Origin of the sequence: Paenibacillus sp. SC116 (genome assembly GCF_024733555.1) — a bacterium.
Taxonomy (GTDB): Bacteria; Bacillota; Bacilli; order Paenibacillales; family Paenibacillaceae; genus Paenibacillus_B.
Genome location: NZ_JANIOF010000001.1, coordinates 1918777 through 1976447 on the forward strand (window position 1 = coordinate 1918777; position 57671 = coordinate 1976447).

Annotated in this window: 43 protein-coding genes (1 of these 43 running past the window's edge); 3 read left to right on the forward strand and 40 right to left on the reverse strand. The window is 40.3% G+C overall.

Annotation, left to right across the window (positions count from 1 at the left end; genetic code table 11):
• Both NQ117_RS08435 and NQ117_RS08440 read right to left on the reverse strand, forming a co-directional pair.
• The coding region (locus NQ117_RS08435; RefSeq protein WP_258277521.1) for a hypothetical protein at nucleotides 1–552 on the reverse strand (552 nt) is incomplete at its 3' end.
• Between the two features lie 222 nt (nucleotides 553–774).
• On the reverse strand, nucleotides 775–2670 hold the full coding sequence (locus tag NQ117_RS08440; RefSeq protein ID WP_258277522.1) for a PrkA family serine protein kinase: 1896 nt from the start codon (nucleotides 2668–2670) through the stop codon (nucleotides 775–777).
• Between the two features lie 334 nt (nucleotides 2671–3004).
• On the opposite strand from NQ117_RS08440, the gene NQ117_RS08445 reads away from it, so the two are divergent.
• Complete coding sequence (locus NQ117_RS08445) at nucleotides 3005–3793, forward strand: DUF2161 family putative PD-(D/E)XK-type phosphodiesterase (RefSeq protein WP_258277523.1); 789 nt, start codon at nucleotides 3005–3007, stop codon at nucleotides 3791–3793.
• 15 nt (nucleotides 3794–3808) lie between these two features.
• Here NQ117_RS08445 and NQ117_RS08450 read toward each other — a convergent pair whose 3' ends face one another.
• Together NQ117_RS08450 and NQ117_RS08455 are read right to left on the reverse strand one after the other, a co-directional pair.
• Nucleotides 3809–5023 (reverse strand): aminotransferase-like domain-containing protein, encoded by a 1215-nt coding sequence (locus NQ117_RS08450; protein WP_258277524.1) that lies wholly within the window; start codon nucleotides 5021–5023, stop codon nucleotides 3809–3811.
• 144 nt (nucleotides 5024–5167) lie between these two features.
• Nucleotides 5168–7522, reverse strand: a complete 2355-nt coding sequence (locus tag NQ117_RS08455; RefSeq protein WP_258277525.1) for a sensor histidine kinase — start codon at nucleotides 7520–7522, stop codon at nucleotides 5168–5170.
• Nucleotides 7523–7802: 280 nt separating this feature from the next.
• On the opposite strand from NQ117_RS08455, the gene NQ117_RS08460 reads away from it, so the two are divergent.
• Together NQ117_RS08460 and NQ117_RS08465 are read left to right on the forward strand one after the other, a co-directional pair.
• Nucleotides 7803–8213: a hypothetical protein gene (locus NQ117_RS08460; protein ID WP_258277526.1), complete on the forward strand. Its 411-nt coding sequence runs from the start codon at nucleotides 7803–7805 to the stop codon at nucleotides 8211–8213.
• A gap of 13 nt (nucleotides 8214–8226) precedes the next feature.
• Nucleotides 8227–9288, forward strand: a complete 1062-nt coding sequence (locus tag NQ117_RS08465) for a phosphodiester glycosidase family protein (RefSeq protein ID WP_258277527.1) — start codon at nucleotides 8227–8229, stop codon at nucleotides 9286–9288.
• A 358-nt stretch (nucleotides 9289–9646) separates the two neighbouring features.
• On the opposite strand, the gene NQ117_RS08470 is transcribed toward NQ117_RS08465, so the two are convergent.
• The 36 genes from NQ117_RS08470 to NQ117_RS08645 form a co-directional block, all read right to left on the reverse strand.
• Nucleotides 9647–9895, reverse strand: a complete 249-nt coding sequence (locus NQ117_RS08470) for an AbrB/MazE/SpoVT family DNA-binding domain-containing protein (protein ID WP_028594356.1) — start codon at nucleotides 9893–9895, stop codon at nucleotides 9647–9649.
• 260 nt (nucleotides 9896–10155) lie between these two features.
• Nucleotides 10156–10620 (reverse strand): tRNA (uridine(34)/cytosine(34)/5-carboxymethylaminomethyluridine(34)-2'-O)-methyltransferase TrmL, encoded by a 465-nt coding sequence (gene trmL, locus NQ117_RS08475; protein WP_258277528.1) that lies wholly within the window; start codon nucleotides 10618–10620, stop codon nucleotides 10156–10158.
• A gap of 346 nt (nucleotides 10621–10966) precedes the next feature.
• Nucleotides 10967–11170: a hypothetical protein gene (locus NQ117_RS08480; protein WP_258277529.1), complete on the reverse strand. Its 204-nt coding sequence runs from the start codon at nucleotides 11168–11170 to the stop codon at nucleotides 10967–10969.
• Nucleotides 11171–11550: 380 nt separating this feature from the next.
• The gene (locus tag NQ117_RS08485; RefSeq protein WP_258277530.1) at nucleotides 11551–12021 is read right to left on the reverse strand and encodes an RHS repeat domain-containing protein; all 471 of its coding nucleotides are present in this window, start codon (nucleotides 12019–12021) and stop codon (nucleotides 11551–11553) included.
• A 69-nt stretch (nucleotides 12022–12090) separates the two neighbouring features.
• A complete protein-coding gene (locus NQ117_RS08490; protein ID WP_258277531.1) occupies nucleotides 12091–12270 on the reverse strand; it encodes a hypothetical protein in 180 nt (59 codons plus the stop codon).
• A gap of 503 nt (nucleotides 12271–12773) precedes the next feature.
• Complete coding sequence (locus NQ117_RS08495; protein ID WP_258277532.1) at nucleotides 12774–13031, reverse strand: Imm32 family immunity protein; 258 nt, start codon at nucleotides 13029–13031, stop codon at nucleotides 12774–12776.
• Between the two features lie 391 nt (nucleotides 13032–13422).
• Nucleotides 13423–13644: a hypothetical protein gene (locus NQ117_RS08500; protein ID WP_258277533.1), complete on the reverse strand. Its 222-nt coding sequence runs from the start codon at nucleotides 13642–13644 to the stop codon at nucleotides 13423–13425.
• A 14-nt stretch (nucleotides 13645–13658) separates the two neighbouring features.
• A complete protein-coding gene (locus NQ117_RS08505) occupies nucleotides 13659–14342 on the reverse strand; it encodes an RHS repeat-associated core domain-containing protein (protein ID WP_258277534.1) in 684 nt (227 codons plus the stop codon).
• 55 nt (nucleotides 14343–14397) lie between these two features.
• The gene (locus NQ117_RS08510) at nucleotides 14398–15105 is read right to left on the reverse strand and encodes a hypothetical protein (RefSeq protein ID WP_258277535.1); all 708 of its coding nucleotides are present in this window, start codon (nucleotides 15103–15105) and stop codon (nucleotides 14398–14400) included.
• 43 nt (nucleotides 15106–15148) lie between these two features.
• The gene (locus NQ117_RS08515) at nucleotides 15149–16381 is read right to left on the reverse strand and encodes an IS110 family RNA-guided transposase (protein ID WP_258277536.1); all 1233 of its coding nucleotides are present in this window, start codon (nucleotides 16379–16381) and stop codon (nucleotides 15149–15151) included.
• A 225-nt stretch (nucleotides 16382–16606) separates the two neighbouring features.
• A complete protein-coding gene (locus tag NQ117_RS08520; protein ID WP_258277537.1) occupies nucleotides 16607–17383 on the reverse strand; it encodes a recombinase family protein in 777 nt (258 codons plus the stop codon).
• A gap of 229 nt (nucleotides 17384–17612) precedes the next feature.
• On the reverse strand, nucleotides 17613–18443 hold the full coding sequence (locus tag NQ117_RS08525) for a rolling circle replication-associated protein (RefSeq protein WP_258277538.1): 831 nt from the start codon (nucleotides 18441–18443) through the stop codon (nucleotides 17613–17615).
• 1712 nt (nucleotides 18444–20155) lie between these two features.
• Nucleotides 20156–20452: a hypothetical protein gene (locus NQ117_RS08530; RefSeq protein WP_258277539.1), complete on the reverse strand. Its 297-nt coding sequence runs from the start codon at nucleotides 20450–20452 to the stop codon at nucleotides 20156–20158.
• A gap of 23 nt (nucleotides 20453–20475) precedes the next feature.
• Complete coding sequence (locus NQ117_RS08535; RefSeq protein ID WP_258277540.1) at nucleotides 20476–25644, reverse strand: RHS repeat-associated core domain-containing protein; 5169 nt, start codon at nucleotides 25642–25644, stop codon at nucleotides 20476–20478.
• Nucleotides 25645–25831: 187 nt separating this feature from the next.
• On the reverse strand, nucleotides 25832–27493 hold the full coding sequence (locus NQ117_RS08540) for a carbohydrate binding domain-containing protein (protein ID WP_258277541.1): 1662 nt from the start codon (nucleotides 27491–27493) through the stop codon (nucleotides 25832–25834).
• Nucleotides 27494–27758: 265 nt separating this feature from the next.
• Nucleotides 27759–28835 carry a hypothetical protein gene (locus NQ117_RS08545; protein WP_258277542.1) on the reverse strand — a complete coding sequence of 359 codons (1077 nt, stop codon included), beginning with the start codon at nucleotides 28833–28835 and terminating at the stop codon, nucleotides 27759–27761.
• Between the two features lie 545 nt (nucleotides 28836–29380).
• Entirely contained in the window at nucleotides 29381–30133 is a 753-nt protein-coding gene (locus NQ117_RS08550; RefSeq protein WP_258277543.1) for a hypothetical protein, read from the reverse strand.
• A 36-nt stretch (nucleotides 30134–30169) separates the two neighbouring features.
• Nucleotides 30170–30523, reverse strand: a complete 354-nt coding sequence (locus tag NQ117_RS08555; protein WP_258277544.1) for a hypothetical protein — start codon at nucleotides 30521–30523, stop codon at nucleotides 30170–30172.
• Nucleotides 30524–30592: 69 nt separating this feature from the next.
• On the reverse strand, nucleotides 30593–31303 hold the full coding sequence (locus NQ117_RS08560; RefSeq protein WP_258277545.1) for a hypothetical protein: 711 nt from the start codon (nucleotides 31301–31303) through the stop codon (nucleotides 30593–30595).
• Nucleotides 31293–31802 carry a hypothetical protein gene (locus NQ117_RS08565; protein WP_258277546.1) on the reverse strand — a complete coding sequence of 170 codons (510 nt, stop codon included), beginning with the start codon at nucleotides 31800–31802 and terminating at the stop codon, nucleotides 31293–31295. The genes NQ117_RS08560 and NQ117_RS08565 overlap by 11 nt, the downstream gene beginning before the upstream one ends.
• Before the next feature lie 326 nt (nucleotides 31803–32128).
• On the reverse strand, nucleotides 32129–34228 hold the full coding sequence (locus NQ117_RS08570) for a hypothetical protein (protein WP_258277547.1): 2100 nt from the start codon (nucleotides 34226–34228) through the stop codon (nucleotides 32129–32131).
• Nucleotides 34229–34489: 261 nt separating this feature from the next.
• Nucleotides 34490–36592 (reverse strand): RHS repeat domain-containing protein, encoded by a 2103-nt coding sequence (locus NQ117_RS08575; protein ID WP_258277548.1) that lies wholly within the window; start codon nucleotides 36590–36592, stop codon nucleotides 34490–34492.
• A 103-nt stretch (nucleotides 36593–36695) separates the two neighbouring features.
• On the reverse strand, nucleotides 36696–36977 hold the full coding sequence (locus NQ117_RS08580; RefSeq protein ID WP_258277549.1) for a hypothetical protein: 282 nt from the start codon (nucleotides 36975–36977) through the stop codon (nucleotides 36696–36698).
• A gap of 191 nt (nucleotides 36978–37168) precedes the next feature.
• Nucleotides 37169–37780 carry a hypothetical protein gene (locus NQ117_RS08585; protein ID WP_258277550.1) on the reverse strand — a complete coding sequence of 204 codons (612 nt, stop codon included), beginning with the start codon at nucleotides 37778–37780 and terminating at the stop codon, nucleotides 37169–37171.
• Complete coding sequence (locus tag NQ117_RS08590) at nucleotides 37759–41835, reverse strand: RHS repeat-associated core domain-containing protein (RefSeq protein ID WP_258277551.1); 4077 nt, start codon at nucleotides 41833–41835, stop codon at nucleotides 37759–37761. The genes NQ117_RS08585 and NQ117_RS08590 overlap by 22 nt, the downstream gene beginning before the upstream one ends.
• Before the next feature lie 211 nt (nucleotides 41836–42046).
• Nucleotides 42047–42952 carry a hypothetical protein gene (locus tag NQ117_RS08595; protein WP_258277552.1) on the reverse strand — a complete coding sequence of 302 codons (906 nt, stop codon included), beginning with the start codon at nucleotides 42950–42952 and terminating at the stop codon, nucleotides 42047–42049.
• 51 nt (nucleotides 42953–43003) lie between these two features.
• Nucleotides 43004–44668: a carbohydrate binding domain-containing protein gene (locus NQ117_RS08600; RefSeq protein ID WP_258277553.1), complete on the reverse strand. Its 1665-nt coding sequence runs from the start codon at nucleotides 44666–44668 to the stop codon at nucleotides 43004–43006.
• A 344-nt stretch (nucleotides 44669–45012) separates the two neighbouring features.
• Nucleotides 45013–45993: a GBS Bsp-like repeat-containing protein gene (locus NQ117_RS08605; RefSeq protein ID WP_258277554.1), complete on the reverse strand. Its 981-nt coding sequence runs from the start codon at nucleotides 45991–45993 to the stop codon at nucleotides 45013–45015.
• 219 nt (nucleotides 45994–46212) lie between these two features.
• Nucleotides 46213–47928 carry a GBS Bsp-like repeat-containing protein gene (locus NQ117_RS08610; RefSeq protein WP_258277555.1) on the reverse strand — a complete coding sequence of 572 codons (1716 nt, stop codon included), beginning with the start codon at nucleotides 47926–47928 and terminating at the stop codon, nucleotides 46213–46215.
• Nucleotides 47900–49096 (reverse strand): hypothetical protein, encoded by a 1197-nt coding sequence (locus NQ117_RS08615; protein ID WP_258277556.1) that lies wholly within the window; start codon nucleotides 49094–49096, stop codon nucleotides 47900–47902. Before NQ117_RS08615 ends, NQ117_RS08610 begins: the two co-directional genes overlap by 29 nt.
• Before the next feature lie 186 nt (nucleotides 49097–49282).
• Complete coding sequence (locus NQ117_RS08620) at nucleotides 49283–49681, reverse strand: phosphoribosylaminoimidazole synthetase (protein ID WP_258277557.1); 399 nt, start codon at nucleotides 49679–49681, stop codon at nucleotides 49283–49285.
• A gap of 12 nt (nucleotides 49682–49693) precedes the next feature.
• A complete protein-coding gene (locus NQ117_RS08625) occupies nucleotides 49694–54853 on the reverse strand; it encodes an RHS repeat-associated core domain-containing protein (RefSeq protein ID WP_258277558.1) in 5160 nt (1719 codons plus the stop codon).
• Nucleotides 54854–55061: 208 nt separating this feature from the next.
• Entirely contained in the window at nucleotides 55062–55589 is a 528-nt protein-coding gene (locus NQ117_RS08630; protein WP_258277559.1) for a PA14 domain-containing protein, read from the reverse strand.
• Nucleotides 55590–55952: 363 nt separating this feature from the next.
• A complete protein-coding gene (locus tag NQ117_RS08635) occupies nucleotides 55953–56492 on the reverse strand; it encodes an FG-GAP repeat domain-containing protein (RefSeq protein WP_258277560.1) in 540 nt (179 codons plus the stop codon).
• A gap of 42 nt (nucleotides 56493–56534) precedes the next feature.
• Nucleotides 56535–56921: a hypothetical protein gene (locus tag NQ117_RS08640; RefSeq protein WP_258277561.1), complete on the reverse strand. Its 387-nt coding sequence runs from the start codon at nucleotides 56919–56921 to the stop codon at nucleotides 56535–56537.
• A gap of 500 nt (nucleotides 56922–57421) precedes the next feature.
• On the reverse strand, nucleotides 57422–57671 hold the end of the coding sequence (locus tag NQ117_RS08645; protein ID WP_258277562.1) for a hypothetical protein. The gene runs 263 nt beyond the window's last position; only the last 250 of its 513 coding nucleotides appear in the window; its start codon lies off the right edge, out of view; the stop codon is at nucleotides 57422–57424.

The window sequence follows — 57671 nt, forward strand, 5'->3', positions numbered from 1 at the left end:
GTACGATTGCGGCACTACATCTTGATGTGCCCCATGAGTTTGTGCTGTAATGCTTTGCACTTGGCCTGTCGGTTGGTACGATTGCGGCACTACATTTTGATGCGCTCCATGTGTTTGCGCTGTAATGCTTTGTACCTGGCCTGTCGGTTGGTACGATTGCGGCACTACATTTTGATGCACTCCATGTGTTTGCGCTGTAATGCTTTGTACCTGGCCTGTCGGTTGGTACGATTGTGGCACTACATCTTGTTGTGCTCCATGTGTATATGCCGTAACGCTTTGCACTTGGCCTGTTGGCTGATAGTGTTGAGCTGCGCCATAATTGTTGTAGCTTCCTGCTGAATAACCAGTTTGGTTATGTAAGGAACTACCTTGCGGATAGCTTCCGCCATAGGAACCAGCAAAGCCGCTATAGCCTGTGTAAGCAGGATACGTATTTTGAGAAAAAGATTGGCCGTATCCACTATAAGAAGGATTAGATACGTGTTGCTCTATTTCACGAGCATGCTGCAATAAGTGATGAACATGTTGGCGCAAATAGTTGTTAGGCATGAAATGGCCTCCTTTAGAAATATGTTCTTATGACGCTGATACACTGAACGTTCCGAATCAGCACATGTGGTTATTATGCATCTAAAGATGGAAACCTTATTCATCCATTTCCTAAATGAACCCATATACATGTTCTTAGCCTCGGTATGTGCCCAAAATTTACTCGTCAACCCAACACAAACAGCCTGCATGCAATTGCATACAGACTGTTTTCACTCACCATTATCGGTTCAACAAACTGCCTACATAACGAAGAAGCTCATTCGCGCATACAGAGCAATAGCCATGCTCATCAATAAGTCGAGCGGTTACTTCATTAATCCGCTTCAACTGGTTCTCATCTGGTGTCTTGGTCGAAGTCGTAATCTTGACGATATCCTTCAGGTCCGAGAACAACTTCTTTTCAATCGCCTCACGCAATCGATCATGGCTGTTGTAATCGAACTTCTTGCTTTTGCGTGAATAGGAGGATAGACGAATAAGTATTTCTTCACGGAATGCTTTTTTTGCATTTTCCGATACCCCTATTTGCTCTTCGATCGAACGCATCAGCCTTTCATCCGGATCCATTTCCTCATCTGTAAGTGGATCGCGAATTTTTTTCCAATTGCAAAATGCTTCAATATTATCGAGATAGTTCTCGAATAACGTCTTCGCTGACTCTTCAAAAGAATATACGAATGCCTTCTGCACTTCTTTCTTCGCTAATGCATCATACTCTTTGCGGGCAACGGAAATAAAGTTTAAATTCCGCTCCCGTTCTTCCTTAGTAATGGATGCATGCTGATCCAAGCCATCCTTCAACGCACGAAGTACATCCAACGCGTTAATGCACGAAAGATTTTGCTTAATCAAAGCACTGGAAATCCGATTGATGACATAGCGAGGATCTACCCCTGACATTCCCTCTTCAATATACTCGCTCTGCATTTCCTTTAAATCATTTTCCTTGTATCCTTCTACTTCCTCGCCATCGTACATTCTCATCTTCTTCAGCAAATCCATACCTTGCTTCTTCGTTTCTTTCAATCGTGTCAAAATGGAAAATATCGCGGCTGCACGTAGCGCATGCGGGGCAATATGGATATGGTGCATATCACTTTGACCGACCAGTTTCTCATATATTTTCTCTTCTTCAGATACCTTCAAATTATAAGGAATCGGCATTACGATCATGCGTGATTGAAGAGCTTCATTTTTCTTATTCGAAATAAAGGCTCGGTATTCCGATTCATTCGTATGCGCGATAATTAACTCATCCGCAGAGATCAGAGCGAATCTTCCTGCCTTAAAATTGCCCTCTTGCGTTAAGGAAAGCAAGTTCCAAAGAAATTTTTCATCACACTTCAACATCTCCTGGAACTCCATGACACCCCGGTTCGCTTTATTCAGTTCACCGTCGAACCGATAGGCACGCGGATCAGACTCAGAACCGTATTCCGTAATCGTCGAGAAGTCAATACTTCCCGTTAAATCAGCAATATCCTGCGACTTCGGATCAGACGGACTAAATGTCCCGATACCAATACGATTTTCTTCCGAGATCAGGACCCGCTCAACTAATACATTTTCAATCTCTCCATTATATTCCGTACGGAGGCGCATTTGGCATGAAGGACATAAATTGCCCTCGATCCGAACACCAAGAGCTTTCTCGACTTCCGGCCGCAGCTCATTCGGTACAAGATGCAAGGCTTCTTCGTGCATAGGGCAGCCTTTGATCGCGTATACAGCCCCTCGCTCTTGCCGTGAATATTGCTCCAAGCCGCGTTTTAACATCGTGACAAGTGTCGATTTCCCTCCACTTACTGGCCCCATGAGCAATAGAATCCGTTTACGCACATCCAGCCGCTTCGCTGCCGAGTGAAAGTATTCTTCCACCAGCTTCTCAATCGCTCGATCCAGCCCAAAAATTTCTTGCTCAAAAAACTTGTAACGCTTAAGCCCATTCACTTCTTCCACACCATGTGAAGAAATCATTTCATACACCCTTGCATGGGCGGTCATCGCCGGAGCGGGGTCGCGTCGCAACAGTTCTACGTATTCTTTGAACGTACCGGTCCAGCCAAGCTGTTCACTCTCGGTACGGTGTTCAGCTATTCGCTTGAAAATGTCCATCCCTCTTACCTCCATTGCTCCCGATTCACAACACTGCCCTCCATCGCCATCTTTCGTCTGTCGTTGTTATTAATAGGCGCATGCCATCTTGAGGATTGACTCGCGCTTATGAACCAGCAACCTAAAATGAAAAGTGTATTACATACCTATGCGCATAGGTGGGATTAGTTTCTAACAATTTTGCCTGTGACAACATTGTTGGATTCTCTTCTGCAATGCAGAACGAGACGGTTTAAACGCTAGCTAACACGAATCATGATATAATGGAGTTTGTAGCTATTACGAGCGTGTCGCGCAAGACATGGAGGCTGCGCATGAAGTGGAGGGATGAAGGATGACGAAAAGACAAGAAACAGAATTGTATGCACCTTTAAAACAATACTGGGAGCAGTTGGGGTATGAGGTCCGGGCTGAAGTACGCCATTGCGATATCGTTGCCATTCATCCACATTTCCCAGAGCAGCCAGTCATTGTCGAGATGAAAGCAAGCGCGAATCTTACCTTGCTGCTGCAAGCGCTGGACCGGCAAAAATCTGCTGCCCATGTTTTCATTGCAATAGAAGCCAAACGCGGCAAACAAGCCAGCCAGAAGCGACTTCGCGCCGTAGCTGAACTATGTCGCCGCATCGGGATTGGCTTCTTAACCGTAACGCTATATGCTCGCAAGCCAGCATTTGTAGAACTGCTTACTGCACCCTATGGATGGGAGCAACGAAGCTCGCATCTTTTGTACACAGGCGCTAGTGTTGTTGTTTATGAACAGAGCGAGGACAATGGTGATCAGAACGTTCCTGTTATTCCTCCAAAAAAGCCAATAGCGGCCCGTCAAGCCAAGCTAATACGGGAATTCAGCGGACGCAGCGGTGATTATAATGTTGGGGGATCGACGAAACGCCCGCTCGTCACCGCATACCGTGAGAAAGCGCTTCGTGTTGCCCTAGCCTTGCAGCAAGGGCAAAGCAAGCCTGTTCGGGTCAAGGAAGCAAGCGGCATTGGAGATGCCGCTGCTATTTTGCGCCATAACTATTACGGTTGGTACTCCCGTATCGAGCGTGGCCAATACGCCCTGACCAAGGCCGGAGAGGCAGCATTGTTGCAATATGCTGAAATTGTCGATTTATAAATAGATTGTTATCTGTTACACGTCTGCATAACGGCCCGTAAATTCACCAATTGCTTCCCCAAGCCGCTCCATGCCTGTACGGATGACTTCAGGGGAAGCAAAGGAGAAGTTGAGCCTCATCGTATTGCGCTTACAGTCTTCAACATAGAATGGGTAGCCTGGCACAAAAGCAACGCCTTTCTGTACAGCTACGCGGAGCAAATGTTCAGCATCCAAGCCTTCGGGCAGTTCCAGCCATAAAAACATCCCGCCTTGCGGCCTGTTCCATTGCGAACCTTTCCACGCAGCGTTCTGCTGCAAGCTTGTTATCATCGTCTCCATTCGTTCCTTATAAATGAGAGACACTTTATGAACATGATCATCTAATGAAAAAGAATCTGAACGAAGTAATTCGCTTAATATGAGCTGATCCAATACACTAGAATGCAAATCTACTGATTGCTTGCCCCGTGCAAGCATTTGAATAATGCGTCGATCCGCAGCAACCCAGCCTGTACGCAAACCAGGGGCAACGAGCTTGCTAAACGTGCTCGTATATACAACGAGTCGATCTGGCACATCACCTTCCAAGGCAGCGATCGTTGGCAGCTGTTGAGTGGTAAAGCCTAACTCCCCATAAGGGTCATCCTCGAAAATAACGGTGCCTGTTCGTTGGCATTGCTCCAACAAAGCTTGACGGCGAGCCAAACTCCATACGCGTCCCGTTGGATTGCTAAACGTCGGAACTACATACACCATCTTCGGACGATATTTGTCCAACTTGTAAGCAAGATCTTCTGGAATCATGCCCTCTGCATCGCTTTGCACCCCAACTACTTGAGCACCGTACAGCTTCATCACTTGCAAGCATGCCAAGTATGTCGGGTTCTCTACTAACACGACATCACCTGGATCAATGAACGCTTTGGCCATTAAATCAATCGCTTGCTGCGAGCCGGACGTTAGCATCACCATAGCAGGTTCCACAGTGATCTTTTTGTGAAGCTCCATGCGCTTCGCCAACTGCTCACGAAGTTCCATAATGCCTTCGGTTACCCCATACTGTAATGCTTTAGGACTTTGCTTAAGTACGATATTGCTGACTTTTCGTATCGCTTCCATGGGGAACCACTCCTCCGAAGGGAGTCCCCCTGCAAAGGAGATGATGGATTTACCTTGAGTAAGCTGTAAAATGTCACGAACAACCGAACTTTGTACGGATTGAATACGATTTGAAAACGTATATTCCATCTGCCAACTCTCCTTTCATCTTTCTAAAAAGAATACACTTCACCTTCTTAGTTGGCAATTGTTTCATGTTTATTACCTAAAAAAACAGAACGAGGAATGTCTTCCCTTCGTTCTGTCTTCTAAAACTTACTTATAAAGGCGGGTCTATTTCGCTGACGCGTTCCCACTCATTGCATATTCAGCTTGCTTTTCTGAGCTTAGCGGCACATTTACTTGAATATAGGAGCCGATCTGGTCAGGATATTGCGTGGAAACGAATTTTCCATCTAGCATGGATACTCGGTTGCGCAATTGCTTGAACGTGTATTCCTCAACTACTACCTCATTCATATCGTAATGGAACCCTATCCCATTGTCCCGATAAACAATATGAGCATAACCATCATGGACGTTAATCTGAAGCTGAAGCTCTGTTGCATATCCGTTTACCTTACCATTGTATAGCAGCAGCTGAGAGATGCGGAACACACCAGTGACCCAGTCTTCCGTCTGTATGTCCAATACTAGCGAAGGTTCATCTACGTGAAGAATCACTTTCGTTCGATCGGTGAACTCCCTTGCTATCCATTGACGAAGGGCGTTAGCGAAACCAGCTGTCTTCAACAAGGTAGGCTTTAGCGTTTGACATAAATGCTGCAATTGACTGTTTACTTCGAAAATGCTTTCCTTCACTTCAACTAAGACGATTTTGTGCATTTCTTTGTTCAATTCCGTATCTGCACTATGGAGACTTTCTTCCAATGCTACCGTAACATCATGAAGTAAACGCATAACACGCTTCTGAATTTCCGCAGAGAATCTGCTCCGTTCCTGCTCATCCATATCGAAAAGATCGCCCATCACATTGCGCTCTATCGATTGTCTTAACTCGGAGTTCCTGTCCGTATAGCCCGACAATTGCGTACGAAGCGTTTGAACATGATAAATATGATTCAAACTAAGTGATAAATAAGTAATCACTTGCTGCATCCACTTATCTTCTTCATGGTTAAGCTTCGCCTTTGTAGATTTGCGGACAATGACAACGTAATAAATCGAGTCAGCCCTCAAATTGATATCGTACCAAAAGTAATGATGATGACGGAAATGAGAAGCTTTCAACTGACGCTCTACTTTTTCCTGATCGACATCGCCTTCAATAGACATTTCAATAGTACCCAAATGGTCTTTACGTACAAGCGCAACTCCATCTGCATCAAGTGCATTCATAATGAGAGGAAGGATTCTCGTATACCACTCGTCATGATGCTGGTGCTGACCAAGCCGCTCCGCAATAACGATTAATGCGTGATGCAGCTTGTGCTTACGCGGGATTAGAACCGATTCTAGTTTGTTTACATGATAGTCGAGCGTATGCGTGATCGCAGTAATAACAAATACCATAAACAAATAAGTGAAGAACTGATAACTAAAAGGGCCCTCCTGGGTAAATACGACACCATACCATCCTAGAATAAGTGCACTCGGCACCATTGCGATTAACACATGGACAAACAATCGTCTAAGAATGACGCCAATATCATTTAATTGGTAGCGCATCGTCAACAATGCAAATACGAGCAGCATCATGATAGCAATCCAGCCAGCAACGAGAGGGGGTACTAATGGCGGCAGTCCCATCAAATGCGGAATGAAAGACAGACCTATGACTGGTATCGCCGCGATGCTCACAATCACAAAGACGATGAATACTACCGAACTGAAATACGAGCGCTCATGCCTGAATCTTAAATATAATCTCGTTATGTATATTAAGGTGACCCCTATTACAAAGGCAAAAAATAAATAAGTAATCATATCATCGAACTGGGTAGAAGCATATGACCATTGCGTCAATAAATACATCCATTTGACAACGAGGCAAATGATAAGTAAACCGTACAGCCATTTAATATGTTTCATTGGCAGCTTAATGCTAGACTTCTCTTGGATAAAAGAACAGATAAATTGCAAGAATAGAATCGGCAAAATCATAATGCCGCTATACATTAGCCATCTACCCACGATATCTCCACGTATCGATGCTCCATAAGCGATATACACCAAGCTAATCGATAAAAAAAGCAAACTTAGCTGAACAATCGCCGTCGATGCACCCCGCCTCCGATAAAGGAACTGCGCGATAAAGAGTAAAAACATCATAGATACAACAGGCAATACATCATATAGCTGATGAGGTTCCCCATGAGTAAGAGATACAAAATGATAATGTCCATCTCTTTCTAGTAGAACATTGTCCGCCTGTTCAAGCTTCCCCCACTTCTGCAAATAAAAATGGGTTTCCGCAGGTTGTCCATTTACCTCGATTAGCCGGTCGCCTTTCTGTATATGAAAGTCTGCACCGACTCCTCCATTAAGCGCGTACGATACACGCCAATAATTATCGTCAAATTTGGCATACACACCAATAAAGGGGTGTGAAAATGTGACAATTATGAGCCAAATATATACGATACCGAGAGCAATCAGCCCACACTTGCGTATAAAAGTAAGATTCATCTTTTCCCTCAATCCTATAACAAATACTAATTACGATAAGCGCACAATTCGACGCCATTCTCTAAAAACTAACATACTTTGATTGTATAGAAGCATGCACATATGCGCAATGAAAAAAAGTCCTTTCTGGTCTTCGTAAGATGAGCAACTTCTTGCGTGTAAAAGTTGGAGAGAAGAAAGTTGTCCTTTTTGCTTGCGCTTGACGATCGTGATAGAATAATAGGATGTATTGAAAGATTTGGGTCAACTTGGATAAAAGTAGCTTTAGAGGTGATTGGATATGCAACCTTCTTTCGAGAATGAACGGGAAGCTTCCCGCAGATCCCGAACGAAGGCGAACAGCGTAAGCCCCGCATGGTTCTTATTGTTCTGGTTCGTCATGATTGCGGTCGGGATAACCGCAACTTATTATTACAGTCAGCACATGAAGCAATCCATGATTGAACAGGTGCAGGCACAAACAAATGCGCAGATTAGCAGCATGCAGCGCAATTACGAGCAGCAATTGAAACAAATGAATGACAAGCTTGACCAGCTGCAGAGCAAAGTGCAGTCATTTAATGAATTGCTAGAGTTTACGAAGGACAATGCGTCTAACAAAACAGATAACAGCAATAAGCTTTACTCTCAGTTGAATGAAGTGAAAAAACAGTTGGCAGCACTCCAAAAGAAAATGGATCTTTTAAAATGATTGAGGACAGCCCATGACACAAGTTAAACGTATAAACCGCATGTTTATGATGGTTGTCGCTCCGTTCATCGGGATGATGATATTTATCCTCATCTCTTCCTTACAAGTATCCATTCAACTGACAATGCCAGACAATGCTTCATTCACACAAGATTGGAATGAGAGTCAGAAACAAATCACGCAAGGGTTAACGAAAGCACAGCACACCGCAGCGTATACGATGGAAACGGTAGGTCGTGTGTCCAAGCTGTATCAGAAGACAACGAACGCAATGAATTCGATAGTTAACACAGCCTCTACACAATCTAAACGTCCTGAACAAATTTACAATCGTCGCATTACAGCCAAGCTTGGCACGCCTATGGATCAAGTCAACAGCGATAAACTGACAGCAGAATTATATCGCATAGGCTCGACATCCTACAATGGCTACGCGATGAAAGTAAAGCTGAAATCATCAGATGCAATGAAAATGACGCTTGGCAATGACAAGTACGGCGGCACCGAAACGACAATGCAAGCTGCACAGCGTTATGGCGCTGTTGCAGGTGTCAATGCAGGCGGGTACGCAGATGGCGGAGGTGGACGATATCCACTAGGCACTACCGTTATGAACGGCAAGTATATAGGTGGATTCCATCCCAGCTTTAAGGACCTTACCTTTGTCGGATTTGATAAAGATGCTAAGCTAATTGGCGGCAAATTCTACAGCCAATATCAATTGGACAAGATGAACCCGCATTTCGGTGCCAGCTTCGTTCCTCAGCTTCTGCATAATGGTGTCTCATTAAAGATTCCTGAGAAGTGGGCAAGCTCCCGCGCTCCACGAACCGTTATCGGAAACTATAAAGATGATCAACTTCTCATTATGGTTGTAGATGGCTATGATGAGAATGGAAATTCTGGTGCGTTGCTATCGGAGATGCAGAAGAAGATGCAGAATCTCGGTGTGCAAGATGCCTATACGCTCGATGGCGGCGGTTCATCTTCATTAATTTTCAAAGGACGAGTTGTCAACAGTCCATCGGATGGACACCTGCGCCAATTACCGACACATTTCTTGTTTTTTAAATAATCTCTAGCATAAGGAAACTTGAGGATACAATCCATTTTGGCAAAAGAGATTTCCTGACTGCATTCATGTTTTCATTTTCTTTTTGGTATACATTGGGTATAATAATGGTAGTTTGTAGGAGGTGCTTCATATGACATTCTGGATTATTATGCTCGTATTCGTTTTGTTCTTGTTGGCTATGTTCACCTCTGGATACAACGAAGACAAGACCGCTGGTCTGTAACATCATTGACCAATAAGAGCAGTGCGAGACGCCGGCCTAGTGCCGGCGTCTTTGCGTATTACCGCCAATCTCATGTAGTTTTTCGATAACAAAAAAGAGACATTGATCTCTCAATGCCTCTTCCTTGTCCCCTATTTACCTTACCAAATGCGTCATTTCGGTCATACATGTTGAACAGATATAACGCTCTTTAAATTCTGCTACGCCATCCATATTACCGCAGAATACACATTTTGGACGGTAACGCTCCAAAATGATGTGATCCCCTTGAACTAATATTTCGACAGGATCTCCTTCATTCATTTGATAACGTTTACGTAGTGACTTCGGAAGTACAATGCGCCCCAATTGATCGACTTTTCGGACTACACCGGCAGGTTTCATCAGATCCACCTCTCTTTACTATCTCTCATGACTTACCCTTTTTGAACTCTGCCCCTACTTATTCGATGCCTGATCTGAAAATCCTGCTGAAATTTGTCAATTTTTTTAGGTTTGCTTTATTTTTTGTAACAAAGTGACTATTTGTCACATAAAATCACGTTTTTAGGTCTCAATACTCATAATTATAGGCGTTATTTCTCAAGCATTTTCCTGACCGTTGGATAGATTCCAACCTGCCAAACATTCAGACATTACATCCGTTAATCCAACCCTGGATAACCTAGCTGTCTTAATGCTTCATATACCACGATTGCTGCCGTATTGGATAAATTCAAAGAACGAACTTTGTCTGTCATCGGCATTCTCATACAAGTTTCCGCATTTGCAGCAATTAAAGATTCAGGCAACCCCTTCGTTTCCTTACCAAATACGAAGAAATCCCCATCTTGAAATTGAAAATCACTGAAATTGTTGTTCGTTTTTGTTGTGGCATAAAAAAAACGCGCTCCCGCGTGTTTGTCCTGCAATTCCGCAAACGAATCATAATAATGGACTTGTACGGCACTCCAGTAATCCAAGCCAGCACGTTTCAACGTGCGATCATCCGTATTAAACCCTAGCGGTCTAACCAAATGCAGATGGGTCCCTGTCGCTGCGCATGTACGAGCAATATTGCCTGTATTTGCAGGAATTTCAGGTTCGACGAGTACGATATTCAGAGCCATCTGTTAATTCACCTCACATTCATTCATGCCCTTATTATACACCAATGCATAGAATGAATCGATAAATGTCTGCAGTGGCTCATAAACATCGTTATATGATTGATACCATACATAGCGGTTTATTGTTATATATGCGCTGAACTGTCCATGAAGACTATAGATTCATTACTTCACATCAGTTATTGGATAGAATTGATTCGCTTAGATGACTATTAACAGACTTTTGTAAAAAATGGAACTCTGTCCCGACGAGTACTCCAGAGGAACGCAAAAAGGCCTTAAAGGGTTAGTCCTTTAAGGTCCTCTTTCATTGCGACTTTAACTAAGGATCTAGTTAATCCAATAGCTAGGATGATTTTTTGCGTTCAAACAGCTTATATTGCTCATTATCCCAGTTCGCCAACAGCGTATATTCATCCACCTGATATATTTTCGTACCTTTAGAAAGTTCATTTGACGAGAACTCTCCTCTTGGTAGCTGATTGCTTCTTACCATCTTCGATACCGATCCTACCTGGTCCACATTAGGATATAGCGCTTTAGCTACCAAGTTGTCTCCTATGTATTCCTGATTGTTGTAGATCAGAATGGAAGCATGAGTTTGAGATTTTCCACTGCAACCGATGAATAAAGTAGTTATTATGAAAAAAAGAGCTATGCCTACGATACCCTTGCTCACTTTTCCACCCCGCTTATGAATCGTTACTCTTTAACATACAAGGAATAACATATAGTGAAATGATGCTCCTTTAAAGAGACGATCCAAAAGCCCATTTTGTTTCAGTAAAATGAAAATTTTCTCAGGAAAAGTTGGTACATGGATAAATGAGTTATTCAAACATGCTGTACACTAAGCCATTGTTATGGTTTGTGACGGCTTTGTGCATTTCGCTTTTAGCCTCTTCTATTCAGCCATTAGCAGGGTAAAATTTACTCTTTCCCAATTAGATTGCCATTCGCATCGTATTTGAATGTCACAACTTTTCCATTTGGATAAGTAATAGTCATCAATTGACCGTTTGCATGATACGTATATTTGTTAACCTTTATATTACCCGTTGAGTTGAAAAACGAGAGATTTATATTATCCGCATCCAAATAAGCACGGTCTTGACCACCAACTCCAAATCGTATATCGACAGTAACAGCTCTAGGATGTACAACGAAATATTCTGTTTTCTCTCTCCATCGCCATTGCTCACTTTGATAGACATAGTGTACTTCGTCTACGATTTCTCTTTTTCCATTACGTTGTATGACACTCATCTGTACTTTTCCATTCGTTGCTGCATAGCGTAAATGCGCGTTCAGCTTATAGGCTGCTCCACTAATGACAGCTATAGCTTCTGACACCGTATACTGATAAGAAGCAGCATCTTTTTCACCACTATATAGTCGCAAATGGTATTTTCCCGCTACAAGTTTATAAGGGGCTATTGTAGCAAAAGATTTAGTACTATTACCATTCCTTCAGTTCATCTCCCAAAAATCCGCAAGGTTATTCCCGTTTACGTCTTTTTCAAATCCTCCATTAATTTCTTCCAGTTGGGGAGATGGATTGGCACTCCCTACTGCATGAACTTGTAACGTTGGACTTACAACTAAAATAAATGTACTCAATAAGAGCAAGACAGCCATCGACTTACACATTTCATCATTCTTCCTTTCTGCTTTATTTAATCTCATAATCTTGAGAACAATAGACTATCTATCAATCACAGAGCATTTTCTATCCCAGAAGATTTGTGTAAGCGTCGTAATTATAGCAAATCAATTAATATTCAGAAATATTTTTACTTTGCAAATATCTAAAGAATATAAGATATGCAGAGGGAATAAGCATTACTCTTAAACAGAAAACATGGAGTTGCTACACTCGCATGTGGTAATAATTATTTAATCAGGCAAATTTTCGATTAATAGTTTGACTTCTTTGAGTTCAGCTAACAGCCCAAACTCTTTGTTTTTGGGGTTATTCATATTTTTGAAATTTGTTTTCCCCATGTAGGCCATGATATTTTTTTACGTGATTATTCATTGTTTACCCCCTTGTTGAGGTTTTGTGAGTTCTGTTAGTTAGTATAAATAAAAACAGAGAAAAAACTGCTCTCTTCTGTTTTTATAAGTTCTAATTCTCTTAAAATGATTAAATTTTATATCTTCTGAATTATTATTTCGCACGAACCATCTTCTAAAGAATTAAAATCATCATAATGCAAATGAGTATCTACAGGCACTTCATTTTGTGCTAGAGTTAAAAGTTGTGTTGCCAATGATAGAAGCCCTTCTTTATTGGCTTTAATTACAATTGAATCCTCATTTTTTTCAGCTAGGATGGTGAAGTTATTCTCCCAAACAAATTCGAACCCATTATCTTTTGAATACTTTGGAATTTGTATATTCATTTCCATATCAATCCTCCAAATAAATATGCAGATTTTTATCCACCTTCATCTTACCCGGTTTACTTGGATTTGGAACTAATGTCTCAAAGTTCATATGTGGTCCGCCCCATGTTTACCGAGTATATCAGTATCTCCCATTCTTACAACTCTAGTCCCATCAGCAGATACAAATCGTCCACCCATATCTTTATATCTTTTCCCTAAATATTTCTCTACACTTTTAAGAACACAAGTCGTATTTTACTATCCTCTTGTAATATATTAAGTTCATCTTGACCGTACAAAACGGAATTTTACATGGATTATATATAGGTTATTTATTGATTTATGGAGCATTCAACACTAGGTAACCAAAAAAAGAACCTTGAAAGGCACGAAGCCTTTCAAGGTATGAGCATTAAAAATCAAGCTCGTTCCATAATACTAAAATTGTTTTCCCCTCTATTTGTCCATTCTCAAACAACTCATCTGCTGTTTTGAAAGCCTGTGAATTACTATCCTTAACCCTAGTCAAATAAAATCCTTTATCGTTTCTACTTATCCAGTAACTTTCATTATGATAATAAAATTGAAATTCTTCTCCCATTAAGACTCTTTCCTTTAGTTCTTCATAATCCATATTCTCACTCCTTATCATCTATCAAAACTTCCATCATCATGCCACTTGTATACGTGTTCGTGTGGCCATTCAGGGTGATTTTTGGCATTACCGTGATTAGTATAGTCTACATCTCTTATTGCCCTACCATCAGGACCATGATATCTCCTCGTCTTTATTTCACCAGTTTTTTTATCTAGAATATCGAGTGTAGAATTAGGTGTACCTTTAGATGGATGCGGTACTATTGTTGTTTTTGTGTGAATTGAAGTAGGTGTTACATCAATTGTTTTACCATGGTTTGATATAACTGTTTGCCTAGGAACTTTACCCTTCCACTTAATAGAGCCCATTGCACCTATCGTACCAAATGAAGCTGCGACTTCCATGAGATATGGTATCTGCCAATCGTCATAAGCATCTAACAACTGTTCTCTCGCCCACTTTGCATTTTCTGGGCTATTCTTGGAATGACTTGTTTGGGTTAATACTCCATACAAATACTTGAATTGATTATTATTTCGATCATTAAAAACTGGTTCAAATACTTTCCCTAAATATTGTCTAGTTGCCCAGTACTCATCAGCTTTACTAGAGTTTAATTTCATTGCATGATCAAGTACTATTTCAACTTCTTTAAGATTATAAGATTCCCATCTATGCCCACTTGGATCAATATACCCCAATGGATTGTTAGCAACATACGTATACAAATTCAAACTTAACGGATTCCCTAGCTCTCCTTCATACGTATCCTAGTTTATAAAGCGAAATTTAGTGCTTATAAGGAGGATTTAACGTAACCTTGTAAACAAGATTAAACAACCTGTTAAAAGTATGGTTGTATTCTTTCCGTTTGCGATTAAACTGTAAGTTATGACGTTCTACAGCGTTGGTATCATTGTAATTAACTTCGATTTCAAAGGACGCTTGCTCGAAATCATATTTACAGAAAAGCCAATAGTCCTCTATTGAGTCACTTTCTAAAATAAATTGGTTAATAAATCTTGTGACAATTACTTCTGTTGATTCAAGGAACAATTCCGCAATATCAATAAAGTCAACGATATCATCAAGACTTCCTGTGCTAGGGTCAATGTAAGCATGCTCCATTCGATTCCTAGCCGTATTAATTTTCTTCATTATGTTTGGTGCTATTAGTCCTAATTCTCTCAACAAATCAAGTTTTTGCGGAAAAGAGTTAAGATCTTTCACTCTCTGTCCTACCCTCTTTATTCCATAAATCTGGAGGATAGAGTCCACACGAGACTCTATCGCTCTTTTAGCGTTAGATAACGCATTTACATTAGCATTCGTTTTATCGTCGCTTGAAATAAGGTCGTTTTTTGCATAAGACAAATAGTCATTCGACTTAATTTCAAAGGGATATTCAAGTGATTCCATGCTGTGTGGTTGAATATAAGTATCTTCATCTATGAGATAACTAAGTATGATATCCTCAATAGAAATTACATCAGGCATTTGCTACCTCCAAAAATATATATTTTAGTTATAACCAATTATATCAGCCCACTAGTTTTCTGGATACTTCTGGAATTACGTATACAGATTTAGTCTTCAACAGTTTGTAGATGACATTGACCAACTTCCGCATGATACACACAATGGCTTGTTGCTTCGTCTTTCCTGCTGTCAGTCTCTGCTCATAGTAGGCATAGAAGTGGGGATTACGTGGCTCTCGCTTCCGAGTCACAGCGATTTGACGAACCGCTAGACTCTTAAAAATGTCATGTAAGACTCGATTCCCCTGCTTGCTCTTATGGTTCCGATGCTTGTTACCTGAACCAACCGTTACAGGTGCGACACCAGCAAATCGAGCAAGTTTATCAGGTGAAGAGAATCGATGAATATCACCGATTTCTGCTATCAAGTCAGCTGCTGTAACGACATTAACACCTGTTATCGTCTCCAACTGAAATCCAAGCTGCTTCATCAAACCCTCAATTTTCTCTTCTACACTTGCTAGCTCCTTTTTCAAGAAGGCAATGGTACGTGTATAAGCCAGAACAATCGAATCTCTGGACTCTTGATAGTCTCGATAAGTATCCCCATCGGCTTCAATTAGAGTGATAATCTGGTTCGCTTTCTTTGTAGAAAGTCCGTTATTACTGTGACTACGCAAGAACCGAGCAAGTTCATCCTCATTTACATCTTTCAGCCAGTGCGGGGATGGGAACCTCTCCCAAAATGCTAATGCAGTCTTACCTTCAATTTCTGAGAAGAACTTCTTGTAGCTTGGATAGTGATAAACGAGCTGTTGATGCAATCTCTTCACAGTCGCCGACAAGTCCTTAGACTGCCATCTTCTCTGCATTACGAGCTGGCTAATTGCCCAATACAAGTCAATTGGTTTCGCGTCGGGAAGGTTGTGCAGCTCATCCTTTAGAACTCTTGCCACACATTCTGCGTCCCAGCTATCTGATTTTTGCACAGTCACATGGCTCTTTCTCCTCGCATTTGAGAGCTTCGGATTCACTTCCTTCACCCAATGCTTCTCCTCTGTCAGATACACCGCTAATGCTCTACCATAGCCACCTACATCCTCTAGCCCAAAGACAACTGTTAGCTCCTTCTTGGTATACCGTTTGACTTCTTTGACAAGCAAGGGGAAGGATGTCGGCTTGTTGTCAAACTTAAACTCGCCTAACTTGCGATTCCAACAGTCAATGATAACTGCGGTGTGATGCTCCTTATGAAGGTCTACTCCTACATAGATCAATTGATCGGGTTTAATCATGCTGTCACTCCTTGATTATGTATTTGGATGGTTACTGCTGCGCTGGAATTGCATCCTCAACTCAAGTGGACATCACCACAAAGACACGTAAGCAAATTTCCAACCCATGAGTAACCATCCAATCTATAAATTGAAAGCATGTTAGATGAATAAGGTCGCATCCTCAGTTCGAGCAGACAAGCTGCAAAGATACGCTAGCGAATTCTTATACTCATTCATGCTTCATTAAATAATCGCTTGGTGAAGCCCTTTGGCTTCGATCCCACCATAGCGATACTGACCTTGATAGAACTCTTTACGGTCAAGTATCCGTTTGACTTGAACCTTCGTAAAGCTTTTACCTTGTTGCGTAGTAAAGCCTTCTTCATTCAATTGAACCGCTAATCGAGTTAGCGTCCATGTAGGATTCTGTATTCGTATATCAAAGAGCCTTCGAATGGTTCGGGCTTGCAACTCGTTCACTTCAATTGCCTTACTTCCCTTCTGAACTTGATAGCCAAAGGCTGCTCTACCGCCAGCATAACCTCCTTGTTGGGCTTTCTTGTTACGTCCTCTACCAAGTTTCAGGGCAATCTCTAACCGCTGGTATTGATCTAACAATTCCATCAGTCCATTTATTAGGAAGTCACTTGGATCTTTCTTATGTATAGAGTAGGTCGGTTGCTCGATGCTCTTCACATCAACGCCGTACTTCTTAAACTCTCGATGAACCAATACCTTTACGATGTCAGAACGCCACAATCGGCTTGTATTCAGTACGACAACTGCATCATAGTTACCTGTAACTAATGTAGCTAACATGTTCTGAAAGCCGATTCTATCTACTTCAAGGGCTTCTTCATCCACCTTCGCACCACTGATGCCTTCATCAATGAAGATTTCTTGCAAACACCATCCTTGCTCTTCACAGAATAAACGGATTTCATCTTGTTGGTAGGAAAGACTATATCCATCCTTGGCTTGCCCACTTGTTGAAACTCTTACGTAACCGATGACATTCATGCTGTTTCCTCCCGCTCCGTTACGATAATTTTAATTACCGTAACCGTAGCGATTTTATTTTTCTAATTTTTGGTAATTGTTAATTAACGACAATCATAATACGAGAGGGCGAGGGAGTTCAAGCTCCCTTTTTCTAAGATTTAAAGTACCTGTGACCTTTATCCATCCGCTCCACAGCAGGTCCAAGGGTCTTATGACCTTAACACGGTAACGTTAAAAAGATAGCTCTTTACTTCTTCAAATGGTACGTTTCGAGCTGTATATACATCAGGTACTCCACAGGAAATTGGCGAGACTCCACTAACTTCGGCACATAACCGCTCTCTTTCAATTTCTCCATCATCTCTTGAAAGTCACCTTTCACCGTCCTCGGTACAATTAGGTTCTTGCTCTGAAGAAATAACCGCTTGCCATAGGAGCGGGTATCCGCCTTAAAATCTCGCAAGTTCTTAATCAGGTCGAGCTTCAGCTTGTTCCGGCGCTCCGTCATCGGCAGGCTATATATTCGTTTCAATTCGACGCTTCCTAGTCCCCAGATGTCCCGAAATGTTCCATCCGCTAGTTCCGTTCTCGGAATATTCGGCAGATCGGTTAGCAGGTGGAAGTGAATCGTGCCGCGCGCTTGGAAGGAACGAACAGTGAGGTACTTGAAATCACCGTACCGCTCACGCATCCGCTTCACCCAATTCTCATAGTCCTTCGCCGCTTCATCCAGTGTCACATCCGGCTTCTCGTAGGTGAGCGTAATAAACTTATGTCCCAAGCTAAAGTTTCGATCCATCAGGTGGCAGAACCGTTCCCGTTCCGCTAACCGGAGTCTCCCCGGTTTCGGCGTTCTTTCAGAACGATTTACAGCGCGCTCTTCCTTATCCGGCGGTTCCAAAATCGCCGAATAGACCCGTTTCTGTACATCCGTCATAGATAGATCAGCGTGAATCGCTTCGATCTCTGCTAGACGCTGGCTTTTCGGTTTTTGGCTCTTCTCTGGTATCGCCCGTCCATACCGCTTCACTCGTAGGCAATCTCCAATTTTCGTCATCTGGCAGTCATAGCCTTTCATCGCTCAGTCCTCCTCGGTTTAGCGCCCATAGGGGGCGTTTACCCTAAATAAACCAAGGGGAGACATTTGTACTCCATGAGCTTCACATGAAAATGAGTGGCGGGGCGGGCTTCTCTTCTTGCTTCGTTCCACGTGTCCAATAGGTTATGAGTTCGTATGATTACAACCAACTTTAACAAGCCATAGCGGTGATTCAGGTTGGGGACTAGGGAAACCCTTCCCGAATACACGAAAACCCCCGCCAGCGACTATGGGACCTTTTACGTCCATATCGTCGCCAGCGAGGGCGTGCTTGGCATATTTACATCCAGAGAACATTGGAGGGTAATCAGGATGTCTCAGCTATTCACTGATACCCGTATAACCCAAACCGTCACGGAATTCAATCCTGCTCATGAGAATGATTCTAGATACATTAATTCGATTAACGGAACGAGCGAAGCGAGTTCACTCCGAGCTATAGCGAGGAGGATAGCACATCCATTCCTTGAATTTTCCTAATCAAAAATCCGTCCAGGCTTCTATGGGCATAGGAAGCCCGTTTATATTAAGATGAACTCTGTTGCTTCATGTTCTTCACGTCCTGTGACCTCTCCTCGCTTTACTCGGAAGACTTCGCTTCGCTTCGTCTTTGTCTTCCCTTCGGTCTTGAAGTGTGAGCTTGATATTCAGGTGTGAATTCTTCTTTAATTCTTAATATAGGAGCCACTTTTATTCGTTCTATTCGCCCACTCCCGACAGAAGCGCTTCACTCTTAGACTATGGAACGTTCCCATAAGAGTCCTGTATTTCCCACATAGGAACGCAAGTCACGTTCTACATAAATCCCCCCATAGATCAGTAAATCGATCGTATATTTATTAGTTTTTTCGCAGGAAATATACCATTCGCTACCAGTAGGTTATCAATCCACCAAGATTGATCGAAAAGTTCTATCGATTATTTTTCAAACAGATCATTCTGTTCATTCGGCTTATCGAATCCGATTAGAGCGAGTGGTTACAAGCTATATAAACCATGTGAATTCGCAGTTATCTCTTCGGATAGGCAAACGATCGCGGTAGGACAGTAGCGTCCACCTACGGCTATTTCTGAGCGTTCTACGCCAATTCGTCGCCACGGGACGAGTGAGAGATATGCAATTCCACTTAGCACATCTCAACGCTCCGCTCAGTCTTTTTTCATATAAATCAAACAGCAGGCAACGGAATGACGGCACCACGCTCACCGAGAGAACTGACTATATATTATTAAATCAAGGATAGCCGCCCGATTCATTCGGCACTGGATGGGAATAAAAGAAAACCACAAGGAGCATCATTGGCTCACTTGTGGCAATAAAGTTTTTGCACAATATTTAATACTAAATCAACTCTATAATAAATTTTATAACCAATATCAATAATGCAATAACATTAACAATTCTATACCATTTTTTATTAGCACTTTTTAGCCAACTATAACAAATCGCGATTGATACAAAGAGAGAAATAGCAAAAGATATAATGTAATTATATCGATCAACTTTCAGATAGGTTTCCACAGATGGAACCTGTTCAGGATTCCATATATTGTAGATTACAAAATCATCTAATAGAATATAAATAACCAGTCCCCACAACATAAAATTACAAAACAAAAATAAACAAATTCTAATTAGATTTAATCCACTTTTATTCATACTAGCAATACAACCTTCCACAAAGAGATCACTAAAATGACTGAAGTAAACTCTTTATATCTCTTAATTCAGTAATAAATTCTTTTTTAAGTTTTTCATTTTTAGGGTTATCAGTATTTCTGAAATCAACTTTTCCCTGAAACCGAGTATAGACAGATATTATTAGTATTTGTATTCTTTCTTCTTCGTCAACAACATCTAATTCAGCAAAGTTATTTAGTATCTTCTTATCTTGATTAGAAAACAATTGAAGATTATTTATGTTACTCTCTACAATTGCAATTACCTCATCTGCATAAACCTTAAAATTATTTGATAACCTAGACAATTCTTAATACCCCCCCTTCATTATTATTTCGCCTTACCTTTTTTTCTAAATTGTTTACCACTAATATCTTCGAAATAGTAGTTATCGATATAATTTCTAGCGCCAGCTGTAGGAATAGCCTTACCTGATTCTTTATTATAAAATGAGTATACAATTTTACCAATGTCAACTGATTCAATTTTCATCCACATATCCTTGTAAATTTGAACATTCATTTCGTTTATGTAGCCACCTCGTTCAAAATCACTCAGCCTAGCATACAGATCAAGCTGTCGCTCAGCATTTTCATACAACCCATCCCATCGAGCAGCAAATATATTTCTCCACTGCTTAGGTTTCACCTCCCACATAGAGCCCCCAGAAACAATATCAATCCAGTAGTATGTCACATCATACTTGTATCCAAAAAGATTTTTTTGTTCTGTAACCTTATGCTCCAATTCTGTTCTCCCACCATTTTTTCCTGCTATTTGAGCACCAACCAGAACTTGAGTTATTTCATGAAAAGCTGTATATATAGGAATCCCATCACCATTTTCATTCAAAACAGCTTGCACAAGTTCTTCATTAGTATACCTTCCTGCTACGTAATCATTGAAGATAGTATTAAGTGTTTTCTTCTTCATATGACCACTTGGATCAATGAAGTTTAATGGATTATTCTCAACATACGTATACAAGTTCAAACTAAGCGGATTGCCTTGTTCCCCTTCATACGTATCCTCACTAATAAACCGTCCCATACTTGGGTCGTACCATCTTGCGCGAAGATATTGAAGCCCTGTCGTCTTATCCCAATACTCGCCTGAATATTTCAGGATATTCGGTACTGTTTCTTTCTCTTCTAGCGGTAATCCCCAAATGTCATAGCGATATTCATTCAGCTTCTTACCCGTTTCATCGACGATGGCTACGACATCACCATGACCGTTAAGCTGATAATATTGCAACTGGCTGGTTGCAGCATCTTGGCGACCGATAAGCTTGCCGTTTAAATCATATAGATACACATACTTAATCTTGGCTTTGCCATCTGCTCCGACGACTGCTTCTGCTAGTAACAACTTGTTAGCATCGTAATAGTAGCGGTTCTTAACGTTATTCTCTACACGCTCATACAGCAGTCCTTCGCCTGTGTAAGAATATGTTACTGGATTATGATCTCCTGTGACCTTCGTTAATCGATTCTTTTTATCGTACTCGTACTGTACATCTTTATCTGGTAGTTCTCTAGAGCTATCCAGAGTCTCCCTATTATATCGCTCATCATACGAATACGTCTCGTTGAACTCACTTGAGGTTTGAATCTGATTCAATGGTGTGTATGAGAAATTCGTGATATAACTATTTTCATTGCGCTCAGTAATGTTGCCAACCAAGTCATATCCATATTGGAAGGTATTCTGTGCAGCTCCATCCCTCGCATGGTTCAGCTTCTTCAGCTTCATGTCTTCGTATTGATAGTCCGTGGTAAACGCATTGCCATACGTCTGCTTCGCCAATTGTCCATTTGCCAAGTGATCATATGAAATCGTCTTCGCTGGCTGATTGCCACCACTCAAAATGTTCAACTGCTTCAATTGGTTAACGTTGTTGTAGGTACCATCTACCTTCACATTAACGCCTGGAGCTGCGAATTCATAGCCTGTCTTCTTGTTTAAGTCATAGTTGTTGGTCAGCTTCACACCATCTGGGTATTGTATGCTTGTTAAGAAACCAGAACGCGCCTGATATTCATAGCTCGTTATCCCTCTATGATCTGTCATCGTAAGCGGTCTGCCTTCGGTGTCATAGCTGTATTGAACCGTTTCATTGCCTAGCTTATTTTGAATTAACTGGTTCATTACATTATAAGTATTCTCAGTAATGTTTCCACTACGATCAATGTACTTCTCTAAGTTGCTATTCGCGTCATAGTAGTATTTTTGTACTTGACCTGTTCCATTAATCTTCTTCGTAACGCGACCAAGCTCATCATATTCCTTCTTCATCTTCTGCGAATTCGCATAGGTTGTTTCGATCAAATTACCCAAGCGATCATATTGATAACTAGTCGTTTGCTTTTCAGCATCAGTAACCGCGATCAGTTGACCACCAGCATCATACTGATATGCTGTATGGTTACCCTTCGCATCCGTCGTAGAAGTAGCTCCACCTGCAAAATTATACTCTGTACGCTGTACAGGCACATACTTCTGTTTGTTCTGATACGACTCTACTAAAATTGTTCTACCTAACACATCGCTTGTTGATCTTGTACGATTCTGCTCTGCATCAATCGCTGTTACTGTTAGTTTTGCATCATCGTATTCAACCCGATCCGATGTACCATTTGCATACGTCGTCTGAAGTGGTCGTCCAAATCCGTCATTGACATACGTTGTACGATTGCCATATGCATCTTCTGTCCATTGCAGTTGACTTGTCCGCTCATCATAAGCGTATTTGACTTGACCTAGACCTTGTGTTTCTTTCACTTTGCGACCAATTGGGTCAAACCACACTTCAGATACTTCACCGAGTGTGTTCTTCACTTGGATATGGTTTTGAGTATCGTTATACACATAGCTGATTTGGCTATGATTTGGCATCGTGACTAACGTTGTACGCCCCAATGGATCATACGCATACGATGTTGTTTGCTGTTTACCATCTGTATAGGATATCAGTCGTCCCGTTGCCGGATCATACTTCGCTTTTTCCACAATTGTAGTGACTTGTCCATCTGCATTCGTAACATCTACTTCTTGCTGTGTAAGGAATGCATGTTGATACTCGGCGCCATAATGATATCTGAATACGGATGGCTTACCTTTATCATTATGTGCCGTTACTTTGGTAGCATTTCCGAACCCATCATACTCATAATTGATGTGACTAAGAAGCTGACCGCCTTCTGCGTTGGCATACGTTTTAGATTCAATAACTGAACCCTTGTCATTTCGAATCAAACGAGTAAAAGTCTGCTGATTTGCATCCAGCTTAGATGTTATCGTCTCTGGTAGACTCCATTTTGCATCATAAGTAGTTGTTGAACTGGATCCTAGATTATTTGTTTCACTCGTCACACTGCCATTCTCATTATGTTGACGATTTACGATAAGAGATGGACTTTCCGCTCCGGTACTTCTCTTCTTCGACGTAATTTGTGTTGGATAAGGATTAAAAACGTTCGATGTATATGCTTGATTTGTGACTTGCTGTGTCTGACCTGCTTGTTGTACGGTTTCTACATTTCGAAATGCGAAATCTTGCCCTGAATACACTTTATCGTAAGTAAATGTACTCGTTGCATCTCCGCTTTTGATTATCGTCTTATGTTGTGAGTTGCTTCCAGAGGAAGCATACGGGTCAGACTCATATTGAATGTTCGATTTATTACTCTCGATTACTGAACCGTCAACATATTGTGCAACATCTTTACGCTCGATGACCCGATACTGTTCTTGCTTAGAGTCATGACCTAAGTGACGAAGCACTTTGTCATACTTGTACTCGGTTCGAGCTCCTGTTGGATGGTGAACAGCTTTAAGTAATGCATAATCATTCCGCTCATTAATTGCTTCAGATGTAACGGAAAATTTCGATTCAGCAGCTTCATATTCATATCGTGTTGTTCGACCAATTGCATCAGTAACCGATTCTAAGTAATGTTTATTGTATGTACCAGGAAAAGTGCCTAGTTGATAATGAATCGTTTCTTTCCCATTTGTTGCGGTGTACTTCTTGTGATAATGGTCATAGCTAATTTGAATATAATTACCTAGTGGGTCTGTAATTTTTTCGAGCTTATCTATAAAACTATATTTAAAATTTAAATAGTTCGCGTGACTGTCTTCTATGCGAATGAGTTGTCCTTTATTATTGAAGTAATAGGAACTTCCTTGCTTCATCTTCAAAACGTACTCGGAAGTGCTTCCTTCCGCCGTGCGGCTATTGTCCTTAGTTAATACGGCATCTTTCCAAGGATAACGTTTTAAACTCAAATTGGTGTTATCTACTTGATACACACCACCAGCCGGCATTCTAATAAAGATTTCTTTATCTTTAAACTGCATATAGGGAATATCCCACGTCCAGCCTTTACCCAAACTAGTTCTTTCCCCGAAATAATCTTCCTCCACAGCATTATCAGGAAGTGTATATCCTACATAATCGGAACTCCAAATTTGATAATTATCACCCAAACTATTGACTGTTGAAACAATATGGATTTCATTGTTATCGCCCATACCCCAAGAGTATGATTTAACTTTATTATATCTGGCAGGATCAAACCAATAATCAGCTGTTTTTTGTAAAGCTTCCTTTCTTCCATTTAAATGACTAACACCATATTTCTCTATCCAATGTATGATGTTGGGTCCATATACAATTGCATCGTTTCTAGATTCTGTTTCCCCTCGATATATTCTTTCACCATTAGGGAGCACTTGATAATTTGTACCTTTAAGGTAAGGCATAATATAAGACAACATTACATCACTATGCTTAACAGTTTTTTTATAAAACTCTGCATCATTACTGTTATAGCTTCTGCGAAGCGAGAAAGACAAACCATTTCTTCCTGGAATCGAAAGATCTGTTGAAAATAAGCTTAAAGATCCATCCACACTGGAAATCGATTCATTTCCTGTTTGAACGGAATATGGAGCCTGGTCCATCTTCGTATTTTGCTTTACTAGACTAAGAGCATCATGGTTTATTTCCAATGGTCTCGATGATAAACTTCTCTTCTTCCTTGATCCATACACGGACTCCGTTACATTCCCGTATGTAGACCCTGTTACTTCTTCGAGATTAGGAATTGGTAAGTTGAAACCCGGAAATTCCAAGCCATATGTCGCATCGGTCACCGCAGGAGGCTCATATTTCTTTCCTACACCCGGATACATCTCCTCAAGCGTAGCTTCCAACGCCTTGATATCCGGATTTTTCGCTAAAGCATCATGAATATGCTTCAAAGAGTATCCTTCATTTAGTCGCAAAAGAATATCCGAAGGAGTCACATTGTATTTCTTTGCGATATAGTCAATCGTCAGCAATGCCTTATTGTCAGCAGTTTGAGTTGAAACTGGTTTAGGCGCTACCGCTGCTTCTGCAACCTGCAAGAATAACGGTGCGGCTAATTCTAAAAACATGACTAATGCTAGTAATGCTGATATCTTTCTCATCTTTCTCATCTTTTTCATCTGTTCACATTCCCCTGTTATGTATTTCGGATATGTACTAATTTTCAAACTTAATCGTTATATCATCTATTGAAAGTTCACCCCCCTCATGGACTCTCCCCAATTAAAATAATATTTTGCTGAGTCTCCTGTCGTAACAGTTGTTATGGATAACAACATCACAATTCATGAACTCGCTTAACCAGCATCATAGTGGTTTATCTGCGCTCAGCATGACTTGATCAACCAAAAAGTCTGCACTTCCGAGCGGTTTATTAAGCTGCTTCATTGCATGGAAATGCACTCTAGCTATCGTAGCTTTATCTGGTACAACGATTTCTTTCTTAATATCTGCCCAATCGGAAACGGTCGCTGCACGATACGCTGTTGCTGAGCTTAATAAATTGTACTTATCATCAAAGTAATGAATGGAGATGACGACATCCGCATTTTGTACTTTTAAAACTTTCATTTTGGCAGACAAGTAATAGATTGCTTTAGGGTCGACCTTGATATCTTGATAAACATTCATACCACCCTCTGGGATAGAATGTGCTGTTACTCGTTGAGCGCGTTTCCCTTCGTAGTAGTTCTTTTTATCAACCATATAACTACCTGTCACATCATCTGACTTCCAATACTTCCAACCAGCAGCAACATCCTGCTTGTTATAACGTTCAAAGTTCCCATTGAACATCATGCTACCCGGTTCTTTCTTAAGATGGATTTCATCAATAAGCAGATCTACGCTGCCCTCCGGTTTATTCATATGCTTCTGCGTATGTATATGGATTCTAGCAACCGCTGCTGTATCTGGAACTGTTAATTTACGACTTACCCTTAACCAATCTACCGGTGTGCTCGTTATGTATGGAGCCACTGCAGCAACTAAATTATATTTCTCATCAAAGTAATGAATGGATACCATGGCGTCTGCATTCTGTATTTTAGATACTTGAAACTGTGCAGATAAATAATAGGTTTCTTTCGGCTCTACCTTAATATCTTGATAGATATTCATTCCACCTTCCGGAATCGAAGTCGCCGTAATTCGTTGAGAACGTTGACCTGCATATGGAGATGTCGTGTCTAATGAATATGAACCTACTACATCATTCGATTTCCACGACTTCCATCCTTCAGCCACGGCCTGGTTTGTATAGCGTTCAAAGCTTTCATTGAACAACAGACTATCTACTTTCTCCTTCTGGAAGCGTATCTCATCAACTAAGAAATCTGCACTTCCTTCAGGTTTATTAGCATGGCTCTGTGCATGGAAGTGGATTCTAGCAATCGTAGCTTGCGCTGGCACTGGCACGGTGCGATTTACACCTAGCCAACTGACTGACGTGCTTGTTATATACGGTGTGGAAACACCTACTAGGTTGTATTGATTATCAAAAAAGTGAATCGAAATCATAACGTCAGCATCTTTGACCTGCAGCACTTGCAATTGAGCGGATAGATGATACGTTCCCCCAGGAGCTACTTTTATATCTTGATAAATATTCATTCCACTGTTAGTGATCGATTGTGCCGTGATTCGTTGAGCATGTGACCCTGCATACGGAGTTGTGGTATCTAGCACATATTCTCCCTTTACGTTATCAGGTTTCCAGTAGCTCCAATTCCGAGCGGTCTTATTGCTAGTAGAAACTTCAAATCCTTCATTTATGACCAAGTTAGGGTCCTTCTTCACGTTCTCTAAAGACCCCTGTTCATTGTAAAAATACCTAACCGATTGACCTTCATGATTTACTTGAACAAGTCGATTATTATTATCGTAATAGTATTCTTTTGCATCTACTGTCGGTAGTGATAGGGATAACGCAAGTACTGACGACAGTAATGTAATCATCAACTTTTTCATATTTCACTTCCTTATTTAAGTTACTTTTATCTTCTTACATACTGAATAACTGAACATATAATAGATTACTTGTAAACTTGACATCTGTCCTTGATATTATTGACATTTCCTACAACCAAATTGCTCATGCTTCGTTTATTTCACGTATTGGAGCAATTTTTGCATGTATACGAAACGAAAAGACCCCAGAATCAACTTCTGAGGTCTTAAGACTATCTTTAGTTGTAAGGAAGGTATAAGTATTTATGGCATCTTCTTAAAATAGCTAGACCTTAACATATCCTTTCTTCGTCAGATTTCCTTTTTGATTATACTTGAAAAATCGATAGCTCCCATTTGTAAAAATAATCGCCTGCAAACGGTTAGCAGCGTCATAGAAAAATGCCTTTTTTGTAGGAAGCTGCAGCTTCCCGTGATCCGCATCAAGTCCTATAGCATCTAATTTGATCCAATCTAAATCTATGTAAGCCTTGTCCATCCAATACGTACGAAGTTCTAATCGATGACTAGGATGGTTAATATTAAATTTGATATCAAACTGCTGATACTTGTTTGCCCCGGCAAATTGCCCTCTTGTGATAATTTTAGATTGGATAATTTCATCTGCGTCATAATCATAGACTTCCAACTTTACAACCTCTTCGTTATTTGCACTGTTGTTATCAATTAGTAGGTTCCACTGGGCCAAGTAGGTTCCTCTAGCCAGCTTATTTTCGTACGGTCCATAACTTAAAAACCCTGGCTCGTCCTCAAACGTATTGGCTGACCCATTCGTTTGTTTTGCCCTGCCTACCGAGTGTGCAAGATCCGTTGCTTCCCAACGTTTATTGTATGGGGCAGCAGCGAGCTTTGCAGCCGTTACTTGCTCAAATGAAATATCGTATTCTCCATACCAGAACACCCGAAACTCCAAATTACGCGAGACATTGGCATGCGCGATTTTTAAATCGAAAGACTGGGTTGCACCAGCATAATAAAACTCTCTCGCAGTGATGACTCTTTCACCTAGCACAGTATTCGTTGCGCTATCATAAACATCAATTTTTACAACCGCATTCGTGCTATTAACAGGCTTATCAAGCTTTAATTTCCATGATATATTCCATAAGCCCAGTGCCATATCGTTAGCGTATGGTCCATAACTCAAATATGTATTTGATACATCCTTGTTTACTCTTGCAGTCCTCACATCACCTTCATTCGTTCCTGTACGTGAAGGAAGGGAGGGAGCACTCCAAGAGCGTTTAGCTGTAACATCAGACACTTTTACTAGTACTAATTTTTCAAGCTGTACAGAGCCTTGTCCATACCAGTAACTTCGGAACTCTAGGGAGTGATTCACTGCATACGTCGTATTAAAGCTTAGCGAGAAATCCTGAAACTTCCCTGGTTGTTTAGTAATCCGATGCTTTAATTTTTTTTAATGCTAGAACTCGACCTGTATGATGATCAACGACTTCAATAAGCAACACATCCGTGTCACTCGCGGAAATTAATTGTTCCATCATCAATGACCATGTAATCGAGTATTCAGCTTCACCCAGATGTTGAATATATGGGCCGTAATTTAAGAACCCTTCTTTATCTACAGCTTGATCCGCATGCCATACAGTTCCCTTCTGCCTGCCAGTCTTGTGACCAAGCTTGGGATCGGTCGCTTACCATACAGCAGTGAAAGCAGCAGGTTGACTGTTGACCTTGCTTGAAGTCGCGGTGTTGCTCGTGCTTATGGCAAAAGCATTGCTCAGAAGTTGTACAAATAAACATGTGATGAGGAGCAAAAAAGTATTCGAAGCCTCATATGTCACCTCTAAAAATATAGTAAAAATCTCAAGTCTATGTGTTCATACATTTCATACAGAAATTAAACGAAATATTGGATTGATTTTATTTAGTCTTTTTCGTTACTTGTATGTCATCAATTGAAATGGCTCCTCCATAATTCGTTCCCCAGTACAATTGATAATCTGAATAAGGACCTGTTGTGAAAGTGACAACCTTGCTTCCTACACTTCCCGCCGGATCATTCCATTCGGTCCAGCCCTTATCTTGCGCTATATCTCCTGTTCTTGTTCTACTAAAGAAATAGTGGCTCCCCTTCTCACTTGGGGACTTGATCACTTTATTTTGAAACGATACCGAGTAACTTGTATTAGGTTCCAGCTGTAATTTTCTAGGATTTGATGCTAGGAAGGAGTTCCATTCCCAAGTTGCCTTACTCTCCCCATAGACTGAATGCGCTCCGGTCACTACTTTTCCAGCTTCATTTGTCACTTCTCCTGAATATCCAGGATTACCGGAAATATAATGGGTTGAATCGAACTTTCCTCGTTCAAATGACTCTGTTAGTTTTGTTACTTGGATATCATCAATGGAAACAGCTCCTCCATAATTCGTTCCCCAGTACAATTGATAATCTGAATAGGGACCTGTTGTGAAAGTGACAACCTTGCTTCCTACACTTCCCGCCGGATCATTCCATTCGGTCCAGCCCTTATCTTGCGCTGTTTTTCCTGTACTAGTTCTACTAAAGAAGTAGTGGCTCCCCTTCTCAATTGGGGACTTGATCACTTTATATTTGAATGATACTGAATAGCTCGTATTAGGCTCTAGTTGCAACTTTTGTGGATCTGATGCCAAGAAGGAGTTCCATTCCCAGGTTGCCTTACTTTCCCCCTAGACCGAATACGCCCCTGTCACTATTTTTCCAGCTTCATTCGTCACTATACCCGAATATCCTGGGTTACCTGAAAGATAATTCGTAGTCTCAAAGTCTCCTCTTTCAAATGTCTCGCGATATCTTGAAACTTTCCTCAATAGGTTTCCGTTATCGTCATAGAAGTAATCTAAATAAGATCCATCTAGAAATTTAGCAAGAAGCAGTTGGCCATCATTTGGGTAAGAATAAGTAACCCCACTATCCAACGCCCTTGCCGAAGATGTAATCAAGAAAGAAAATATAATAGCCAAACTTACTACGATCATCCGACATTTTTGAATATTTTTATTGCTAAACATAACTTCCCCCATCTTTCTTTGTACCTGCTAAGCAGACAAACACAAAGTTGTATACTCGTTTCTATTGAAATCGTATAAACACTATTTATATGTCAATGTTGCTGAATCCCAGTATACTGTTCCTGAACCTCCATCTACCTTGCTGATGATATACATCTGCATGACACCATAACTCGTACCGGCAGGTGTTTTCCCACTTGCATTCAAAGTAATAAAACCATTCGTCTTATTAGTAACATCCGTTGAACCAACGGTTGCTATATACGTTCCTGCTGCATCATGGAAATCGATTGTCATTAACACTCGCGCATCCTTCAAACTCTCAACTTCTGCTCGCACCGTTGCATGTACGGATTTCTCTGGCTGCAGAGATACCTTTTGGTATATCGATAACAAATTCCCCTTTGGTAGTTGGCTTGCGCTTACTTTCTGCGCATCTCTGCCGGAGTCTATCGGGTGCTGCACAAGTTGTGAGGACGTTGGTAGTTCAGCACTGTTTTTCCATGTAGCCCAACTGCTCGCAATTTTCTGCTCGTTCTCGACTTTTTCCATACTACTGTTACTTAGGAGACTGGGTTCACCGTACCTCAACGATGCTGAATCCCAGTATACAGTTCCTGAACCTCCATCTACCTTGCTGATAATATACATCTGCATGATTCCGTATGCTGTCCCCGCAGGTGTTTTCCCACTCGCGTTCAAAGTAATATAACCGTTTGTCTTATACGTAACATCGGCTGTTCCTATGGTAGCTAAATACTTTCCTGCTGCATCATGAAAATCAATGGTCATTAATACACGTGCATCCTTTAAACTCTCCACTTCTGCTCTCACCGTTGCTTGGATTGATTTCTCCGGTTGCAATGCTACCTTCTGATATAGTGACAACAGATTCCCTTCTGGGAGTTGACTTACACTCACTTTCTGTGCGTTTCCCGGAATCTACTGGATGCTTCACGAGTTGTGATGAACTTGGTAGTTCGGCACTGTTCTTCCACGTCGCCCAGTTACTTGCGACTTCTGCAGATTGATTTTTTAACACCTCAAAGCTTGAGTTAATTAGAAGATTTCGATCATTAAAATGACCTATTACGTTGCCGTTTAAATCGTATTTATAATCGATGGTCCCATCACTCTGACTCATCTCAATCAATTTTCCATCTTGATCGTATAAATAAACATTTTTATTTAGAGCAAGTGAATGATGTGAGAAGAACATTACTGTGATCAGCGAAAAAACAATGAACGAGTTTATTGTTTTGAAAGATTGTTTGGGCGTTTTCTTATTCATACTACAGCTCCATTCTCGATAGTTCTTCTTCGTAACGTAATTAAAACAAATATTTCATTTTTAGTTGGCTATTCTGCATTTGAATGAATATTTGAACATATAATAGATTAAATGTTAGTTTGAAATCTGTCCTTGATATTATTGTCATTTTCTCATCCATGTTGTTTAAATTTCGTTCATGCTGGATGATAGCTCGTTATTACAAGACACACAAAAAAGACCTCAGTAATAAACCTCTGAGGTCTCCAGGCTATTTTTATAACAAATCATGCTCTTCTACTTATTTTGAAAATAATCTGTGTTGAACTTTATCATATTCTCTCTATTTATTTAACAGAAATATGCGGTACAAAATGTATCATAGGATCCCAATACGTTAAATCATAATCGATTGTTTCATTTTGATTTACAATGAAATAGATAGCGTCTCCTTTTTCAACTTCCGTTGTAAGCGATACATTGAGACCCTTCGTGTCGTCATGCGCAATCACTTTCCAGCCAGTTGCAGGCCAGATCTGACTATTATTTTTCATTATCTTTACGCGAACACCATCACCAAGAATCTGTCCCTCTGCTTTAGAAACTTTCCCTGTTATCGATATACTTCCACTCTTAGATGAAGTCCATTTACGAACCGAATCATTTGCAGCAGGATGTTGAGAATCACCGGACACCGAAAGCCATTCTTGACTTCCTTTCCACATTCGCCAATCATCGTTCCACGTCATATTTTTATAGTTGATTCCGTCCCACTCTTGATACTGCCAATTACCTTCTCCTTGGATCTTTGCAAAGCCTGCTGATGCTTTGTAGGTTAACGGCACATAGCTTATCGTTGGATCCCAATAGGTCCCGTCATAATCTATTGTTTTATTCTGATTCACAATAAAATAGAGCGCATCTCCTTTGGCAACTTCGGTTGTCACCGATACATTGACACCTTGTGTGTCGTCATGTTCGATCACTTGCCAGTCGGTGGCAGGCCAGATTTGATTGCTATTTTTCATGATTTTAACGCGAACGCCGTCTCCCTGTATCTCTCCCTTTAGTTTTGCTACTTTACCTGAAATGTCTATTTTTCCACCTCTAGGTGCAATCCATTTCCGTACAGAATCACTTTCATCTGGATGTTGAGAGTTTTTAGTTACCCTTAGCCACTTATTACTTCCTTTCCATTGATTCAAGAAAGAATCCCACGCAATATTTTTATATTGTTTACCATCCCATTCCTGATAAGACCAATTATTCTTACCTTGAACTATCGAATAACCTTCCGACGCTTTCTGAGATAATGAAATATAATTTATTTTGGGATCCCAATACGTCCCGTCATAATCTATCGTTTTATTTTGATTGACGATAAAATAAAGCGCATCTCCTTTGGCAACTTTCGCTGTTACTGATACTTGGACACCTTTCGTATCATCATGTTCAATCACTTGCCAGCCAGATGAAGGCCAAATCTGACCATTATTCCTCATTACCTTCACACGAACACCATCTCCAAGTGTTTGCCCATCACTCTTGGCAACTTTACCTGTAATCTCTATTGCGCCACTCCTAGGTGCAATCCATTTACGTACCGAATCGCTTCCATCTGGATGTTGGAAGTCAGTCCCTATTCTTAACCATTGACTATTTCCTTGCCAATGATTCAATGCGGTATTCCATGTGATATCGGCATACTTTTGCCCATCCCATTCTTGGAAATACCAATTATTCATACTTTGAATGGAGGAAAAATCATTCGATGCTCTATAAGATAACGGCAAATACGTAATTGTGGGGTCCCAATAGGTCCCATCATAGTCGAACGTTTTATTTTGATTCACAATAAAATAGAGCGCATCTCCTTCTTTAACCTCCGTGGTTACGGACACATTGACACCTTTCGTATCATTGTATTCAATAAATTTCCAACCAGATGAAGGCCAGATTGGACTATTATTTTTCATAATACTTACACGAACGCCATCTCCATGGATTTGCCCGTCTAATTTTGCAACCTTGCCAGTAATCGTAACTGTTCCACTCCTAGGCGCAATCCACTTACGCACTGCATCGCTTCCATCTGGATGCTGATAAGTAGCAGTCAGCATCAACCACCGATTGCTTCCTTTCCATAAGCCCTGATCATTGCTCCACGCAACATCTTTGTAGTTCTTTCCATCCCATTCCTGATAGTACCAGTTACTCTTACCTTGGATCTTCGAAAAAGCTTTCGATGCTGTGTAGGACATCACACCTGACTTTTTGGTCATATTGCCGTTATTATCGTATAGCAACTGTGTGTCATTCATTTGTACTAATCTTCCTGCATTATCATATAGGTAATCGACATTGGACGCGTTTGCATGTCCAAGCAATACCGGCATACTCAGTATGCTAATCATCATTAATACTACTATTCTTTGAAACTTCTTCATTTCCATTCCTCTCTCCTATCAACTTTCCATTCTCACACAACTGACTCTGATCTACACGCTGAATACTAGCAGTCGATAAGAATACGTATGCATAATTGATCATATAATAGATTAAATGCTAGTTTATCATCTGTCCTGGATATTATTCTCATTTCTTACTTTTATGTCGTCCACACTTCATTTGTTACAACTCTCCGATTCTATTTCAGCATGCTTTGAAACAGAAAATAGACCCCAAAATAAACTTCTGAGGTCTTGAGACTAGCCTTTCCTAATCTGAATCAGGTTGCCATTTGTATCGTAATAATAATGAATGACTTGTCCAGATGCCAGCGTGATCATTTCCAAGCGGTTAGCACCATCATAAGAGTAATCGGACATATTCGATGTGGTGGCATATTCGATCTGAGCATCCCAGAACGTGCTGTCACAGTCGATATTACCACCAGCTTCAACTACAAAATACAACGCCTGACCCTGCGAGACAGGTGTAGTCATATTATAAGCAGTTCCTTTGTTATCATCAGCAGCTAGCTTGGTTCCCCATAATTTGGTCTTACCTTTATATATCATTGCCTCCACGCCATTGCCACAAGTAATGTTACCCTTGACAGGATTACCTGTCAGACGGACTGTTCCTGATTTGGGAGCAACCCATTTGCGTACTGACCCTGAGGGATCGGGATGATACATATTAAAGGTAATGGTTGAAAATTCACGAGCACCCTTCCACTCTTGCTTTTTCGCATCAAAAGTCATATCCACATAATCTTGACCAATCAATTCTTGGTAGTACCAATTTGATTGCCCTTGAGCAGAACCAAAATTCAATCTTGAAGAGTAAGACAGTGGCTGCTTCTGATCTACGTACGTAATCGTTGGATTAAAAGTCGTCCCGTCACAGGAATTTTCTCCGTTTTGAGAAGTAACAAACCGTATTTTATCATCGGCACGAGCAGATACATCATGTTGAATGCTATAGCCTATTTTGTCATCAAATGACACAGGAGTTGTCCATACTACTTGATCGTTCTTATATATCGTCGCTATAACCCCATTACCACAAACAACATTGTCTTTTAACAGTGGTCCTGTAATTCGAATAACACCTGAAGTAGGTGCTAACCATGTCCGTACAGAATCTCTTGCTTCTGGATGCTGCCAATGATGTCCGATCATGGAGAACTCTGTACTTCCTCTCCATAAAGTTTCTTCTTTTATCCATGTCATTGGATAGAACTTGTCCTTATCCCGTTCCTCGTAATACCAGTTATTCTGACCTTGGATGGGACTATATCCTTCTGAGGCTGTATACGCTATTGGTTTAGAATCATATGTAATCGTTGGATTAAAAATCGTTCCGTCACAGGAGTTTTCGCCGTTTTGAGAAATAACAAACCGTAAGCGATCATCGGTACGAACCGTTACATCCTGCTTGATTTGGTAGCCTACTTTGTCATCAAATAAAACGGAAGTTGTCCATATGATCTTGTCATTTTTATAAATGGTAGCTATAACTCCATTACCACAACTAACATTATCTTTGGCAAGCTTTCCTGTAATTTGCACGACGCCTGAAGTCGGTGCTGCCCACGTCCGTACAGAATCTCTCGCCTCCGGATGCTGCCAATGATGTCCGATCATGGAAAACTCCGTACTCCCTCTCCATAGATTTTCTTTCTTTATCCATGTCATTGGGTAGAACTTGTCTTTATCCTGTTCCTCGTAATACCAGTTGTTCTGACCTTGGATAGAGTTAAATCCTTCTGATGCTGTATACTTCAATGGCTTCTTATCATCATAGGTAATGGTTGGGTCCCAAAAAGTTCCGTCGCAGCTGTTGTCTTGCTGCTCATTCACGATAAAATAAAGGGCCTCTCCCGTTGATACACGTGTCGTATAGTTCGCAGATACCCCAACAGTGTCATCAAATCCGATAGTTGAAGACCAAACGAGATTATTATTTTTACGAATCATCGCTTTGACGCCATCACCGCATGTCGGATTACTCTTCGCCACTTGTCCACTAATATGGACAATACCCGGCTTTGGTGCAACCCATTTTCGTACAATGTCAACTTGATCTGGATGATGAACATTAGCAGCGATCGTAGCGTGCTTGTTTTTACCTTGCCATAATTTTTTGGAGTTATCCCATTTTAAATTCGTATACGTAGAACCATCCCATTCTTGATAGTACCAATAGTTATCGCCTTGAATGGTGCTGTAATCTGTACTTGCACGGTATACATTCTTCTCTGCACTAGTGGCCGACCACGTTACACGGTCTGTTAACATAGTTACCGATAGCACTGTTATGAATAGTACAATTGCAAACAGATATTTTTTTACGTGTTTAGTCATTGTTTACCCCTTTTTGTAGTTTATGAATTCTCTTAGTTAGTATAAATAAAAACAGAGGAAAAAACTGCTCCTCTGTTTTATAATTTCTAATTCTCTTAAAGTATTACTCCTCAGGATACGGTCGTGGTTTCATTTGAGATTTGCTTTTATTCCACCATTGATCATTATTTCCATAGTAAACAATAAATGCCCAACTATTTGAGCTTTCATAATTTAAAAAATCCTCGTCTTTATCAATAGGGCCTCTTTCAGTATTTTGCCATAGTTCATTCATTCGGCCTACCGCTTCTTCTTCACTTATTCCGAACTCATTGATCATTTCTTTTACAATTAATTCACAAATTTTAATTGAATCTTTTCTTGAAATAAATTTAAATTTATCCATCTCGAGCTCCCATCCACTACATATTAATGCGGCCCTTTTCCAAGCAGATCAAACATAAACTACCCTCTCCCCAATTCGATATATTTCGAAAATGTAAAAGAAAAAAATCAGTAAGTTATACACCTATTAAAATAACCCATATGGAGGTAACTCACATATGGGTTTGCATACTCTTCAATACTCTCTTACATTCACAGCCTTACGCCATGTCCAAATATCTCCCTTATTACTTCGTCAAAACTCAAATAATTCTCAAAAGCTACATTCTCTCTTTCAATCATCTCGTCCCAACCTCTAAAAGGCTCAGTCAGATAACCACTTTCGTTTACAAGCTCAAATTCTATTGAAAATAGTGTGTATGCAAGCTTTTTAGAAATCCCTTGCTTTTCTGAAGCGTATTGAAAAACTTCATTAAGAATGTTGAGCATATTGATTTTATCATCTTTATTTTCCCGAGCTGCTCCCAGCTTTACTAAAAACTCAAATTCATATTCATCTGCAGAAAGTGTTACATTTAGAAAATCTAATATGATTTTTTCTATTGACTTTATCCCAGATCTTAACTCACCTTTTTTATTTTGTTTAAAATAATCCATCTCCGAAATCATCCATGAATAAGTATTATCAAAATTCTTTAATAATTTTCTACTTATAAAAGTAACCTTTTCAGAAGATATAGTTTTTAATAAGTTATTTATAGGGCTTAGATGAACAGTTTCATCAAAAGATTTCTCTCTTAATGAACCATTTAATTCGATAAGTAATTCACAGATTTTTTCTTCTACTCCACACTCGGTATCCACCCAACAATAGCCTCCCTCTCAATATCTTGGAATATTGCATACTCATAATCTTTTCTCGCAAAATTTAATGCATCTGTATAATTAAGATGATTTTTATCTAAATTTGATAACACCCATCTGTATTCAGATTGTACTTTATCAAGATCAATAACGACTACCCCTCTTCCACTTTTTTGTTCATAGAACATTGCCCTATCAAGTGAGATAGTAGTAGAGATCCACGGATCATTTTTCTCTGGTTTCATCATTCTCTTAGAACCATATGCTACATGTGATGTTAAGTTCCATAGACCGTTACGATTTTTTGCTTCAATCCCCTTACCAGCAGTTAGAGTCTTAACATCTGTTGGATTTAATGCCCTAAATACATAATTCCCTTCTTTTTTCTTATGACGTTCCTTCATTTCAGAAATACTTAATAATGGCAATTTGTACATTTTGGCTTTATTTACATTTATACTATGTTGCGATTCTCCTACAGGACTAGGGTTTAATAAAGAACCAAAGATAGTACCGAGACTGAAACCTAACCATCCACCTTTTTTAGAGCCTTGCTTCGCACCCTTAGCCCCACCTTCAATGACTCTAAAACTCTCCCGCTGTAATTGGTGCCAATCTATATTCAGTGCTGCTTCATGTCCAGTTGGATCGATATATAATAGTGGATTATTTTCTACATACGTATACAAATTCAAACTACGCGGGCTATTCAGTTCCCCTTCATACGTATCCTCACTAATAAACCTTCCCATGTTTGGGTCATACCATCTTGCTCGAAGATACTGAAGACCTGTCGTCTTATCCCAATACTCACCTGAGTATTTCAGAATATTCGGAACCGTTTCTTTCTCTTCTAGCGGTAATCCCCAAATGTCATAGCGATATTCATTCAGCTTCTTACCTGCTTCATCGACAATAGCTACGACATCACCATGACCGTTCAGCTGATAGTATTGCAACTGGCTGGTAGTAGCATCTTGACGACCGATAAGCTTGCCATTTAGATCATACAGATAGACATACTTAACCTTGGCTTTGCCATCCACCCCGACAACTGCTTCTGCTAATAACAACTTGTTAGCATCGTAATAGTAACGGTTCTTAACGTTATTCTCTACACGCTCATACAGCAATCCTTCTCCCGTGTAGGAGTATATTACAGGATTATGCTCTCCTGTGACTTTCGTCAATCGATTCTTTTTATCGTACTCGTACTGTCTTGACTTTAGAGGTACTTCTCTAGTGCTGTCTAATGTTTGGCGATTGTACCTTTCATCGTATGAGTACGTCTCATTAAACTCACTAGATGTTTGAATCTGATTCAACGGTGTGTATGAGAACTTCGTGACATAACTATTTTCATTGCGCTGCATGATGTTTCCAACCAGGTCATAGCCGTATTGGAAAGTGTTCTGCGCTGCTCCATCCTTCACATGGTTCAACTGCTTCAGCTTCAAATCTTCGTATTGATAATCCGTGACAAACGCATTGCCATACGTCTGCTTCGCCAATTGTCCATTTGCCAAGTGATCGTACGAGATCGTCTTCGCTGGCTGATTGCCACCACTCAAAATGTTCAACTGCTTCAATTGGTTAACGTTGTTATGAACCCCATCAACTTTTACATGAACACCCGGAGCTGCGAACTCATACCCTGTCTTCTTGTTCAGGTCATAGTTGTTCGTTAGCTTCACGCCATCTGGATATTGAATGCTCGTTAAGAAGCCCGAACGCGCCTGATACTTATAGTTCGTTGTTCCTCTATAATCGGTCATCGTGACCGGTCTGCCCTCGGTATCATAGCTATACTTAACCGTTTCATTTCCAAGCGTATTTTGTAAAAGGCGGTTCATTTCATCGTAGCGATTTTCTGTAACTGTTCCACTACGATCAATATATTTCTCTAAATTACTATTCCCATCGTAGTAATACTTCTGAACTTGACCTGTTCCATTGATCTTTTTCGTAACGCGACCAAGTTCGTCATATTCTTTCTTCATTTTCTGTTGATTCGCATACGTTATCTCAAGAAGGTTACCCAAGCGATCATAGAGATAGCTTGTTGTCTGTTTCTGTGCATCCGTAACCGCAGTCAATTGGCCGCCAGCATTATACTGGTACTCCGTACGATTGCCATTAGCATCTGTTGCAGAGGTAACTCCCCCTGCTAGATTATACTCCGTACGCTGAACAGGTATATAATTCTGCTTGTTCTGTAGCGTCTCTACTAGAAGCGTTCTGCCTAATACATCGCTAGTCGTTTTTGTGCGATTCTGCTCTGCATCGATTGCTGTTACTGTCAGCTTCGCATCATCGTATTCAACGCGATCCGATGTACCATTTGCATATGTAGTTTGAAGCGGTCGTCCAAATCCGTCATATGTGTACGTTGTACGATTGCCATAAGCATCTTCTGTCCATTGAAGCTGACTTGTACGCTCATCGTAGCCGTATTTCACTTCGCCTAAGCCTTGAGTTTCTCTAGTCTTACGCCCCAATGGATCGAACCATGCTTCGGTCACTTCTCCAAGCGTATTTTTCAATTGCACATGGTTTTGAGTGTCGTTGTATACATAACTGATTTGGCTGTGATTCGGCATCGTGACTAATGTTGTACGGCCTAATGGATCATAGCCATACGATGTCGTTTGCTGTTTGCCATCTGTGTATGAAAGCAAACGTCCTGTTACTGGATCGTACTTCGCTTTTTCTACAATTGTAGTAACTTGTCCATCTGCATTTGTAACATCCACTTCTTGCTGTGTAAGGTATCCATGATGATATTCAGCACCATAATGATATCTAAATACAGTCGGTTTACCTCTATCATTATGAGCTGTTACTTTCGTAACATTACCGAATCCATCGTACTCATAATTGATATGACCAAGAAGCTGTCCGCCTTCTGAGTTGGCGTACGTTTTAGATTCAATTACAGAACCTTTATCGTTACGATGCATTCGTGTAACAGACTGCTGATTCGCATCCAACTTGGACGTAATCGTTTCTGGCAGCCCCCATTTTGCATCATACGTAGTAGCCGTGCTGGCTCCAAGACTGTTTGTTTCACTCGTTACGTTCCCATTCTCATCATAATTCCGATTCACGATGAGAGATGGACTCTCCACCCCATTATTGATTTTCTTCGACGTAATCTGTGCAGGATAAGGATTTAAAATATTTGACGTGTATGATTGATTCGTCACATGCTGAACATGCCCTGCTTGTTGGACTGTCTCTACATTTCGGAATACAGGATCATCACCCGAACGTACTTTATCATAAGTAGATATGCTTGAGGCATCTCCGCTTTTAAATATCGTTTTATGTCTACCATTCGAGGCAGAAGCATACGGATCTGATTCATATTGAATGCTCGTTTGATTACTATCGACTACTGCGCCATTCACATATTGCGCTACATCTTTGCGTTCCACTACCCTGAACTGTTCTTGCTTGGAATCATGTCCAAAATGTCGAAGCACTTTGTCGTAACGGTATTCGGTACGCGCTCCTGTTGGATGATGGACTGTTTTTAATAAGGCATAGTCATTCCGTTGATTTACCGGGTTTGAGGTCATCGAAAATTTCGAAATGCCAGGCTCGTATGCATAGCGAGTCGTTCGGCCCATCGTGTCGGTAACAGACTCTAAATACGGTATGTCTGTTCCATCAAACTTTTTAAATGCATACTTAACCGATTCATTCTTATTAGTAGTAGCCGTTATGATGCTATTGTGCCAATCATAACTCAATTGAATGTAATTCCCTAAAGAATCTGTCACTTTTGACAAGTAACCTAAATGTTGAAAATCTAAAAAGTTTGAATAGCTATCTTCTACTCTTATCAGGTCACCTCTTGCATCAAAGTAATACGTTGTGCCCTGCTTCATTTTCAATGCGTATGCTGAAGTATCGTACCCTACCTTTCGGCTGGTGTCTTTCATTAATACAGCATCTTTCCACGGATAACGCTTAAGGTTGAGATCTTTATCTACCTGGTAGACGCCTCCTGCTGGCATGCGAATAAAAGCCTCTTCATGTTCAAACTTCATATACGGGATATCCCATGACCAGCCTCTACCCATAATTGAATCCTTACTAACTCTCTCTACTTTATTATCAGGCAAGAACACGGGATAAGTATAATGCGTTAAAACCTCATAGTTTTTCCCATCTCGACAATTCGTTTTTTCAAAGTCTACTTCGAACTCTTGCGAGATAGGATAAGATTTTATATTAATTCTACTTGGAGGAAACTCTGTTTCAGATGCTTTGTGTTGCCTCCTCATCTTTTCCATAAAAATAATTAACAACTGTTTGTGGCAATGGGTATTCGAAATAAAGACCGATGTTAATATACCTAAAAACTCCATTACTAGATTCATTCGTAGCCCACGCTACTCTTTGCCCCCCACCTAATTTTTTATAAGTCGTTCCTTTAACACAAGGTGCAATTGTCTGTTGATAATAGGTATTAGGCTGTACAGTTTTCTTATAGAATTCGGCATCATTACTGTCATAAATTCTACGGAGCGAGAAAGACAGTCCATTCCTTCCCGGCAAAGTAAGATCCGTTGATGACAAGCTCAAGGAACCATCTACACTCGAAATCGTTTCGTTACCTGTTTGAACAGAGTAAGGTGCTTGATCTAATTTAGTATGTTGTTTTACAAGACTCAGCTTATCATGGCTAATATGAGGCAGATTATAAATACTTCGTTTCTTCCTCGATCCATAAACAGATTCCGTTACATTCCCATAAGTAGCCCCTGTTACATCCCCTAGATTAGGAAACGGCAGGTCGAACCCTGGCATTTGCAAGCCATATGTCGCTTCTGTTACCGCAGGTGGCTCATACTTCTTCCCTACTCCCGGAAATAGTTCCTCAAGCGTAGCTAGCAATACTGTTATATCTGAATTTTTGGCTAAAGCATCATGAACATGCTTCAAAGAATATCCTTCATTTAGAAGTAAAAGAATATCGGAAGGAGACACATTGTATTTCTTCGCGATATAATCAATCGTCAACAATGCCTTATTGTCAGCAGTCTGTGTTGACACTGGCTTAGGCGCTGCCACTGCTTCTGCAACTTGCATAAACAAAGGTGCTGCTAATTCCAAAAATAGGACTAAAGCAAGTAAAGCTGATAACTTCCTCATTTTTTTCATCTTTTCACATTCCCCTATTATTTATATATATTAATTTAATGAAAACCCTAGTTAAGAGATCGATAAATCATCTACATGCACAGTTCCTTGTCCATTGTTACTAAGACTGCTTAAGTGAACATGTATTCTTATTTTGTGCGTATTGGCTGGTGGCTTGAAGCTCTCAGAAATAGATAGCCAATCACTGTTCTTGGCATAAGACGCAACATTCCATGAACCGATGGCGTTATTGCTGCGATCATAGTAGTACATAGTAAACTGCAAGTTGGCGTCTTTCATATTTTCCAACTTAAGAGCACCTGTTAGATGATAGCTGCTTTGCTGTGGGACCAAAACGTCTTGCCAAATGTTCATTCCATCCCCAGCCCTCGGCACACTATGAGCTATCATCTTCTGTGCACGTTTACCTGTCTTAACGATATCTCTACTTATTTCATGAGAGCCCTTAATTCCTTCTCCTACATAACGAAACCAACCATCTGCTGCGCCATCTGTGCCGCTCACCGATTCAAAGTTACCATTGAATAGAAGCTTCTGCTTGTCTCCTGGTTGAATCGACATGGCATCCACATATACCGTTCCTTGCCCGTTTGCCTTCGTTGCGCTTACGTGAATATGCAATCTCGCTTTTATCGCATGAGCAGGTGGGGTAAATCGTGAGGATACCGTAAGCCAATCGTTATTGTTCACCAATTCTAATGGGGTTTCAGAACCAATCTGCTTATTGTTCTTGTCGTAATAATATAGAATGAATCCGAGCTTGGAATCTCTCATGTTTTCCAATCGAACCCGTCCATGCAAGACATGAGACTTTTGTTCACTAACCAGGAAGTCCTGCCAAATGTTAATACCATCGTAGATGTTCAAAATGTTATCCGCAGCTATTTTCTGCGCTCGCAAGCCCTCAGATGTGACCACTTGGCTAATTTCATGTTTTCCTTCAACTGCTCCTACATAACGACTCCATCCATCCGCTGTTCCATCTGTGCGAGAAACGACTTCAAAATCGCCATTCGTAAGCAAGTTAATAGGCTTGTTTCTCTTTACAGAGAGCATATCCAGGTTGACCGTTCCTTTGCCCCCAGGTACGTTGGAACTTAAATGCGCATGAATTCTTGCTCTCGTCGCATTAGCAGGCGTTACAAATTGCTTAGAGAACGTTACCCAATCTGTATTACTGTCATAACGCAGCACCATTTCCCCGCCAAACTGATTGTTATCCTTATCATAGTAATAAATAAGGTATTCCAGCTTAGTGTTCTGAACATCGGACATTCTCATTTTTCCGGACAGCGTGTACGTAGTGTAGCCCGTTACGGAAAAATCCTGCCACACATTCATTCCATCATTGGTACGTGGAATGGACGTCGCTTGCAGCTTCATCGCACGTGCTCCCTCAAGCAAACTCGTATCGACTTCGTGCTTTCCCTGAATGTCCGCTCCCATGTAATAATTCCATGCCTTCAAAGTGCCCTGTGAATTAACCAATTCAAATCCACCATCTACCAGAAGCTCATCCGTAAATTTACGATTTACGTTTCCATTGTGATCATACTGATATTTCGTTACTTGATTTTTGTGCTTGGCATATCGCAGTTTACCGGCACCATCGTAAAAATATTGATTGGCCACTGTCGCTGCTGCAAAGGCCCCCATACTTGTACAAGAAACAAATAGGACAACAGCCAGTAATGATACGATAATCTTATTTTTCATATCACTTTCCCCCTTACTGCTTTTCAACTTGGATCAAATTAAGTCGCATTGAAAGTTAGCGATATCTTACGTCTAACGATTGATTGGCCAAACAGCTAAGCTAAGTAGAATCGTCGATACTCACTTATCTTCCAAATGTTAGACGCCTTACCCATCTTATTAATAAAGAAATTATATATGTCTATATGAATATTTGTAAATTTATTTGATTTTAAAATAAAATAGTATATATACGAAAAGACCCTGAAGGAATTATCCCCCAAGGCCCTTAACTCGCTAATATCAATCATTTTATAAAACAAGTCCATTCCAGTATGCCATTTTGTCCATTACAAATGAAAACACTAACGATCTACAACCTTCGTAATGGCTCCTCCAAAGAATTTCCCATCCACCCAAACATCGTTATAATACACGCCTTTTTCCATGTTGTGCTTGGAAAGCAAGACAGTTGCTTTCCAGTTGCCTGGTGCAACTTTCTCTCCTTGGACATACGGATGTACTAAGTCGTCCTGTCCATTCAATTCCGTCCATGTGGGGAATTGAACGCTTTTCGCCGTTGGACTAACTCCGTAGGCAATTACTTCATAGGATCCATTAGCATAGCTCAATGTAGATGGCGCTTTTACTTCAGATTTGACTTTTGTCTCTCCTCCATATAGCGGCATTTGATTCCCATGTTTATCATGAGCGTATATATGCGTTATATATGTCCCCGTTTCATAATTGTGATCGCTGAATTTTATTTTCGCTTTCCAGGTGCCATCTTCTATTTTTTGCGCGTCAACATACTTAATGTCATCTTGCCCCTGTTGCGCTGTCCACACCGGCATAACTATTTTGGCTACATCTTTACCTACACCTGTTACTACAACTTCATATTCCCCTGCTGAATATCCGATCTCTTGTGGGAGACTAACTCTAACATTATCTTCAACATTCGTAATGGCTCCTCCAAAGAATTTCCCATCCACCCAAACATCGTTATAGTACACGCCTTTTTCCATGTTGTGCTTGGAAAGCAAGACGGTCGCTTTCCAGATGCCAGGTGCAACCTTCTCTCCCTCTACTAACGGATGTACTAAGTCGTCCTGTCCATTCAATTCCGTCCATGTTGGGAACTGGACACTTTTCGCCGTTGGGCTAACTCCGTAGGCAACCACTTCATATGACACATCTGAAATACTAACTTTTGTAGAAACTACTACGCTAGGTGTCTTAATCTTCTTAATCGAAATGGTGTTTCCGTTTTGGTCATATTCATAAACAACCCAATCGTTAGATGAAGGTTTTTGAATATACTTTAATTTAGAGTCTTCATACACATAATGAATCTTTTGCTGGGCATAGAGAGTCGTACTCGATAATCCCATAACGAAGAAGAAAAGCAATACAATAAAATACTTTTTGAAAACTTAGTAGACCGATACAACACTATCCCTCAATTCTAGATGCTTTGATAATGTTAAAACTACATTCTATTGTTTGTTTCCATAAAGCAACTGACCTATCATTTACATGATTTACACCAGACCATAGAATCTCTAGCCTTTTACCTCTACCACATGCCCTTGGAAAAAGACATCGTCGATATAAATATGCGTCACATAACTTCCTGTCTCATTGCGATGGTCGCTAAGCTTCACCCTGCCTCGCCATACACCATCACGGATCTTTTCACCTTTGATCTCTTTCAGATCATCTTGATCTTGGAATGCGGTCCAAGTTGGAAAATGTACTTTTTTAGCAGCTCTATCTACACCATATACATAAATGTCATACCATTGTTCATCCAGGCGAACCGAATTCTTAAATTTCACGCTTTGCTCTGCGATCACTTCTGTAGAGCTAATCATCTCCATATTTTCATACTTATCTACCGCGTACACATGCGTAATATATCGTCCCGCTTCATAGCTATGATTCCTAAAATTAACCGTATAGACCCAGTCGCCATTACTTTCGCGTATACCTCTCTCCCAGTAACTAGCCAAATCATCTTGACCATTGTGGAATGTCCATGTAGGGAAATACACCCTTTGGATATCTTTAGACAAGCCAGATATTCGAACCTGGTATTGACCTTCCTTCAGCTCTATTTTTTGTGGTGCTTTAAGCGAGATGTCACTACTAACCATAACATCTACTCCACCAATTTCCTTCTTATCTCCATAAATATGCGTGGTGTACTTCCCCGTCTCGCTGTTGTGTTTCTTGTAAACAACCGTACCTTTCCAAACTCCTGGAGCAATCTTCTTACCTTGAATCCATTCAAGATCGTCTTGATCGTTATGAGCCGTCCAGGTCGGGAACTCAACTTGCTTCACAGCCGGATCCACACCGTATGCATATACATCATGAGAAATATTTTGAACTTTTGATTGTTCAGGCGCTTTTACGCCAGCTATTGCTTCGTATTCTCTGCCGATTATAAACTTTGCATTTCCTTGCTGATCAAACGCATATACATGTGTGGCATAGCGACCTAGCTCATAATTATGTCCAGCGAATGGGATAACAGCTTCCCATCTATCAAGGTCTACTTTCTTCCCTTGAATATGTTGAATATCATCTTGTCCATTAGCAATGGTCCACGTCGGAAACTCTACCTTCGAAACCGTAGGTGATACACCTGAAACTTGGATTTTGATATACTCATCGCTTAGTGGAACAACAGGCTTATAATCTGCCTCCACCGTTTCCACTGCCTTAAATTCAACCTGTTTGGCAGAGATACCATTGATGAACACCGTGGATTCAAATAACTGAGCACCATCATGCCACTTTTCTAGAGGTAGAACGGCTTTCCAAACACCATTGCCAAGTTTCGACGCTATCGTTTCAACGTGATCTGGCTTGGATTTATCTTTACGAGTATGTACTTTTACTTCATTCGTAGTCGTTGGATTCGCCTTGATGTATAAGGATATCGAAGCATTGCTTGTTGAAAACACAAGCTTGTCTGCTTGAATATATCTCTGAATTAAATTACCCTTTAAGTCATATTGATTAATAATCGTTTTTCCATTTTGAAACGTCGTATGGAGCTTCTGATCCCCATCATAGATATACACCGATCCTTTACTGTTGTCAGTGTTCACCATAATTGAGTTCGTTGCATCTACTTGTACTGCTGGTGCGGCAGATACAGGATTGGTAGTGAAATTAAGTGCTGCTGCCTCAAGAAACATTACGATACAAACTGTGAACAAAACCATTACTATATTACGTTTACTTATAATTGAACTGAACGTTGTCAACTGTTACCGCTCCCTCACCATCGTTATTCGTGCTTCTTATAAGAACATAGACATGGGCATATGCTGCATTGGCTGGAATATCTCCAGAATTACTAATCTGAATCGACTGATTTCCTGTCGGCTGGTTATGTTCTTTTATATTTGCTTGGATATGTCTCCAATCTTTATCGAACACATCTACGTATAATTGAACTTTCGCATTTTTCAGTTCATGCACCCGCACGGTAGTTGATACATCATATTTTCGGTGCGGTGTGACTAACAGCCTCTGATAAATACCTACCGTTCCATGTGTCTGAATGCCACTGCCTTTCATAAATTGCGAGATACCACCTGTATCCGACTTCACAAGCTGCAATTGATATTTACTTGCAGTCCATATGTAAGGACTCCATAAAGCAGCCGTATTATCGTTCATATGGTAAACATTGAAGTCACCGTTCACACTAGTGGTGCTGTCATCATAAATAAATGCGAGATTATCTACCTGTATCGTCCCCGAGCTATTATCTTGCTCCCCTCGGATTAACGCATATATTTTAGCAGACACTGCTTGCGCTGGAACCACTCCATGATTAACAAACTCTATACTCTCACCAATAGTCACGGAATGATAAGGCGTAACATTAGCGCCTATATAAGCACCGTTACGATCCAAGAAATCTACATACAACTGTGTATATGCACCTTTCAACTCTACGTTCTTGAATGTCCCTGACACTTTGAAATTTTTATTAGGTTCCACTTCGATTAATTGGGTAATTCCTGATATAGCAGCCCCACTGCTAATATGGCTGGATTTGATTTCTTGCACGTAGTTACCTTGGTCGTTTAGTCTATTATATATCGAGTTCTGATGTACTCCCCCATGCTTGATCCATCCCTCTGCACCATGCTGTTCATTACTAATTTGCAAATGTCCGTTGTAAATTAGGTTTGGATCGACCCCATAGCCGAAGCTAGCACTAGATACTTGAATGCTTCCTGCCCCATTATCCGAATTGCTTCTAACTAGCAGATAGGCTGTAGCTTTCGCAGCATCATTTGGTACTACTCCAGATATGCGATACGTTGTCATCATCGCCATTCCATTGTCTTCATGTATATCTTTAATATTTGCCGAAACCCACTGGCCCTGTTTATTATAAAAATCCATATACAACTGCACACGTGCTCCTGCCAACTTCTGTATATCTAATGAAACATAGTAAACAGGAAAAGCGGGACGACGTTACCACGCTCACCAGAAGAAGTTAGTATGTATAAATCAAGGGATAGCCGCCCGATTCATTCAGCACTGAGTAGCCTACTGAAAAATAGAGGCACTCTCAATGAGAATGCCTCATTAGTCAAACTATTCACTGAACTCATCTATTTCTTTCTTTCGTTTCAAAAATATTCGCACTGCTTCATCTTCGCGCTCGATAAGGTCATCATGGTGTGATTCGATTGCTACTAGTTCTTTGTATCCCCAAACTGCACTAACACTGTTCTCGTGACCAAAAAATTGATAGTACCATTCCAAAGGAAGTAACGAATTAGTTACCTCAAATAACTCAGCAGGATACCATGATGGGAGATTTTCATATGTTCCAAGCAACAGATAGCTTAAGACTCCTTTGTAAAGATGTTTTCCATACACTGTATAAATCTCGTCAATTTTAACAGAGTATTTTGTTTCCGTAGTGTTTCCTAATTCCCGTGTTTTTCTCGAAAGTTTGTCGCCAGTATTAGCGATGCATCTGACCTTCATTGAACCACCTCGTTATTTAATCTTAAAATCATCTATTTCTCTAGTTTTTGGATTGTAATGATAGTGTACCTCAACACCATTTACATTTTGTGCTTTCTTCAACCAGCCCTCAGAAGCAGGCCATCTTGGGTCTGTATTCTTTCCTTCCAAAGTCTTGCCTGCGGCAGGATTTGACATAGATTCTTCCATCGCAAGTTGCTCTTTTAGATTAGTTGGTTGATGTCCTCCTCTTGATTGCCCCCTTCCTGCTACCGTAGGAGTCTTAATTCCGGTCCCCTTAATAGTTCCCATTACACCAATCGTACCCATGGATGCTGCAACTTCGTATATACCGGGCATTTGCCATACATCATATGCATCAAGTAATTGTTCTCTGGCCCACTTTGCATTTTCTGGGCTATTCTTGGAATGACTTGTTTGGGTTAATACTCCATACAAATACTTGAATTGATTATTATTTCGATCATTAAAAACTGGTTCAAATACTTTCCCTAAATATTGTCTAGTTGCCCAGTACTCATCAGCTTTACTAGAGTTTAATTTCATTGCATGATCAAGTACTATTTCAACTTCTTTAAGATTATAAGATTCCCATCGATGTCCACTTGGATCAATATACCCCAATGGATTATTGGCAACATACGTATACAAGTTCAAACTAAGCGGGTTATCTGGCTCTCCTTCATACGTATCCTCACTAATAAATCGCCCCATGCTTGGGTCATACCATCTTGCGCGAAGATATTGAAGCCCTGTCGTCTTATCCCAATACTCACCTGAGTATTTCAGAATGTTTGATACCGTCTCCTTCTCTTCTAGTGGCAGTCCCCAAATATCATAACGATATTCATTCAGTTTCTTACCTGATTCATCAACGATAGCTACGACATCACCATGACCATTGAGCTGGTAATATTGCAACTGGCTTGTTGCAGCATCTTGGCGACCGATAAGCTTGCCATTTAGATCATACAGATAAACATATTTAATCTTGGCTTTGCCATCTGCCCCGACAACTGCTTCTGCTAATAATAGCTTGTTCGCATCGTAATAGTAACGATTCTTAACGTTATTCTCTACACGCTCATACAGCAACCCTTCGCCCGTGTAAGAATACGTGACTGGATTATGATCACCTATTACTTTCGTCAATCGATTCTTCTTATCGTATTCGTACTGTTTTGTCGTTATCGCTGGCTCTCTAGTAGTGTCTAGCGTTTGGCGATTGTACCTTTCATCGTACGAATAGGTCTCATTGAATTCACTGGATGTTTGAATCTGATTCAATTGCGTGTATGAGAAGTTCGTAACGTAGTTATTTTCATTACGCTGCGTGATGTTTCCAACCAAATCATATCCATATTGGAAGGTATTCTGTGCAACTCCACCCTTCTCGTACTTCAGTTGCTTCAGTTTCATATCTTCGTATTGATAATCTGTGACAAATGCGTTGCCATACGTCTGCTTTGAGAGTTGTCCATTTGCCAAGTGATCATACGAGATCGTCTTCGCTGGCTGATTGCCACCACTCATAATGTTCAGTTGCTTCAGCTGATTAACGTTGTTGTAGGTACTATCTACCTTCACGTTTACACCAGGAGCTGCGAACTCATAGCCCGTCTTCTTGTTCAGATCATAGTTATTTGTTAGCTTCACACCATCTGGATACTGAATGCTTGTTAAGAAACCAGAACGCGACTGATATTCATAGCTCGTTGTTCCTCTATGATCTGTCATCGTAAGCGGTCTGCCTTCAGTATCATAGCTGTATTGAACCATTTCATTACCTAGCTTATTTTGAATCAACTGGTTCATTACATTATAGGAATTCTCGGTAATGTTTCCACTACGATCAATGTATTTCTCTAGATTGCTGTTTGCATCATAGTAGTATTTTTGAACTTGACCTGTTTCATTAATCTTCTTCGCAACACGACCAAGCTCATCATATTCTTTCTTCATCTTCTGCTTGTTCGCATATGTTGTCTCAATAAGATTTCCTAGTCGGTCGTACAAATAGCTCGTCGTTTGCTTTTCAGCATCCATAACTGCCGTCATCTGACCACCAGCGTCATACTGATACGCTGTATTATTGCCATTTGCATCGGTTGTAGAAGTAACTCCACCTGCGAAGTTATACTCCGTACGCTGAACCGGCACATACTTCTGTTTGTTCTGTAAAGACTCCACCAAAATCGTTCTGCCTAATACATCACTTGTCGATTTTGTACGATTTTGCTCTGCATCAATGGCTGTTACTGTTAGTTTTGCATCATCGTATTCGACCCAATCAGATGTACCATTTGCATACGTAGTCTGAAGAGGACGTCCAAATCCGTCATAGGTGTACGATGTGCGATTGCCATACGCGTCTTCTGTCCAAATCATTTGACTTGTACGTTCATCATAGCCGTATTTCACTTGGCCTAAGCCTTGTGTCTCTCTAATCTTACGACCCAATGGATCGAACCATGCTTCGCTTACTTCTCCAAGCGTGTTCTTCATTTGCACATGGTTTTGAGTATCATTATATACGTAGCTAATCTGGCTTTGGTTTGGCATCGTCACCGAAGTTGTACGCCCCAGAGCATCATACGCATACGATGTCGTTTGCTGTTTACCATCTGTGTAGGAAAGCAATTGTCCCGTTACTGGATCGTACTTCGCTTTTTCCACAATAGTCGTGACTTGTCCATCTGCATTCGTAACATCTACATCTTGCTGCGTAAGGAATCCATGTTGATACTCCGGACCATAGTGATATCTAAAGACAGTCGGTTTTCCTCGATCATTATGACCGGTTACTTTCGTAACGTTTCCGAATCCATCGTACTCGTAATTGATGTGATTCAGGAGATGTCCACCCTCAGCATTCGCGTACGTTTTAGAATCTACTACAGAGCCTTTATCATTGCGAACCAAACGGGTAAAGGTTTGCTGATTAGCATCCAGTTTAGTCGTAATCGTTTCTGGTAGTCCACGCTGTGCTTCGTAGGTAGTTAACGTGCTGGCACCAAAATTGTTGGTAACACTCGTTACATTACCATCTCTGTTATATTCATAGTTAACTACTAAAGATGGGCTCTCTACCCCACTACTTCGTTTCTTCGAAATAACTTGTTTTGGATATTTATCCGCTACCGTATTGTAAATTTGCTGTGTTATATGTTGAACAGGACCTGACTCCTGTACAATCTCTAATTGCTGAGTATTGTTATCACTTTTTTTATAAGTAAACGTTGATGTTGAAATTCCATTAGATATATGGGATCGATATTGATGTTCATGTGCTGACGAGTACGGATCTGAATCAAAACGAATCGTTTGCTGATTACTTTCAACAGTACGACCACCTGCATACTCGGTGACATCTTTACTGTCAGTTACACGATACTGAATTTGCTTTGCACTAGGTCCCAAATAACGCTCTATCGGGATGTAGGAAAACTGTGTCTTAGATCCTGTTGGATGATGGATACCATTAATTAATGCAAAATCATTCCGTTTAAATAATCGCCCTCCAGTAAACGTAAATTTGGATTCAGCGAATTGATAGTTATAATAAGTTGTTCTTCCTGCCACATCCGTGACAGATTGCAAATATTGTATGGTAGTTTCCGGTTTAGTAGTTTCCGTTATAGTGGCTTTTTGGTATATTACTTTATCTCTGCCATTTGAAGCAACAATCTTATCACCAAAATAATCAAGTTTAAGTGTATTTCCTAACGGATCCGTTACTTGAGTAAGTAAATGTCCATCACCGTTTCTTTGATATTTAAAATCGAGATAATTTCCATAGGTATCTTCTTGACGGATCAGATATCCTTCTTTTGCAAAATAGTAGGTCATACCACTTTTATATTTCAGTATGTACCCCGTCTGAATACCATTTATAACATCAACATTGTGCTCACCAAAAATGAGATCATCATATGGATATCCACTTAGACGTTTCCGATCATATGTATCCGACGCATAAGTAGAACCACCAGGTAAAGTCACATAGTTAGGCGTATAATATGTTCCTGGTCGTACATAAGGAATATCCCATGTCCATCCCTTTCCTAGGCCAACACGACTATCATCTGGATCAGGTTTAGTCACATTCATGTATCCCCAGCTCAACATATCGGGATGTCTTCCTCTAAAAAACGTATATTCACCATTCCCATAAGGATAAGCCTCTAGAATAAATTGCTGACGCTCATTGAGCGTAACTATTTCTTTCCACATAAGTTTGTTCGCTGGAAAGTCTGCTGCCACTTGGGCTGTCAATTCCTCATTATCGGGTCCTACAGAATAATAAATATACGATTGAGATACAACTTCAAAATTGTTCCCCAAAAATTGAAAGTACCCATTCATATCCGCAGAACGTACTCCATGAGGGATGTGTACAATATTACCATTAGCATCCTTGGTAACCTCTGTGATCTTCACCCCAACTTGAGGCATAAGATACATTCTGTACTCTCTCATGTTTTCAACACTTTTATCATAATACTCGGCAGAATTACTATTGTATGTTCGCTTTAATTGAAATGACAGTCCATTACGGCCAGGTATGCCGATATCCGTGCTTGAAATATTTAATGAACCATCTAACGTCGAGATATCACCATTTCCATTACCGATACTATACGGAGCTTGATCGAGCTTCGTATGCTGATTTTTCAGTGCTAATCTATCATAATCACTGTTAGAGCTCATCAACGATCTCCGCTGACGAGAGTATACAGATTCTGTAACCGTTAAGTCTCCATAAGTAGCACCTGTTACATCTCCTAGATTAGGAAATGGCAATTCGAAGCCGGGCATTTGTAAGCCATATGTCGCATCTCTCACCGTAGGTGGTTCATATTTCGTCCCTACACCCGGATACATCTCCTCAAGCGTAGCTTCCAACGCTGTGATCTCTGGATTTTTCGCTAAAGCATCATGAATATGCTTCAAAGAATATCCTTCATTCAATCGCAAAAGAATATCAGAAGGAGATACATTGTATTTCTTCGCGATATAGTCAATCGTTAGCAACGCTTTATTGTCAGCAGTCTGAGTAGACACTGATTTAGGCGCTGCCACTGCTTCTGCAACTTGCATAAACAATGGTGCTGCTAATTCCAAAAACATGACTAAAGCAAGTAAAGCGGATAACTTCCTCATTTTTTTCATTTGTTCACATTCCCCTGTTGTTTGTATTAATGTAATGAAAAACCTCAACTAAGATATCGATAAATCAATTCCCAAAACCATAAATGCGTATATGATTATATATTTATAATTATGGTATACTAAAACATCCCTTCTCCTTATCGCTTCCTAGATATCAAGTTACCATTTGCATCATAGCTATATTGAATAACTTCTCCCGAAGGGAGTGTTACCGAAAAAAGCTTCCCTTGTTCATCATAGGCATATCTACGCTTGTTATCATTTGCAACAGACCCGTGGCAGCCTTGATCGGATAGAGCTGTGTTTGCTTAATGACCTCTTTAGCCAATTGAGGACTGGACCATTGCAAAATTGCAGTAGCATGTCCTACATTCTCAAAATACTCTACACGTATCTCATATCGTTGTCCGGCATACAAATAGATTGGTATACTATCAAATTCACCTGCTTGATCAGCCCACTTATCCAGAATCAATTGATTATTCACCCATATCCTCACACCATCGTCTGAATGGATGTGGAAGGTGTATGTCTCCTCTACAGGCGGCTCAATGTAACCGCGCCAGCGAACAGAGAATTGATCTGCATGTATGCCAGAAGCAGGTGATTCAGCAGCCCAAGAGTGATTAATCGCAGGTTCAGTGCGGGTCATTACGATATCCTTTAGTTCCATGTTGTTAAAATACTCAGCCGTTAACCCTACTCCCCTAACTTCATCTGGTGGATGTAAGTTCATTTGTGGAAACCTCAAAATCTGCGTTAATGAATTTATTATGATTTGCTTTACGGATTACATTCCCGTTCAAATCATAGTGATATTCCAATACTTCTGCATTGGATAACTTCGTATTTATTAATCTCCCCGATCATCGTACAGGTTGTACGATGAATCGAAGTAGCATATCCATAAGCTGAAAAAGAACAAAATAAGATACTACATATGATCAAAATGCAGGCTACTTTCATGTTTTTGATATGTTTCATGGCCAGTTACCCCTCTAGGATGAATTATTATCTTTATCATATAGAAAAATATTTTTTGAAAAATGAACTGATATATTTATTGTTACTCTATTGCCTATCTCATTGCTTAAATTAATTAGTCCAGTCCGATCCATTTACTATATGCTTCAAAATATGTGCTATTGGATTTAGACACGTACCTGGAACCTTTCAATGCAAAGTAAACAAGTGAGTCCAAGCGTCCATCTCCATTTATATCACCAAGCAAATGACTCGTCGAAGACACCCCGTGCCCATCGACCCATTTACCGTAAGGACCAAACCCTACTCCATCTGAAATAGATACGTACCACGTTCCCGTTTCTGCAAAATATACGATGGAATCAGCTTTCTTATCTCCGTTAACATCCCCTAGCAGTTGTTTGTGCGATCCTATACCATGTCCATCCAGCCATTTACTATACGCGCCAAAGTTAGAGCCGTAGGATAGCGATACATACCAGGTACCGGTTTCTCCAAAGTACACAATGGAATCTGCCTTGCCATCTCCATTTACATCTTCTACGAATTGATCATGAGAACCAAGACCATGTCCTTCTAACCAACTTGACTGCTGCCCGAAACTCTTTCCGTCCGATTGCGCTACATACCAGTTCCCTTTTTCCTTATCGAACAAAATACCATCCGCTCGTCCATCGCCAGTTACATCTGCTATAAACTACTGCTGAGAACCAACACCATGTCCATCTAACCATTTTGAATACGGCTTGAACTGAGTGCCTGTTGATAAAGAGACATACCATGCGCCATCTTTCGAATAATACAGTATCGAATCAGCCTTAACATCGCCATTCATGTCCTCGATAAATTGATTATCACTGGCAGCAACAGCTGCTTGTAGAGAAACTAGATTGCCATTCGTATCATAGTTATATACCGTCATGAAGCCAGATGAAGGAATAGAATGCGTCATTCGATTATTCTCATCATACAAATAGGTTTGTTGCTGTCCGCTTTTCTTTGCCAATAATGGTGTAGCATGTGTAATAGTAGTTACGCACAATAGTAGAGTAAAAAGAAGTTGAAATTTTCGTATGGTTTTCAATGCCCCTGCTCCTTCGAATTCATTTTCCCTATATCCGAGAAAATATTTAAAATTAAATTTTCAACAATTACCATTTTGTTATTAGACATCCTAAATATCTTATAAATCAATTCATGTTATGTCTATATGAATAAATGTAAATTAACTATACCTAGTAACTAACACATTTTATTATTTAAAAGAAAAAGCAGACGTCTATTATACTTAGACGTCTGCTGCAAATTTAGATACTTTTTTTCAAACAATGTACAGAATGATGAGATAGCGCTTAAATTCTAAAAAGATCTATGATGGATTCCATTTGAGAATTTCTATTACGACCTTTAAATATCTCTAGATTGTATTCTGATTCCGTATGATAAAAACATACGATAAAGTTATACTCACTAAATCGTGAACCGGGTTCAGTTATAATACAATTATAATCGTGTTTATTTTTAATAATGTCAGCTAACTCTTCTTCATTTCTTGGACTATACCATATCGTATTAACATTTTGATCAACTATAAGCGTTGTTATCATCTTTTGATATACAATAATGATTTTTATACATCATTCGCTCAGAAGCATAATTATAATAGTAGTGAGTTAGATCATAAAAGATTTCCTCATATATACTTCTTCTTATCCTCTCTACAACTTCACTTTTTATTTTAATCCTATTATTAATAATGCTATCTAACATTTCTCTAGCGCTAAATTGTGCATAATCATCACTTTGTTGGCATTCATTTGCCTTTAATTCCTTC

Excerpts from the sequence above, each read along its gene's own strand:
- NQ117_RS08440 (WP_258277522.1), bottom strand. The coding sequence starts at position 2,670 with ATGGACATTTTCAAGCGAATAGCTGAACACCGTACCGAGAGTGAACAG.
- NQ117_RS08445 (WP_258277523.1), top strand. The coding sequence starts at position 3,005 with ATGACGAAAAGACAAGAAACAGAATTGTATGCACCTTTAAAACAATAC.
- NQ117_RS08450 (WP_258277524.1), bottom strand. The coding sequence starts at position 5,023 with ATGGAATATACGTTTTCAAATCGTATTCAATCCGTACAAAGTTCGGTT.
- NQ117_RS08455 (WP_258277525.1), bottom strand. The coding sequence starts at position 7,522 with ATGAATCTTACTTTTATACGCAAGTGTGGGCTGATTGCTCTCGGTATC.
- NQ117_RS08460 (WP_258277526.1), top strand. The coding sequence starts at position 7,803 with ATGCAACCTTCTTTCGAGAATGAACGGGAAGCTTCCCGCAGATCCCGA.
- NQ117_RS08465 (WP_258277527.1), top strand. The coding sequence starts at position 8,227 with ATGACACAAGTTAAACGTATAAACCGCATGTTTATGATGGTTGTCGCT.
- NQ117_RS08470 (WP_028594356.1), bottom strand. The coding sequence starts at position 9,895 with ATGAAACCTGCCGGTGTAGTCCGAAAAGTCGATCAATTGGGGCGCATT.
- trmL (WP_258277528.1), bottom strand. The coding sequence starts at position 10,620 with ATGGCTCTGAATATCGTACTCGTCGAACCTGAAATTCCTGCAAATACA.
- NQ117_RS08490 (WP_258277531.1), bottom strand. The coding sequence starts at position 12,270 with ATGTGTAAGTCGATGGCTGTCTTGCTCTTATTGAGTACATTTATTTTA.
- NQ117_RS08495 (WP_258277532.1), bottom strand. The coding sequence starts at position 13,031 with ATGGAAATGAATATACAAATTCCAAAGTATTCAAAAGATAATGGGTTC.
- NQ117_RS08500 (WP_258277533.1), bottom strand. The coding sequence starts at position 13,644 with ATGGATTATGAAGAACTAAAGGAAAGAGTCTTAATGGGAGAAGAATTT.
- NQ117_RS08510 (WP_258277535.1), bottom strand. The coding sequence starts at position 15,105 with ATGCCTGATGTAATTTCTATTGAGGATATCATACTTAGTTATCTCATA.
- NQ117_RS08515 (WP_258277536.1), bottom strand. The coding sequence starts at position 16,381 with ATGATTAAACCCGATCAATTGATCTATGTAGGAGTAGACCTTCATAAG.
- NQ117_RS08520 (WP_258277537.1), bottom strand. The coding sequence starts at position 17,383 with ATGAATGTCATCGGTTACGTAAGAGTTTCAACAAGTGGGCAAGCCAAG.
- NQ117_RS08525 (WP_258277538.1), bottom strand. The coding sequence starts at position 18,443 with ATGAAAGGCTATGACTGCCAGATGACGAAAATTGGAGATTGCCTACGA.
- NQ117_RS08535 (WP_258277540.1), bottom strand. The coding sequence starts at position 25,644 with ATGAAAAAGATGAGAAAGATGAGAAAGATATCAGCATTACTAGCATTA.
- NQ117_RS08540 (WP_258277541.1), bottom strand. The coding sequence starts at position 27,493 with ATGAAAAAGTTGATGATTACATTACTGTCGTCAGTACTTGCGTTATCC.
- NQ117_RS08555 (WP_258277544.1), bottom strand. The coding sequence starts at position 30,523 with ATGGGGGAAGTTATGTTTAGCAATAAAAATATTCAAAAATGTCGGATG.
- NQ117_RS08560 (WP_258277545.1), bottom strand. The coding sequence starts at position 31,303 with ATGACCATTGATTTTCATGATGCAGCAGGAAAGTATTTAGCTACCATA.
- NQ117_RS08565 (WP_258277546.1), bottom strand. The coding sequence starts at position 31,802 with ATGAATAAGAAAACGCCCAAACAATCTTTCAAAACAATAAACTCGTTC.
- NQ117_RS08570 (WP_258277547.1), bottom strand. The coding sequence starts at position 34,228 with ATGAAGAAGTTTCAAAGAATAGTAGTATTAATGATGATTAGCATACTG.
- NQ117_RS08575 (WP_258277548.1), bottom strand. The coding sequence starts at position 36,592 with ATGACTAAACACGTAAAAAAATATCTGTTTGCAATTGTACTATTCATA.
- NQ117_RS08580 (WP_258277549.1), bottom strand. The coding sequence starts at position 36,977 with ATGGATAAATTTAAATTTATTTCAAGAAAAGATTCAATTAAAATTTGT.
- NQ117_RS08590 (WP_258277551.1), bottom strand. The coding sequence starts at position 41,835 with ATGAAGTTTGAACATGAAGAGGCTTTTATTCGCATGCCAGCAGGAGGC.
- NQ117_RS08595 (WP_258277552.1), bottom strand. The coding sequence starts at position 42,952 with ATGAAAAAAATGAGGAAGTTATCAGCTTTACTTGCTTTAGTCCTATTT.
- NQ117_RS08600 (WP_258277553.1), bottom strand. The coding sequence starts at position 44,668 with ATGAAAAATAAGATTATCGTATCATTACTGGCTGTTGTCCTATTTGTT.
- NQ117_RS08620 (WP_258277557.1), bottom strand. The coding sequence starts at position 49,681 with ATGAAGGTCAGATGCATCGCTAATACTGGCGACAAACTTTCGAGAAAA.
- NQ117_RS08625 (WP_258277558.1), bottom strand. The coding sequence starts at position 54,853 with ATGAAAAAAATGAGGAAGTTATCCGCTTTACTTGCTTTAGTCATGTTT.
- NQ117_RS08630 (WP_258277559.1), bottom strand. The coding sequence starts at position 55,589 with ATGAACTTACATCCACCAGATGAAGTTAGGGGAGTAGGGTTAACGGCT.